The organism is Streptomyces sp. NPDC048639 (assembly GCF_043199075.1).
Taxonomy (GTDB): Bacteria; Actinomycetota; Actinomycetes; order Streptomycetales; family Streptomycetaceae; genus Streptomyces.
Genome location: NZ_JBICVP010000001.1, coordinates 228030 through 285700, shown reverse-complemented (window position 1 = coordinate 285700; position 57671 = coordinate 228030). Strand labels below are relative to the sequence as shown.

The window sequence follows — 57671 nt, the reverse complement described above, 5'->3', positions numbered from 1 at the left end:
GGCCCGTTGTCCGCGGGAGCCGCCCGTCGGCGGAGGCTCCCGCGTCCCCGGCCGGGGAGGCTGCCAGGCGGCCCCGGCCCCGGCCTGCCGCAGTCCCCGGAACGCCGGAGCCCCCGGAACGCCGCTGCTGTGGGCCGATGGCCGCCGCCCTTCAGGGCCCGTGGCTGGAGCCCCAGGGCGGCTGCAGCCCCCGGAACCTCCGCTACAGCCCCGGGATCCGGCCGTTCCGGAACAGGTCCACGAAGATCTGGTGGTCCGCCCGGGCCCGCGTCCCGTACTCGTGCGCGAAGTCGACAAGGAGCTGGGCGAAGCCGTTCTCGTCCGCCGCGATCGCCGCGTCGATGGCGCGCTCCGTCGAGAACGGGACCAGCGAGTGCCCGCTCTCGTCGTCCGCCGCCGCGTGCATCGTGGCCGTGGCCCGCCCGAGGTCGCCGACGACCTCGGAGATCTCGCCCGGGTCGTCGAGGTCGGACCAGTCGAGGTCCACCGCGTACGGCGACACCTCGGCGACGAGCTGGCCCGAGCCGTCCAGCTCGGTCCAGCCCAGCCACGGATCGGCGTGGGCCTGCAGCGCCCGCTGCGAGATGACCGTGCGGTGCCCCTCGTGCTGGAAGTAGGAGCGGACCCGCTCGTCGGTGATGTGCCGGGAGACCGCCGGGGTCTGCGCCTGCTTCATGTAGATCACGACATCGTTCTCCAGCGCGTCGCTGTTGCCCTCCAGCAGGATGTTGTACGAGGGCAGGCCCGCGCTGCCGATGCCGATGCCGCGGCGCCCGACGACGTCCTTGACGCGGTACGAGTCGGGCCGCGCGAGGCTGGACTCCGGCAGCGTCTCCAGATAGCCGTCGAACGCGGCCAGCACCTTGTAGCGCGTCGCGGCGTCGAGCTCGATGGCGCCGCCGCCGGGGGAGAAGCGGCGCTCGAAGTCCCGGATCTCGGTCATGGAGTCCAGCAGCCCGAAGCGGGTCAGGGCGCGGGCGTCGCGCAGCGCGCCCAGCAGCGGCCCCTGGGCGGTGTCGAGCGAGTAGGGCGGCACCTCGTCGTTCTTGGCGCCGGTGGCCAGCGCGTGGATGCGCTCGCGGTACGCGGCGGCGTAGGTCCGCACCAGATCGCTGATCATCTCGTCGCTGAGCGCCTTGGTGTACCCGATCAGGGCCACGGAGGCGGCGAACCGCTTCAGGTCCCAGGTGAAGGGGCCCACGTACGCCTCGTCGAAGTCGTTGACGTTGAAGATCAGGCGGCCGTTGGCGTCCATGTACGTGCCGAAGTTCTCGGCGTGGAGATCGCCGTGGATCCACACCCGGGCGGTGCGCTCGTCCAGATACGGGCCGCTGTCCCGCCCGCTCTCGAGGTCGTTGTAGAACAGGCAGGCCGTGCCGCGGTAGAAGGCGAAGGCGGAGGCCGCCATCTTGCGGAACTTGACCCGGAACGCGGCCGGATCGGCACTCAGGAGCTGCCCGAAGGCGGTGTCGAAGACGGCGAGGATCTCCTCGCCGCGCTGCTCGGCCTGGTCCGCCGTGTCCTGCTGGGACGACATCGTGGTGCGCCTCCTGGTGCCTTGTGGAGAGGGTCTGCTTCCGGCTGTTCCAACGCGCGAGGGTACCCGCGAGTGCCCGTGAGCTGTCAGTGCGGAGGCATAGACTTCGAGCCCGAAGCCCAACCCGCCATCGACGTCGCGCCGGAGGTCCCCAGCCGTGGCAAAGCCGCCGTTCACGCACCTGCACGTGCACACTCAGTACTCCCTCCTGGACGGTGCGGCGCGGCTGAAGGACATGTTCAATGCCTGTCAGGAGATGGGCATGTCACACATCGCCATGACGGACCACGGCAACCTCCACGGGGCGTACGACTTCTTCCAGCAGGCCACCTCCGCCGGCATCACGCCGATCATCGGCATCGAGGCGTACGTGGCCCCCGAGTCGAGGCGCAACAAGCGGCGTATTCAGTGGGGTCAGCCGCACCAGAAGCGGGACGACGTCTCCGGTTCGGGTGGTTACACCCACAAGACGATCTGGGCGAGCAACCGGAAGGGCCTGCACAACCTCTTCCGTCTCTCCTCCGACGCCTACAAGGAGGGCTGGCTCACCAAGTGGCCCCGGATGGACAAGGAGGTCATCGCCGAGCACGCCGAGGGCCTGATCGCGTCCACAGGTTGCCCCTCGGGTGTGGTGCAGACCCGGCTGCGCCTCGGTCAGGACGAGGAGGCGCTGAAGGCGGCGGCCGAGTACCAGGAGATCTTCGGCAAGGAGCGGTACTTCCTGGAGCTGATGGACCACGGCATCGAGATCGAGCGCCGGGTCCGTGACGGCCTGCTGGAGATCGGGAAGAAGCTCGGCATCCCGCCGCTGGTCACCAACGACTCGCACTACACGTACTCCCACGAGTCGTCCGCGCACGACGCGCTGCTGTGCATCCAGACCGGCAAGAACCTCTCGGACCCGGACCGCTTCCGCTTCGACGGCACCGGCTACTACCTCAAGTCCACCGACGAGATGTACGCCATCGACTCCTCCGACGCCTGGCAGGAGGGGTGTGCCAACACGGCCAGGGTGGCCGAGCTCATCGACACCACCGGCTGGTTCGAGAAGCGCGACCTGATGCCCCGGTTCGACGTCCCCGAGGGCTACACCGAGGTCACCTGGTTCCGCGAGGAGGTCAAGCGCGGCATGGCCCGGCGCTTCCCCGGCGGCATCCCCGAGGACCGGCAGCGCCTCGTGGAGTACGAGATGGACATCATCATCCAGATGGGGTTCCCGGGGTACTTCCTCGTCGTCGCCGACTTCATCATGTGGGCGAAGAACAACGGCATCGCCGTCGGCCCCGGCCGGGGCTCCGCGGCCGGCTCGATCGTCTCGTACGCCATGGGCATCACCGACCTCGACCCGATCGAACACGGCCTGATCTTCGAGCGGTTCCTCAACCCCGAGCGCGTCTCCATGCCCGATGTCGACATCGACTTCGACGAGCGCAGGCGCGCCGAGGTGATCCGGTATGTGACCGAGAAGTACGGCGCCGACAAGGTCGCCATGATCGGCACCTACGGCACCATCAAGGCCAAGAACGCGATCAAGGACTCGGCGCGTGTGCTGGGTTACCCGTACGCGATGGGCGACCGGCTCACCAAGGCCATGCCCGCCGATGTCCTCGGCAAGGGCATCCCGCTCTCCGGCATCACCGACTCCGCCCACCCCCGCTACAGCGAAGCGGGCGAGATCCGGGGGATGTACGAGAACGAGCCGGACGTGAAGAAGGTCATCGACACCGCGCGCGGCGTGGAGGGCCTGGTCCGGCAGATGGGTGTGCACGCCGCGGGCGTGATCATGTCCAGCGAGACCATCACCGACCACATCCCGGTCTGGGTGCGCCACACCGACGGCGTCACCATCACGCAGTGGGACTACCCGACGTGCGAGACGCTCGGCCTGCTGAAGATGGACTTCCTCGGCCTGCGCAACCTCACGATCATGGACGACGCCGTCAAGATGGTGAAGGCCAACAAGGGCATCGACCTCAAGCTCCTCGACCTGCCCCTGGACGACCCGACGACCTACGAACTGCTCTGCCGCGGTGACACCCTCGGCGTCTTCCAGTTCGACGGCGGCCCCATGCGCTCCCTGCTGCGCATGATGAAGCCCGACAACTTCGAGGACATTTCCGCGGTCTCGGCCCTCTACCGGCCCGGCCCGATGGGCATGAACTCGCACATCAACTACGCCCTGCGCAAGAACGGCCAGCAGGAGATCACACCGATCCACCCCGAGCTCGAGGAGCCCCTGAGGGAGGTCCTCGACATCACCCACGGCCTGATCGTGTACCAGGAGCAGGTGCAGAAGGCCGCCCAGGTGCTCGCGGGCTACTCGCTCGGCCAGGCCGACCTGCTGCGGCGCGCGATGGGCAAGAAGAAGAAGGAAGTCCTCGACGCGGAGTTCGTCAACTTCCAGAAGGGCGCCCGCGACAAGGGGTTCTCGGACGAGGCGATCCAGGCCGTCTGGGACGTGCTGGTGCCCTTCGCGGGCTACGCCTTCAACAAGGCGCACTCCTCGGCGTACGGCCTGGTCACCTACTGGACCGCGTATCTCAAGGCCAATTACCCGGCCGAGTACATGTCGGCGCTGCTCACCTCCGTGCGCGACGACAAGGACAAGTCGGCGGTCTACCTCAATGAGTGCCGGCGCATGGGCATCAAGGTGCTCCCGCCGAACGTCAACGAGTCGGAGGCCAACTTCACCGCCCAGGGCGACGACGTCATCCTCTTCGGCCTCACCGCCGTCCGTAACGTCGGTCAGAACGTGGTGGATTCGATCATCCGCTCGCGCAAGTCCAAGGGGAAGTACACGACCTTCCCCGACTTCCTCGACAAGGTCGAGGCGGTCGTCTGCAACAAGCGCACCGTCGAATCGCTGATCAAGGCCGGCGCGTTCGACGAGATGGGCCACACCCGCAAGGGCCTCACCGCGCACTACGAGCCCATGATCGACAACGTGGTCCAGGTCAAGCGCAAGGAGGCCGAGGGCCAGTTCGACCTGTTCGGCGGCATGGGGGACGCCTCCGAGGACGACACCCCGGGTTTCGGACTGGACGTGGAGTTCTCCGACATCGAGTGGGACAAGGCGTATCTGCTGGCCCAGGAGCGCGAGATGCTCGGCCTCTATGTCTCCGACCACCCGCTGTTCGGTATCGAGCACGTCCTCAACGACAAGGCGGACGCGGCGATCGCCCAGCTCACCGGAGGTGAGCACTCCGACGGCGCGATCGTGACCATCGGCGGCATCATCTCCGGGCTCCAGCGGAAGATGACCAAGCAGGGCAACGCCTGGGCCATCGCCACCGTCGAGGACCTCGCGGGCTCCATCGACTGCATGTTCTTCCCCGCCACCTACCAGCTCGTGTCCACCCAACTCGTCGAGGACACGGTCGTCTTCGTCAAGGGGCGGCTGGACAAGCGGGAGGACGTACCGCGGCTGGTCGCCATGGAACTGATGGTCCCCGACCTGTCCGAGGCCTCCGCCAACGCACCGGTCACGATCACCATCCCGACGGTGAAGGTGACTCCGCCGCTGGTCGAGAAGCTGGGCGAGGTGCTCACCCACCACCGGGGCAGCACGGAGGTCAGGATCAAGCTCCTCGGGGCCCGTAAGACCACGGTGCTGCGGCTGGACCGGCACCGTGTCACCGCGGACCCCGCGCTCTTCGGCGACTTGAAGGTGCTGCTCGGCCCGTCCTGTCTGGCCGGCTGAGCAGGACGGCGCCGAGGGGCCCTCAACAGGCGCCGAGTGGGCCGGTGTCCGCAGCGCTGAGGGGCGCGACCACGTACGGTCGCGCCCCTCAGCGCTGACGGGCTGCTGCCCAGCGGTGGTCAGTTGTGACCGAAGCTGCTCTTCCGCTTGCGCTGCGAGGACGGCTCGTCCTGACCGGGGGAGTGGGGCTGCTGCCGGTTCTGGGACTCCGAGGACTCGCCCTGCGCGTTCGGGCCCTGCGCGCGCTCGTCGGGGCGCTGCCCGGCACCGCGGTTCCTGGGCTGATTCCGATTCTGGTTCCTGTTCTTGGCCATGATCGCCTCCTGTGCGGGGTCTCAGAACCTGGCCTGCGGCCCGGGGGGAGCCGGAGCCGCTTCGCGAACCACGCTCGCACGGCCGGACACGGAGCGCATCCCGAACCATTACCGTGCGTGAAAAGGGCGGGTGGGACAGGGGCTTCCGCCCCCCTTCTCCCTCTCGCCACGCCGATGATCGAGTTCCGACTGATAACCCTCGTACGGTCGGGCAGACTCGAAGTAAATCCGATGCGAAAGCGCCGTTCCGGGGGGCGACGGTCTTCACGAAAGAGGGTGGAACGTGGACCGCTGCGTCGTCCTGGTGGACGCCGGCTATCTGCTGGGCGCTGCCGCGAGCCTCCTCGCCGGAGAGCCCGCCCGCTCTCGCATCACCGTCGATCACGCCGCGCTCATCCAGGGGTTGAGGGACCGCGCCGAAGCCGACACCGAACGCCCTCTGCTCCGGATCTACTGGTTCGACGGCGCCCCCGACCGTGTACCGCAGCCCGAGCACCGGCGGTTGCGCGTGATGCCCCGCGTCACCGTCCGGCTGGGTGCCCTGACCCGCAGCGACGGGCGCTGGGCGCAGAAGGGCGTGGACGCGGCCATGCATGCCGAACTCACCGAACTCGCCCGCAATCGCGCCTGTTCGGACATCGTCCTGGTCACGGGTGACGGTGATCTGCTGCCCGGTCTGATGGACGCGAAGGAGCACGGCGTCGCCATCCATCTGTGGGCCGTGCAGGCCGCGGACGGCGACTTCAACCAGTCCGAGGATCTGGTCGCCGAGGCCGACGAACGACGCGTACTGGACCGCATCTGGATCACACAGGCCGTACGCGCAAAGGATCTTGCGGGACCTTGCGCGCCACCGTCCGCCCCCGGGCCCGAGATCGCGGCCATCCTCTCCGCGCCGCTGCCAGAGTCCTCCACCCAGGCCCCGACAGGCGAGGCAGGGACGGCGCAGAGCGCGCGGAACGGATCGGCCGGCCACGGCACGACCGCCGCACCGGCCCCCACCACCGGCGAGCCCACGGGCAGCAAGGGCGTACCGACCCCCAAGGACCTCGCCGGTCTCGGCCGTGCGCACTCCGGCGCGGCCCACCCGCCGCAGCCGCCGGCCGGCAACGCCACCTTGCGCTGGTCCTCCGACCGCGGCTGGGTCGAGCGCGGCGGCCCCGCGGAGCCGCCGGAGATCGCCGCCCTCCCCACCCTCGCCCAGCTCACCAGCGCCGAGCAGCGCTGGGCCGACCGCGAGGAGGACATCACGGCGGTCAGCGGGGACCCGTTCGAGGTGGGACAGGTCTTCGCCCGCCGCTGGACCGAGCGGCTGACGTCCCCGGCACAGCTCCAGCAGGTCTCCACGGAGTACCCGCGCATCCCGCACCGGATCGACGGCGAATTGCTGCGGTACGCGGCCCGCTTCGGGCTGCTCGCCCACAAGGACGACCAGATCGACGAGCACGACCGCTATGCGATCCGCGCCGGCTTCTGGCGCGAGTTCGACGCCCGTACGTCGGCGGACCGCACCCCGCCCGCCTCCGGCTGAACCTCCCGGGGAGGTCGCTTTTCGGGGCGGATCGGGCCCCGCAGGGCGTGACGGGGTGCCGGACGCGTACTCTCGTTGCTCGTGAGGACGGGCACAGCACAGGCACGGCAGGGCAGTAGGGCCGACGCGGCGGAACCCGCGCCCGCGTGCGCCGTACGCGACCTGGTGAAGACCTACCCGGCTGCCCGTGCCCGCCGCGGCACCCCGGCCGCCCCCGCCGTCCGCGCCAGTGACGGCATCACCCTGGAGGTACGGCGCGGGGAGATCTTCGGTCTTCTCGGGCCGAACGGCGCCGGGAAGTCCACGCTCGTCCGCCAGCTCACCGGCCTCATGCGCCCGGACTCCGGATGTGTCCGCGTCCTCGGCCACGACCTCGTACGCCACCCGGACCGTGCGGCCCGCCTCATCGGCTACCTCGGCCAGGAGTCCACCGCCCTGGACGAGCTGACGGTCGGGCTCGCCGCCGAGACAACGGGACGGCTGCGCGGCCTCGACACCCGTACCGCACGGGCCGAGCGCGACGCGGTCCTCGACGAGCTGGGCCTCGCGGACCTCGCCGGCCGGCCGTTGCGCAGGCTCTCCGGCGGCCAGCGGCGGCTGGCGTGCTTCGCGGCGGCGCTCGTCGGTGACCGGACTCTCCTCGTCCTCGACGAGCCGACGACCGGGATGGACCCGGTGGCCCGGCGCGCCGTGTGGGCGGCGGTCGACCGCCGCCGGGCGGAGCGGGGCGCCACCGTCGTCCTGGTCACCCACAACGTCATCGAGGCCGAGACCGTACTGGACCGGGTCGCCGTCCTGGAGCGGGGCCGGGTCATCGCCTGCGACACGCCCGGCGGGCTGAAGTCCCTCGTCGCGGACGAGGTGCGGCTCGAACTGGTGTGGCGCGACCACGCCCCGCTGGAGGTGCCCGAGGTCGCGGCGCTCCGCGCCTCCGCCCGCGAGTCGGGACGGCGCTGGGTCCTGCGGCTCGCCCCGGACGAGGCCCGCGCGGCGGTCGCCGCCGTCACCGGCGGCGCGGCCTTCGCGGCGCTCGACGACTTCACCGTCGCCACACCGAGCCTGGAGGATGTCTACCTCGCGCTCGGCGGCCGTACGGAAGGTCTGGTGAAGGGTGACTGACCGCAGGCGTGGCATGGTGGACCACCGGCCCGTATCGAACAGGAGCAGCGCAACGTGAGTGTCGTGCCCGCGGAGGCGGTGTCCGGGCAGGTGACGGCGACAGCCGGGTCCCACGAGAGCGGATCCCCTGCGACCGGATCCCAGGAGGCCGAGCCTCTGCCCGGTGCGGCGGCTCCGCTCGCCCCCCGCGCACGCCTGCTGCCCGCCCTGGCCGCCGTCTACCGCGCCCAGCTCTCGCGGGCCCGCGTCGCCCGTATCCCGCTGCTGTTCGTCGCGACGTTCCAGAGCGTCGGGATCATGGTGCTGATGCGCGGGGTCGTCGACGGCGGCGACGAGGCGCGCGCCGTGGTCGCCGGGTCGAGCGTCCTCGTCGTGGCCTTCGTGGCGCTCAACCTTCTCGCCCAGTACTTCGGGCAGCTCCGTGCCGGCGGCGGGCTCGACCACTACGCCACGCTGCCCGTGCCGCCGGCCGCGGTGGTGCTCGGCGCGGCCGGGGCGTACGCCTCGTTCACCGCGCCCGGTACGGCCGTCACCGCGGTGGTCGGCAGCCTGCTCTTCGGCCTGCCGCTGACGCATCTGTGGATCCTGGTGGCCGTGATCCCGCTCGCGGGCGCCGCCCTCGCCGGACTCGGCGCCGCGCTCGGCCTCCTGGCCCCGCGCCAGGAAATCGCCACGCTGCTCGGCCAGTTGGGCATGTCCGCCGCGCTGCTGCTGGGCGTGCTCCCTGCCGCGCACCTGCCGGGCCCGGTGTCCTGGGCCCGGGACCTGCTGCCGTCGACGTACGGCGTCGAGGCGCTGGCCCGCACCTTCGAGGCACGGCCGGACTGGCTCGTGGTCGTCGCGGACCTCGCGGTCTGCGCGGCGGTCGGCGTGGTGTCGCTGGCCGTCGCCACCTGGGCCTACCGGCGGGCGGCGGTCCGATGACGCGCCAGCACAGGCGTCCTGCTCGATCCGGTACGGCTCCGGCCTGGCACGATGACGGGGTGACCGCACCGATGACACCGCACGACCAGTATCCGCACGACCCGCGTGGGAATTCCGCCGCCGGCGGGCCGTACCCCGAGGACCCCGACGGGCCGGGCCTGGGGGTGGAGCTGCGGCAGGGCGCGCTGCTGGCGCTGGGAGTGACGGTCGCCGGGGTGGCGCTGGGCCTGCTCTGGCTCTGGCTGGCCCCGCGGGTCCCGCTGGTCTCGGACGGCAAGGCCGTCTTCATCAAGAACTCCGAGGGCGAGGAAGCGATCGGCGCGGACGGAACGTTCGTGCTGATCGCCGCCGGCCTCGGCGTGCTCACCGGCGCGGTCGTCTTCTGGTTCTTCCGGCGTGGCGGCATCGCGATCGTCATCGGGACGGCGGTGGGCGCCCTGCTCGCCTCGGTCCTGGCCTGGCGGCTGGGCGTCTGGCTCGGCCCGGCGCAGGACGTGGCGGCGCACGCCCGCGCCGTGGGGAAGGGCAAGACCTTCGACGCGCCGCTGCAGCTCCGGGCGAAGGGCGCGCTGCTGGCCTGGCCGATCGCGGCCACGGCGGTTCACCTCTGTCTCACGGGCATCTTCGGCCCCCGGGACCCGGAGCCTCCGACCCCTGTCTGACCTCGGACCCGGGACCTCGGTCTGACACCGGACCCGGAGCCCTCCGGCCCTGTCCGACCCGGGGCCCGGAACTTCCGGTCCCTGTCCGACCCCGGGACCCGGAGCCCTCCGGCGTCCTCTGTCCGACCAGGGACCCACAGCCTTTGGCCAGCTCCGACCCCCGGGGCCTCCTGCGCCCTTCCGAGCGGTCCTGACGGGGACCGGCGTGGCTGCCTGCCCCCGCCCCGCCGTACGCCCCTCCGGCGTCGCCCGGGGCGCCTACGCGCGGCCGATCGGGGCCAGTACCGCGCCCGTCAGCGTCGCCAGATCCGTCGGGGCCAGCTCGACCTCCAGCCCGCGGCGGCCCGCCGACACGCACACGGTGCCGTACGACGACGCCGAGGCGTCCAGCACCGTCTGCAGCCGGCGCCGCTGCCCCAGCGGCGAGATCCCGCCCCGTACGTAGCCGGTGGTGCGCTCCGCCACCGTCGGATCGGCCATCACCGCACGCTTGCCGCCCACCGCCGCCGCGAGGGCCTTCAGGTCCAGCGACCCGGCGACCGGGACGATGGCCACCGTCAGGGCGCCGTCGACCTCGGCCAGCAGCGTCTTGAACACCCGCTCCGGCTCCACGCCCATCGCCCGGGCGGCTTCCTCGCCGTACGACGCGGCGGACGGGTCGTGCTCGTACGCGTGCACCGTGAAGTCCGTGCCGGCGTCGGTCAGGGCGACCGTGGCGGGCGTCCCGCCCGGGCCGGCCTTCTGCTTCTTCTTTCCCAAGGTCCCCGGTTCCTCGCTCAGTTGGGAATGGTCGGCTGCCGCGTGAGATCCACCGCCGGCAGCGACGGGATCCCCCGGATCAGCGTGCTCTCGACGCGGAGCATCTTCAGCTCCTGCCGGAGCCGTTCCGCCGTGGTCGGGGCCTCCAGCAGCCGCTGCTTCGCCGGGGTGTCCAGCACCGCGGCCGCGCCGACCAGATACGACAGCACGGACGGCTCGTCGGGGAGTTCCTGCTCCTCCATCAGCGACCGCTCGTTCGCCCCTGCCAGCCGCTTCTGGTACGTCCGGAAGGCCCGCATGACGCCCGAGGCGAGTGCCCCGGCGCCCTCGCCCTCGTCCTCCTCGAGCAGCTCGGTCTCGGCCATCAGATACGCGCCCGAGGCGTCGACCGACCGCAGGCGGAAGCGCGTGGTGCCGGTGGCCAGGACGTCGAAGCCGCCGTCGCTCTTCTCCCTGATGGTGGCCGCGTCCGCGATGCAGCCGACCGGGTGGAACGATTGCAGCGGGTCGTCCCCGAAGCCGGCCCCGGGCCCGCGCTCGGGCAGGGCGGTGGAGTCCGGCATGCCGGGGGCGCTGGGCGCGACCTCGTGGCCGTCGCGGATGGCGACGACGGCGAACCGGCGAGGCGTCTCCTCGTCCAGCTTCGCCAGGTCGCGCATCATGGCGCGATACCGCTGCTCGAACACGTTGAGGGGCAGCACGAGGCCCGGGTACAGCACCGAATTCAGCGGGAAGAGTGGCAGGCGCACGACAGTCACAACGCTCAAGCCTAATGGCCGGTTGCCGCGGCCCTGCCGGACCGTCGACGCAGGGGCATGGTGGAGGCGACCTGGATGCGGACGCCGTCGCGTGCTTCCAGGAACTGACCGAGCGGGTCGTCGCAGACATCGCTCCAGGGGAAACCGGTCGCGTACGGGCCGATCAGCCGGAACTGTTCGAGGGCCTCGACCCAGCGCCCCCGCACGATCAGGACGTACGTGAGGAGGTTGCGGACCTCCGCCGGCCAGGGGTCGCCGGGCACATAGCGGGCCGACAGGGCGATCGCCAGGTCCGCCGCCCTGTCGATGCGACCGCTGAGGGCGACCACGGTGCTGCTCTCCGGGCGGCGCTCCTCGGCGAGCAGCGCGGCCAACGAGGCCCGGACGGGCAGGGCTTGCAGCAGAGAGCCGGGGAGGGCCTGCTCGGCCGCGCGCTCCGCGAAGTCGAAGCACGCGTGGTGGGAGCCGTGCCAGCGGGCGCTGAGGTACTCCAGCGCGGCGACATGGCAGCCGTAGTGGTGCGGGGACCGCTTCACGGCCTCGGCCCACAGGGCGTCGAAGTCGCTGCGCGGGGCGTCGGTGCCGCGCGCGTGGTCGAGCGCGAGACGCCACGGCACCGGGTCGCCCGGCGCGGCCCGTGCCGCGGACTCGATGAGCGGCACGGTCTCGCGCAGGGGCTCGGCGCGGCCGGGCAACTCCCATGCTGCCCGGACCGCGAGTTCGGCCCTGACCAGCGCCGCGTCCGGGTCGCGGGGCGCGGAGGCGAGCCACTGGGCGAACCAGTCGGAGCGGTGGCGCGCGAAGACCGCGAGGCAGGTGGCGTACCGGTCGCGCGACTCCCACTCGGCGGCCTCGCGGGTCGCCGCGAGCAGCGCGGCCGCCGGGCGGTGCTCGCCCCGCCCGGCGGCGGCGAGTGCCGGGCCGAGCCGTTCGTCGGGCGCGTCGAGCAGGACGTCGTCGTCGGGTGGCAGACCGGCGGCGAGGAGGGGGGTGTGGCGGATCATACGAGCCGTGGTGATCAACGCTCGGAGGAAGACCACGGTGCCTCCGGGCTGTGGGGGGACGGGAGTATGTCCGGTTTGCTGGTCCGTGTGGTGCGCGTTCTGCGCTCATTGAAAGGTGCAGGTCGGGGGCGCGCCAGGGCAATTCGGTGAAGCTTTTGTATCGTTGGAAAGGTTGCTTTCGGAATGGTCAATACCGGGTAAAGAGTGCAGGTCGCAGGGGGCGTGAAAGGCCGGGGAGGTAAGCGGTTGCCGCGCCGCCCGCGCTCCCGTACGCCCCCGCAGCTCCGCTCGCGCCTCCACGCCCGAACCTGACCCCTACCTGCGCTTCGGCCGCCCCTGGGTGCCGCCCGCACGCTCCCCGCCGACTCGGGCGGGACGGCGCCGGCGCACCCGGCCTCGCGGAGTCCTGCCGCAGGTGGGTGGGACGTCCGGCCGTACGGCAGCGGACGTCCGGTCGTACGGGGTCAGCTGCGGCGCAGGACGCGCGACGCGCCCGCCGCGACCGTCGTGGCGAGGATCCAGCCCAGAAGGATCATGACCGAGGCCGCCCACTGGAAGCGCCCCACCGGTTTCCAGAACGTCGCCTGCCCCAGATCGATGACCGGCAGCAGCAGGTCCAGCGCGTACAACATGGCGTTCCAGTGCGGCGCTTCGCCGTCGCGCAGCTCCGCCGGCGGATTCCGGTCGAAGAGCAGCGTGCCGACCGCCCACAGCACCGCCATCCACAACGCCGCCCGTCCCGGCTTGTAGCCGTAGGCCACGGTCCAGTCCTGGAGATAGCCCCACAGCTTGCCCGCCAGCGGCAGCGTCTCCCGGCGCCGCCGCTGCTTGGCCAGCAGCACCGCCCGCGCGTCCGAGTCCTCGCCGCTCGCCCGCATCGCGGCCGCCAGTTGCTCATACGGCTCGGGGGCGTACTCCGGGGTCGCTGCGGCCACCCACTCCAGCCGCTCGGACAGCGGGAAGGAGCCGCGCGGTATCAGCGTCTCGTACGCGAACCCGGCCATCGCCAGACCGCCGGGCCCCGGCCAGCTCGTCGCCTTGTCGACGAGATTGACGACCTTCGAGCCCGAGAGCACCACCCGGCCCCGCTCCGGCCGCTCGCCGAGGAAGCGCAGCTCGGGTGTCTGGATGCGGCGCAGCGACACCTCCTGACCTGCGTCCATGACGAAGCGGGCCTGGTAGAAGTCGACGGCGTCGCCGAACCGCCCGTCGTCCAGCCGCACCCCGCCCTCGCACTCGAAGTGCTGGATGCGCGTGCCACGGGTCGGCGTGATCCCGAACGGCGGTGTGGTGCCCGAGGAGCCGGCGAGCGGCGAGGAGCTGAGCCCGGCCGCCGTCATGTAGAGCGACCGCTCGACGGTGAGCTGCGGGGCGTTGAGCGCGCGCCGACCGTACGGGTTGCTGAGCCGGCTGCCGCGCAGGCTCAGCGACACCCCGATCTGGGCGCCGCGCAGGCTGAACTCGCCGTAGGACTCCATCATTTCGGCCTGCAGGTCCTGGGCGACGGTCATGCCGTCCGCCGAGATGGAGCGGCCCTTGCGGTCCTTGTAGACCGTGAGCTGGTTGAGCATGAGGTCGGTGCCGATGTGCGCGTCGGTGAGGCGTATGCCGCTGCGCACCGTGCAGCGGGCCAGATGCAGATCCCCCTCGGTGGTCAGCCGGGCGGCCTCGAGCCGGGGTATCGCACAGGACACCAGGCGCAGCGTGGAGAAGCGGGACTCGGGCAGCAGGACCTCGTTCTCGAAACGGCAGCCGAACAACTCGACGTACGGCTCGATGGTGCCGCCGGACAGATCGAGCGTGCCGGTGATGAACGCACCGGTCAGCTTGAGTGCGGCGACCCGCCCCGGCTGCGGGGGCGGGCCGTCGAGGAGTAAGAGCGCCACGATGCGCGCCCGGACGGAGCGGTCGGGCCCCCAGTGGTACTGGCCCTCCGGATCATCGTGTACGGGATTGCGAGTGCGAAGATCATGAGTGCTTCCATTGCGGAACGCCTGCCACATCCCCCACTCGGCCGGGGTCAGCTCCAGGCCCTCCGGCGGCTCACCGTCACCTGCTCCGGACACCTTCGCAGCCCCTTTCCGAGCCGCGCGGCCCACACGGCTCCTTCAAGCTCCCTATTCCCGTTCCGTAACGGCCTGAACGCTAACGGTCAGCAGTGTCAAGGAATTCGCTGCAGAGGCGTGTATCAGCCACTGATACGCGCGACCGCGCACCGGAACCGGTCTGAGACAATTGGCTCCGTGATCTCCCGTATCGATCTGCGCGGTGACGCCCTTCCCGAGGGTGCCGCCCTGCGTGACCTGCTGCCCCGTGCCGAATTCGACGTCGAGGCCGCCCTGGAGAAGGTGCGGCCGATCTGTGACGACGTACGGCATCGCGGCTCGGCGGCGCTGATCGACTACGCGGCAGAATTCGACGGTGTGCGCATCGAGCGGGTCCGCGTACCCGCTGAGGAGCTCGACCGCGCCCTGGCCGAACTCGACCCGCAGGTGCGCGCGGCGCTGGAGGAGTCCATCCGCCGCGCCCGCCTCGTCCACCGTGAGCAGCGCCGCACCGACCACACCACCCAGGTCGTCCCCGGCGGCACCGTCACCGAGCGCTGGGTGCCCGTACAGCGTGTCGGCCTCTACGTCCCGGGCGGCCGCGCCGTCTATCCGTCCTCGGTCGTGATGAACGTGGTCCCGGCCCAGGAGGCGGGCGTCGGCGGGGTCGCCGTCACCTCGCCCCCGCAGAAGGCCCTCTTTCCCGGTCATTGGGGCGGCGGGCTGCCGCACCCCACGATCCTCGCCGCCTGCGCCCTGCTGGGCGTCGACGAGGTGTACGCGGCCGGAGGCGCCCAGGCCATCGCGATGTTCGCGTACGGCACCGACGAGTGTCCGCCGGTCGACCTGGTCACCGGCCCCGGCAACATCTACGTCGCCGCCGCCAAGCGTCTGCTCAAGGGCCGTATCGGGATCGACGCCGAGGCCGGCCCGACCGAGATCGCCGTCCTCGCGGACGCCACCGCCGACGCCGTGCACGTCGCCTCCGACCTGATCAGCCAGGCCGAGCACGACCCGCTGGCCGCCGCCGTCCTCGTCACCGACTCCGTCGAGCTGGCGGAGCAGGTCGAGACCGAGCTGAAGACCCAGGTCGCCGCCGCCCGGCACCGCGAGCGCATCGCCGAAGCGCTGGCCGGCCGCCAGTCCGCCGTCGTGCTCGTCGACGGTCTGGACGAGGGCCTGCGGGTCGTCGACGCCTACGCCGCCGAGCACCTGGAGATCCAGACCGCCGACGCCTCCGCCGTCGCCGCGCGGGTCCGCAACGCGGGCGCGATCTTCGTCGGCCCCTACGCACCCGTCTCGCTGGGCGACTACTGCGCCGGTTCGAACCACGTGCTGCCCACCGGCGGCTGCGCCTGCCACTCCTCCGGCCTGTCCGTGCAGTCCTTCCTGCGCGGCATCCACGTCGTGGACTACACCCGCGACGCCCTCGCCGAGGTCACGCACCACGTCGTGACCCTCGCCGAGGCCGAGGACCTGCCCGCGCACGGGGCCGCTCTCAAGGCCCGGTTCGACGGAGAGGTTCCGGACCAGTGACCGGCATCGACGATCTGCCCATCAGGGACGAGCTGCGCGGCAAGTCCCCGTACGGCGCGCCGCAGCTCGACGTGCCCGTACGCCTGAACACCAACGAGAACCCGTACCCGCTGCCCGAGGCGCTCGTGCAGCGCATCGGCGAGCGCGTCACCGAGGCCGCCCGCGAGCTCAACCGCTACCCCGACCGGGACGCCGTCGAGCTGCGCGCCGCGCTGGCCACGTATCTGACGCGGACCACGGAACACACGGTCGAGCCCGCCCAGGTGTGGGCCGCCAACGGGTCCAACGAGGTCATCCAGCAGCTTCTCCAGGCCTTCGGCGGCCCCGGCCGCACGGCCATCGGTTTCGAGCCGTCGTACTCGATGCACGCGCTGATCAGCCGTGGCACCGGCACCGGCTGGATCTCCGGCCCGCGCAACGAGGACTTCACCATCGACGTGGAGGCGGCGGCCGCCACCATCGCCGAGCGGAAGCCGGACGTCGTCTTCATCTGCTCGCCCAACAACCCCACGGGCACGGCGGTCGGGGCCGAGACCGTACTGGCGCTGTACGAGGCCGCGCAGGCTGCCAAGCCCTCCCTCGTCGTGATCGACGAGGCGTACGGCGAGTTCAGCCACCGCCCCTCCCTGCTGCCGCTGATCGAGGGGCGCCCGAACCTGGTGGTCTCGCGCACCATGTCCAAGGCCTTCGGCGCGGCCGGGCTCCGCCTGGGCTACCTGGCCGCCCACCCGGCGGTCGTGGACGCCGTCCAGCTCGTGCGCCTGCCGTACCACCTCTCGGCCGTCACCCAGGCCACCGCGCTGGCCGCGCTGGAACACACCGATACGCTGCTCGGGTACGTCGAACAGCTCAAGGCCGAGCGGGACCGGTTGGTCGCCGAACTGCGCGCCATCGGCCTCGATGTCACCGAATCCGACGCGAACTTCGTGCAGTTCGGCCTCCCCCACAGCCTCAAGGGCGTGGGAGGGGCCCCCACCGTCGACGCCCATGCCGTGTGGCAGGCCCTGCTGGACCGCGGTGTGCTGGTCCGTGACAACGGCGTACCGGGCCGCCTGCGCGTCACCGCGGGCACCCCGGAAGAGAACGACGCGTTCCTCGATGCGGTGCGCGATCTGATGAAGGAGTTGAACCGATGAGCCGCGTGGGCCGCGTGGAGCGCACCACCAAAGAGACGTCCGTCCTCGTCGAGATCGACCTCGACGGCACCGGCAAGGTCGATGTGGCGACCGGGGTCGGCTTCTACGACCACATGCTCGACCAGCTCGGCCGCCACGGTCTCTTCGATCTCAGCGTGAAGACCGACGGCGACCTGCACATCGACAGCCACCACACCATCGAGGACACCGCGCTGGCGCTCGGCGCGGCGTTCAAGCAGGCGCTCGGCGACAAGACGGGCATCTACCGCTTCGGCAACTGCACGGTGCCGCTGGACGAGTCGCTGGCCCAGGTGACCGTGGACCTGTCGGGCCGCCCGTACCTGGTGCACACCGAGCCGGAGAACATGGCGCCGATGATCGGCGAGTACGACACGACCATGACCCGGCACATCTTCGAGTCCTTCGTGGCACAGGCACAGGTCGCCCTGCACATCCACGTCCCGTACGGGCGCAACGCCCACCACATCGTCGAGTGCCAGTTCAAGGCCCTGGCCCGCGCCCTGCGCTACGCCTCCGAGCGCGACCCCCGCGCTGCCGGGATCCTGCCTTCCACGAAGGGCGCGCTGTGAGCGACGCACGTACTGGCGCCGGGTCGCGGGTGATGGTGGTGGCCGCGCCTGTGCGCCGTGCGGGCGGAGAAGCGAACGGAACTGTGCTGTGACGGAGGCCCAGGCAGTCGCCGGGGCGAACGAAGGGACGCTGTGAACACCCTGTCCACCCTCCTGATCATCGTCGGGCTGTTCCTGCTCGGCGGCGTCATCTCCTTCTCCAAGCAGAAGATGCCCAAAGGCGTGATCGTGGTGCTCGGCATCGCCTGCCTGATGTGCCTGGCCGCCGGCGTCCTGCGCCTGGAGGGGGTGTTGGCATGAGCGCCGGATCCGCCAAGCGCGTCGTCGTCTTCGACTACGGCTTCGGCAACATCCGTTCCGCCGAGCGCGCCCTTGCCCGCGTCGGCGCCGACGTCGAGGTCACCCGCGACTACGACACGGCCATGAACGCCGACGGTCTGCTCGTCCCCGGTGTCGGCGCCTTCTCCGCCTGCATGACCGGGCTCAAGGAGGTCCGCGGTGACTGGGTCGTCGGGCGGCGCCTGGCCGGCGGGCGGCCCGTCATGGGTATCTGCGTCGGTATGCAGATCCTTTTCAGCCGGGGCATCGAGCACGGCGTGGAGGCCGAGGGGCTCGACGAGTGGCCCGGCACCGTAGGACCCCTGAAGGCCGACGTCGTCCCGCACATGGGCTGGAACACCGTCGAGGCGCCCGAGGACTCCCGGCTCTTCGCGGGCCTGGACGCCGACGCCCGCTACTACTTCGTGCACTCCTACGCCGTACGCGACTGGGAGCTGGAGACCGGCAACGCCCACATCCGCGCGCCGAAGGTCACCTGGGCCACGCACGGCGAACGGTTCGTCGCCGCCGTCGAGAACGGTCCGCTGTGGGCCACCCAGTTCCACCCCGAGAAGTCCGGCGACGCCGGCGCCCAGCTCCTGACCAACTGGATCAACACCCTGTGAGCCCCGTGAGCCCCGTGTCCCCCCTGAGCACTGAAAGCACTGAGAGCCCCGTGATGCCGAAGCTCGAACTCCTCCCCGCCGTCGACGTCCGCGACGGCCAGGCCGTCCGCCTCGTCCACGGCGAGTCCGGCTCCGAGACCTCGTACGGCGACCCCCTGCAGGCCGCCCTCACCTGGCAGCGGGCGGGCGCCGAATGGCTGCATCTGGTCGACCTCGACGCCGCCTTCGGCACCGGCGACAACCGGGCCCGGATCGGTGAGGTCACCCACGCCATGGACATCAAGGTCGAGTTGTCCGGCGGCATCCGCGACGACGACACCCTGGCCGCGGCGCTGGCCACCGGCTGCACCCGCGTCAACCTCGGCACGGCCGCCCTGGAGACCCCCGAGTGGGTCGCCAAGGTCATCGCCGAGCACGGCGACCGCATCGCCGTCGGCCTGGACGTCCGCGGCACGACACTGCGCGGGCGCGGCTGGACCCGTGACGGCGGCGACCTCTACGAGACGCTGGCGCGCCTGGACGCCGAGGGCTGCGCCCGGTACGTCGTCACCGACATCGCCAAGGACGGCACGCTTCAGGGCCCCAACCTCGAACTGCTGAGGAACGTCTGCGCCGCGACCGACAAGCCCGTCGTCGCCTCCGGAGGCGTCTCCTCGCTGGACGATCTGCGGGCCATCGCCAGTCTCGTACCGGAAGGTGTGGAGGGCGCCATCATCGGCAAGGCGCTCTACGCAAAGGCGTTCACCCTGCGAGAAGCGTTGGAGGCAGTGTCCGGATGAGCGAAGGCGTGCAGCGAGTGCAGTCCGACAGCCCCTGGGAAGAGACGATCGGTTTCGCGCGCGCTGTCGCGGCCGGCGACCGGGTCCTCGTCTCCGGCACGATGCCGTTCACCGGCAGAGTGCTGCAGGGCGAGGGCGACCCGTACGAGCAGGCCCGCGCGGCGTTCAGCAACGCCCTGACCGCGCTGAAGAATTTCGGCCTCGGAGCCGAGGACGTCATCCGCACCCGTATGTACCTCACCCACCAGCGCGACGTCGACGCCGTCGGCCGGGCGCACAAGGAGATCTTCGACGCCGTACGCCCGGTCGCGACCCTCGTCGTGGTCTCCGGCTTCGTGGACTCCCGCGTCCTGGTCGAGGTGGAAGTCGAAGCCTTCCGCGGCAACTCCGAGGAGTCCGCGCCGTGACCCTGGCGGTCCGAGTCATCCCCTGCCTGGACGTGGACGGCGGTCGGGTCGTCAAGGGCGTCAACTTCCAGAACCTGCGCGACGCGGGAGACCCCGTCGAGATGGCCAAGCTGTACGACGCCGAGGGCGCCGACGAGCTGACCTTCCTCGACATCACGGCCTCCTCGGGCGACCGCGAGACGACGTACGACGTCGTGCGGCGCACCGCCGAGCAGGTCTTCATCCCGCTCACCGTGGGCGGCGGGGTCCGCACGACCGATGACGTGGACAAGCTGCTGCGCGCCGGTGCCGACAAGGTCGGCGTCAACACCGCCGCCATCGCCCGGCCCGAGCTGATCCGCGAGATCGCCGAGCGCTTCGGCAGCCAGGTCCTGGTGCTGTCCGTCGACGCCCGGCGCTGCACCGCGACTCCCGACGGGGGACCGGCCACCGAGTCCGGCTTCGAGGTGACCACGCACGGCGGGCGGCGCGGTACGGGCCTCGACGCGGTGGAGTGGGCGCGCCGCGCGGCCGAACTGGGCGCGGGCGAGATCCTGTTGAACTCCATGGACGCCGACGGGACGAAGGACGGCTACGACACAGCCATGATCGAGGCCGTCCGCAAGCAGGTCACCATCCCGGTGGTCGCATCCGGTGGCGCGGGGCGGCTGGACGACTTCCCGCCGGCGGTCGCATCCGGCGCGGACGCGGTGCTCGCCGCCTCCGTCTTCCACTTCGGCGATCTGCGGATCGGTGAGGTCAAGCAGACCCTGCGGGCAGCGGGCCACCCGGTCCGCTGAGTCCGGAACTCCTGGTCCGCTGCGCTTCTGGTTTGTTCAGCTCCTGGTCCTTGCGCCGCGGTTGGTGACCCGAAGTCCGTTGAGCCGCGGTCCTTGAGCCGTGGTCCGTCGGGCCCGCGGCCCCGCGCACGACTCCGGTCGACCCGCATCCGGCTCCGGTCCGCGACCGACGCCCCGTAAGGGCACGGGCGGACCGGAGACCGGGACTCCACGTGCTCTACGTGGGCAGTTACGTGGGCAGGCCGAGCGGCGCGTCCTGGACCCGCGCGATCGCTTCCTTGTCGCCCTCCATCTCCACCCGCGCCACGCGCTGGCGGCCGAAGAGGAACAGCGTCAACTCGCCGGGCTCCCCCGTGACCGTGACCACGGGCGTGCCGCGGCGGGCGACCGCCGTACGGCCGTCGGGACGGCGGACCACCAGGCCCACCGATGCCTTGCGGCCCAGTAGCCGGGCCCCGCGCTCCAGGCGCGCCCAGAGGACGTCGGCGAACACCGTGTCGATCTCGCGCGGTGTCCAGTCGGGCTGGGCGCGGCGCACGTCCTCGGCGTGCACGAAGAACTCCACCGTGTTCGCGGCCTCGTCGATCTGCTTCAGCGCGAACGGGGAGGACCGCGGCGGGCCGCTGCGGATGAGCTGGATCAGCTCCTCGTACGGCTTCGCGGCGAACTCCGCCATCACCCGCTCCATCCGCGAGGCCAGCGGCTTGAAGAGGATGCCCGCGGCGGCGTCGGCCCGTCGCTCCCGCATCACGACGTGCGCGGCCAGATCGCGGGTCGTCCAGTCCTGGCACAGCGTCGGTGCCCCGGGGCCGGCGGACTCCAACAAATCGGCGAGAAGAAGGCGTTCACGTTTCGCATGGGTCGACATATGGCCAGCGTACGACCGGCCAGGGCGCCCGGCCAGGATGCCGCCCACCGGCCCTGTCCCTGCATGCTCGGGCCCGGGCGTGGTCTCGTTGCGGTCCGGCAGCAGTGCCCCGGCTGGTGCGGGAGGGCTGCCGGTGGGGGCGCCGCGGGGTCGCGGAGGCACCGATGCGTCGCGGGGCGCGGAAGTGCCGTGCTTCCCGCAACGCGGAACTGCGGGTGCCGCCCGCTCCGGGCGGTCGGGCCGGTCGCGGGCCGGACCGGGTCAGCCGGGCAGCGGCGCGGTCAGTTTCTTCCCGCCGATGCCGTCGCTGAGTGTCATCGCGCAGGAGATCCGCTTCTCCTGGCGCACCCTGTAGGTGTCCAGGGAGGGATAGAGGGCGTAGTTGAAGTACTGGCGGCCGTCCTCGGGCACCGACTTCATCCGGTTCGACACCGCCGTCTCGCACAGCTCCAGCGCCTTGTTCTGCAACTGGGTCTCGGAGGAGTACGACCCGCTGAGCGTCCGGTTGGCGATCACCTCGCCGTCGTGGGGGCCGCCGCACGGGCGGGTCTCGATCACGCCGACCGAGCCGTCCAGCGCCGGGTGGTCGAAGCACTTGCCCGGCTTGAGGACGACGAACGGCACCAGGTCGCCCGGCGAGGGCGACGCACTGCCGGTCGGGTCGCCGGAGGCGGAGGAGGGGGAGGACGGCGTTGCGGCGCCGTCGTCCGCCCGGCCGTCGCCGGACCGGTTCCCGGAGGAGGCCCGGGGTTTGGCGTCGGCTGTGGCGCCGCCGTCGTCGGAACCCGCCAGCAACAGGAAGCCGCCCACGGCGAGACCGGCCACCAGCACGCCCCCGATGAAGATCGCGGCCATCCTCGGGCCGCTCGGGCCGCCGCCGGAGGGCGGCTGGGGCGGCGGGAACGGGCCGTAGCCGCCCGGGCCCATGCCTTGGGGCGACCCGTAGCCGGAAGGCGGCTGCCCGTAGCCGGGTGCCTGTCCGTAGCCGGGTGCCGGCCCGTGTCCCGGTGCCGGCCCGTGTCCCGGCGCCTGCCCATAGCCGGGTTGCCCATAGCCCGGTTGTCCCTGGCCGGGCTGCCCCTGGCCCGGCGCCTGCCCCTGGCCGTCGACGGGGCCGAAGCCCTGCGGAGGGCCGAAGCCGCCCCCCGGGGAGGGCGGCGTGGGCTCGTGCGGCGAGGGCGGGAAAGTCATGCGGGAAGCATGCCCTATCGCACCGACAATCAGCCCATCGGTCCGCGCTGCAAGGCGAATCGGGAGCCGGACCGCCGCCACCGGCGCCCGCCGCTGGACGGCGGCACCGGACCCGGCTCTGTCCACCGCGAGCACGCGGGCCCGTCGCCCCCGCCCGCCCGCCGGAGGGCGTCCGTCCGCGGCGCCGCGCACACGCGGCACAATGGAGTCCATGTCCAGCACCCCGCGCCCCTCCGGCCTCGCCCCCGCCATCGCCGCCCGTCTGAAGCGGAGCGCGGACGGGCTTCTTCCGGCCATCGCCCAGCAGTACGACACGGGCGAGGTGCTCATGCTGGGCTGGATGGACGACGAGGCGCTGCACCGCACCCTGACGACCGGGCGCTGCACGTACTGGAGCCGCAGCCGCCGGGAGTACTGGGTGAAGGGCGATACCTCGGGACACGTCCAGCACGTGAAGTCCGTCGCCCTGGACTGTGACGCCGACACGGTTCTGGTGAAGGTCGACCAGGTCGGCGCCGCCTGCCACACCGGCGACCGCACCTGCTTCGACGCCGATGAGCTCCCCCTGGACACGTCCGCGCGGGAGCCGCGGGCGGACTAGGATCCCGCCCCATGACCACGGGTGCTGCCACGATGGACCTCGAGACCTTCCGCAAGCTGGCGGCCGACCGCCGCGTCATCCCCGTCAGCCGCAGGCTGCTCGCGGACGGCGACACTCCGGTCGGCCTCTACCGCAAACTCGCCGCCGAACGGCCCGGCACCTTTCTGCTGGAGTCCGCGGAGAACGGCCGCTCCTGGTCCCGGTACTCCTTCGTCGGTGTTCGCAGCGCCGCCACCCTCACCGTCCGCGACGGCCAGGCCCACTGGCTCGGCACCCCGCCCGTCGGCGTACCGGTCTCGGGCGACCCGCTGGCCGCGCTGCGCGCCACCGTCGAGACCCTGCACACCCCGCGCGACCTGGCCGCCCAGGAGCATCTGCCGCCCTTCACCGGCGGCATGGTCGGCTACCTCGGCTACGACATCGTGCGGCGTCTGGAGCGGATCGGCGACAGCACCGAGGACGATCTCCGCCTGCCCGAGCTGACCATGCTGCTCACCTCGGACCTCGCCGTCCTCGACCACTGGGACGGCACGGTCCTGCTGATCGCCAACGCGATCAACCACAACGACCTCGACACCGGCGTCGACGAGGCGTACGCGGACGCGGTCGCCCGCCTCGACGCCATGGCCGCGGACCTGTCCCGGCCCGTCCCGGCGAGCGCCGCCGTTCTGCCGTCCTCTCAGGTGCCCGCATTCACGGCACGGTGGGGCGGTAGCTCGTACCAGGAGGCGGTCGACGACATCAAGGAGCGGATCCGCGCGGGGGAGGCGTTCCAGGTCGTGCCGTCGCAGCGGTTCGAAACCCCGTGCCCCGCCCCGGCGTTGGACGTCTACCGGGTGCTGCGGGCCACCAACCCGAGCCCGTACATGTACCTTTTCCGCTTCCCCGGCGTGGACGGCGGGGAGGGCTTCGACGTCGTCGGCTCCAGCCCCGAGGCCCTGGTGAAGGTCGAGGACGGCCGCGCGATGGTGCACCCCATCGCGGGCACCCGGCCGCGCGGCGCGACCCCGCAGGAGGACGCCGCCCTCGCCGAGGAACTGCTCGCCGACCCCAAGGAGCGGGCCGAGCACCTGATGCTCGTCGACCTCGGGCGGAACGACCTCGGCCGGGTCTGCGATCCGGGCAGCGTCGAGGTCGTGGACTTCATGTCGATCGAGCGCTACAGCCACGTCATGCACATCGTCTCGACCGTCACCGGCCGCCTCGGCCAGGGGCGTACGGCCTTCGACGTCCTCACCGCCTGCTTCCCGGCCGGGACGCTCTCCGGCGCACCCAAGCCCCGCGCGATGCAGATCATCGAGGAGCTGGAACCCACCCGCCGCGGGCTGTACGGCGGTTGCGTCGGCTATCTCGACTTCGCGGGCGACTCGGACACCGCGATCGCCATCCGCACCGCTCTGCTGCGCGGCGGCACGGCCTATGTACAGGCGGGCGCGGGCGTCGTCGCCGACTCCGACCCCGTGGCCGAGGACACGGAGTGCCGTAACAAGGCTTCCGCCGTGCTGCGCGCGGTGGCGATGGCGAGCGGGCTCACCGCGCCGTAGGACGACCTGGCCGCCCGGGCCCGGCACCGGGCACAGGGCTCGGGTGCCGGGACCGCAGATCCGCCCGATGCGCGCCGCCAACGGGCTGCGGGAGAGCGGCCGTTGGCGCCGGCGGGCGCGGCCCGTGATGGCCGGGTGAGCCGAAGGGCCCGGGGGAGTGGGCGACAGCCCCCGGGGTGACGTCCGCTCGCCTCAGGACGGGCCCTCGTCCAGGTGGGTCGGAAGGGCGTGTCGCAGCGCCGCCACCCGGACGCCGAGCGCGTCCAGGACACCGATCGCCACCGCCTCGTCGTCCGCGAGGAGGCCGAGCAGCATGTGCTCGGTGCCGATGCGTTCCTGTCCCCGGGGAGTGCGCCTCGCGTACGGAAAGTTCCAGCGTCTTCTTCGCGCCCTCGTCGTAGACGGGCCGCGGGAATTGGAACGCGCCGGGGCCGAAGGCGGCGTCGGCCCGCTGCTTGATCTCCTCCACGTCGATGCCGAGCGTGGCGAGGGCGTCCTTGGATGTCTGCCTGCCGTCCCCGGTGACGCCGGCCGACTCCAGGATCCGTGCGGTCTCCTGCCGCGCCTGCGGTGCGTCCACGCCGTGCCGGGCCAGGAGCCGCCCGGCGGTGCTGTCGTCCACGGCGGCGAGCCCGAGCAGCAGATGCTCCGTCCCTATGTAGTCGTGGTCGAAGGCCACGGCCTCGTCCTGCGCCGCGAGAAGCGCCTGCTTCGCACGGTCGGTGAAGTACTCGAACAACTCAGCTCTCCCTGCCCATGGCCCTGCGTCTGCCGGCGTGCTTCTCGTGGACGGACTGGCGGCTGATCTGCAGCGCGTCGGCGACGCGCTGCCAAGTCCAGCCCTGCTCGCGGGCGTTGTCCACGTGCAGCCGCTCCAGCTCCTCCAGCAGCCGCCGCAGCGAGACGACGGCGTGCAGCCCGACTGCTGGGTCCTTGTCCGTGACCCGGCCGGCCAGCGAGGCGGGCGTGTCCCTTCCTGTCATGGTTGTCAGGCTAGCCTGACAGGCTGGCGTGTCAAGAAGTCCTGACAGATCGGTCCACGGGCCGGACGGAAGGTCCCGCGCCGGACCGCACCGCGCGGGAGGAGGGGCGGGCCGGGCGGTGCGGGGGGTGACCCCCTTGAGGGCCGGAATGTCCGACGCGTCATAGTGGTGGGGTGAGTGCCGTACCTCATCCCCGTACACCCCAGGCCCCGCCGCCTTCGGCGCGGCGCAGCCTTGCCATCGCCCTGCTGCTCGGCGCGCTCGGCGCCGCGCTCGCATTGCTCGCCGGAGGCCAGACCTGGAGCGAGGGCCTGTCGACCGCGGCCCAGGGTGCCCAGCCGCTGACCGCGAAAGGCCGGGACGTGACCGGCCTCCCCGCCGCGCTCGCCGTCGTCGGACTCGCCGCGCTCGTCGCGGTGTTCGCGGTGCGGCGCAGTGGCCGCGCCCTTGTCGCCGCCCTGCTCGCGCTGAGCGGCGCGGCCGCCGTGCTCACCTCCGTCCTCGGCGGCTCCGACTCCGGCGCCCTGGAGGCCGAGGCCGCCGAGGCCACCGGCCTGACCGGTGCCGGCGTCGCGCACGTCACGCACACCGCCTGGCCCTGGGTCTCCGCCGCCGGAGGGGCGCTGCTGCTTCTCGCCGGGCTGCTCGCCCTCCGCTACGGACGTCACTGGCCGGCCATGTCGGGGCGCTACGAACGCGGTGGCCGTCCGGCTCCCGGCGGCACGCGCCGCGCGCCCGACCCCGACCGGCCCGAGGAGATATGGAAGGCCCTGGACCGAGGTGAGGACCCCACCGGCGAGGCCGGCGCCCGGTAGGACCACCGCGTGAGGTCCTTCCCCTGAAAGCCCACCCGGGAGAGCCGCCCCCTGAAAGCCCACCCGGGAGAGCCGCCCCCTGGAAGGCCCGCCCGGGAGAGCCGCCCATGCGGTCCCACGTCGTCGCGAGCCACCCCTCAGGGCCACGCCGCGGCGCCCGGCGCGTCCGCGGAGCCCCCCGATCACCGGCACCCCCACGCGTCGGGGACAATGACCGCTGAGCCTTCGACGCCCCGGGATCCGGGCGCGCGACACAGCAACGAGGAGTACTCATGGCGGGCAGCAGCCACGGACACACCCCGGCGGCCTGGACCGGCGTCACCGTCGCCTTCATCGGCTTCCTGATCGCCGGTGTCTTCACAGTGGCGGCCCAGCCCCTCGGCGTCCTGGCCGGGCTCGTCGTCGTCGCACTCGGCGGTGTTGTGGGCATGGCGATGCGTGCCGCGGGGATGGGCCAGGAGAAGCCCGCCGCCTCCGAGGCCACCGCCCAGAGCTGAGGCCCGCGCCCGGCCCGGAGGCGCCGCGTCCGGAGTCCGAGCCGCTGTTCGGCCCTGCGCGTCGCCGCGCGGGGCCGTGTGCCGCACACATGGCGCAGCTCCTGCCCCGTACGGCCCGTCGGCCCGTACGAGGTCCGGAGCTGCGCCGCTGTGCGTCTGCGGGGAGACTCGATGGTGTGACCGACGAAACGGTGCAATCCCCGCAACCCGTACGGGCAGTCCGGCCCACGCGAACCCTCCGGCCCGGGCAGACCGCGCACTCCGCGCAGACCACAGGGCCCGTAGAGGCCGCACCGTCCGCACCGTCCGTGCTCCCCGCGGCGGACGCCGGGCCCACCGCGCCCCGCGCCACCGCACCCGTCCAGCCCCGCGCCACCGCACCCTCGGCGCGCCGGGCCGCCGCCCTGGCCGCGCCGCTCGCCACCCTGGCCGCCGTCGTCGGCGCCTTCGGTTACGTCGGTGCCGTGGACCCCGGCGAGCCGGGCCACTACCCCGTCTGCCCGCTGCTCCACCTCACCGGCCTCTACTGCCCGGGCTGCGGAGGTCTGCGCAGCGCCCACGCCGTCGCGCACGGCGACCTGACCGCCGCGCTCGGCGCCAACGCCCTTGCCGTCGCCGCGTACGCCGCCTTCGCCGCCCTCTGGACCTTCTGGCTCCTGCGGGCCGTACGGGGGCGCCCGCTGGGGCTCCGTGTACGCGCTTCCCAGGGGTGGTCTCTCGCGGCCGTCGTGGTGCTCTTCACCGTTGTCCGGAATTCGCCTTTCGGGACCGGGCTCGTGCCATGATCTCCGGCGTCACAGGAGCCGCGCGGGCCCCGGGAACTCCCACAAACGTCCAGGTGGTGGGACCGCGGCCCACCGGATGCGGGACCTCCGCCCCCGGCCGGATACCATCGCAGTGCCTCGTGCATCGCCTGCTGGGGCGGCGCCGTGCAGGTGCCAACCGTCCGCTCCGTACCCGTAGCCGTACCCGTCCCGGAAGGGGGCCGCTCGCGTGAGTGTGCTCGACGAGATCATCGACGGAGTCCGCGCCGACCTCGCAGAGCGGCAGGCGCGTGTCAGCCTCGACGAACTCAAGGAGCTGGCCGCGAAGGCTCCCCAGGCCAAGGACGGGGTCGCCGCGCTGCGCGGCGACAGCGTCAATGTCATCTGCGAGGTCAAGCGCTCCAGCCCGTCCAAGGGCGCCCTCGCCGCGATCGCCGACCCCGCCGGGCTCGCCTCCGACTACGAGGCGGGCGGCGCGGCCGTCATCAGCGTGCTGACCGAGGAGCGCCGCTTCGGGGGCTCGCTCGCCGACCTGGAGGCCGTACGGGCCAAGGTCGACATCCCGCTGCTGCGCAAGGACTTCATCGTCACCTCGTACCAGCTCTGGGAGGCGCGCGCCTATGGCGCCGACCTCGTCCTGCTGATCGTCGCCGCCCTCGACCAGGAGGCGCTGGTGTCGCTGGTCGAGCGGGCCGAGTCCATCGGGCTCACCCCCCTCGTCGAGGTCCACGACGAGGAGGAGGTCGATCGGGCGGTGGAGGCCGGGGCGCGAATCATCGGCGTCAACGCGCGTAACCTCAAGACTCTCGAGGTGGACCGGGGGACGTTCGAGCGCATCGCGCCGGAGATCCCCGACCACATCGTGAAGGTCGCGGAGTCGGGCGTCCGCGGGCCGCACGACCTCATCGCGTACGCCAACCAGGGCGCGGACGCCGTCCTCGTCGGCGAGTCCCTGGTCACCGGCCGGGACCCCAAGGCGGCCGTCGCCGACCTGGTCGCCGCCGGCGCCCACCCCGCACTGCGGCACGGACGGGGCTGAGACGGGGATGCACGCCTACGCACGGCTCGCGCGCGGCTGCAGGCCGCGCGGCTGCCGTGCGCCCGCACGGCGCGTCCGGGGACGCCGGGTGCGCTATGTGATCGGCTGCGAGCCGGGGCAGGTCAACGGCATGCGATGGCCCGGAGGCCCTGCGCTGTAGCCACCCGGCGGTGTTCCGGACCCGCGGCCGCGCGCCGCGGCGGACCGGGCCGTACGGACCGTGGTTCGGCGGCGCCCCGAGGCATGTCCCCACCGGCCGCTGAGCCGGGCTGCGCGGTCGGCATCGCACCGCCGGCCCGACGGCTCGGCGCCGCGGCATCATGCCCAGGTCGCCGTCCCGCCCGGCAAGCCCGGTGAACGTACGGGCACATGGCCTGTACGCCCGACCGGCAACGGCACCCACGCCCGTACGACCGGCTTCGGCCGTCATGCCGCGGAGCGGCGAGCGCAGGCACCCCGCGTACCGTGTTCACATAACGACATTGCGGGGCCGTCGGCCCCGTCCGAGGAGTACATCGGATGTCCTCTGACTTCTTTGTGCCCGACCCGGATGGTCGGATTCCCAGCCCCCAGGGCTACTTCGGTGCCTTCGGCGGCAAGTTCATCCCCGAGGCACTCGTCGCCGCGGTCGACGAGGTCGCCGCCGAGTACGACAAGGCGAAGGCCGACCCGGCCTTCGCCGCCGAACTCGACGAGCTGCTCGTCGACTACACCGGCCGTCCCAGCCCGCTCACAGAGGTGCCGCGTTTCGCCCGCCGCGCCGGCGGCGCGCGGATCTTCCTCAAGCGGGAGGACCTCAACCACACCGGCTCGCACAAGATCAACAACGTGCTGGGCCAGGCCCTGCTGACCAAGCGCATGGGCAAGACCCGCGTCATCGCCGAGACCGGCGCGGGCCAGCACGGCGTCGCCACCGCCACCGCCTGCGCCCTCTTCGGGCTCGAGTGCGTGATCTACATGGGCGAGATCGACACCGAGCGCCAGGCCCTCAACGTCGCGCGGATGCGGATGCTCGGCGCCGAGGTCGTCGCCGTGAAGTCCGGAAGCCGGACGCTGAAGGACGCGATCAACGAGGCGTTCCGCGACTGGGTCGCCAACGTCGACCGCACCCACTACCTCTTCGGCACCGTCGCCGGGCCGCACCCCTTCCCCGCCATGGTCCGGGACTTCCACCGGGTCATCGGCGTCGAGGCGCGCCGCCAGATCCTGGAGCGCACCGGCCGGCTTCCGGACGCGCTCGCCGCCTGCGTCGGTGGCGGGTCCAACGCGATCGGGCTGTTCCACGCGTTCATCCCGGACGAGGGGGTGCGCCTGGTCGGTCTGGAGGCCGCGGGCCACGGAGTGGAGTCCGGTGAGCATGCCGCGACCCTGAGCGTCGGCGAGCCCGGCATCCTGCACGGCTCGCGGAGCTACGTCCTCCAGGACGACGAGGGCCAGATCACGGAGCCGTACTCGATCTCCGCCGGCCTGGACTACCCGGGCATCGGGCCGGAGCACGCGTACCTCAAGGACGTGGGACGCGGCGAGTACCGCCCGGTCACCGACGACCAGGCGATGCAGGCGCTGCGGCTGCTGTCGCGTACGGAGGGCATCATCCCGGCGATCGAGAGCGCACACGCGCTCGCCGGGGCGCTCGACCTCGGCCGCGAGCTGGGCGAGGACGGCCTGGTTCTGGTGAACCTCTCGGGCCGCGGCGACAAGGACATGGACACCGCTGCCCGCTACTTCGGGCTGTACGAGCCGACGGACGCCGTCGAGGCGGACGCGGTCGACGAGACCGAGGGAGCCAAGTGATGGCGGGCAACCTGGAACTGCTGGGGTCGGTGCTGGCCAAGGCCAAGGACGAGGGACGCGCCGCCCTGGTCGGCTACCTCCCTGCCGGCTTCCCCTCGGTCGACGGCGGCGTGCGCGCCGTCACCGCGATGCTGGAGGGCGGCTGCGACATCGTCGAGATCGGGCTGCCGCACAGCGACCCGGTCCTCGACGGTCCGGTCATCCAGACCGCCGACGACATCGCCCTGCGCGGTGGCGTCCGCATCGCCGACGTGATCCGTACGGTCCGCGAGGCGCACGCCGCGACGGGTGCGCCGGTGCTGTGCATGACGTACTGGAACCCCGTCGACCGCTACGGCGTGGAGCGCTTCGCCGCCGAGCTGGCCGAGGCCGGGGGAGCGGGCTGCATCCTCCCCGACCTGCCGGTGGAGGAGTCCGAGGCGTGGAGGAAGGCCGCCGAGCAGCACGGTCTGGCGACGGTCTTCGTCGTGGCGCCGAGCAGCAGGGACGAGCGGCTGGCCAAGATCACGGCGGTGGGTGCGGGCTTCGTGTACGCGGCCTCCCTCATGGGCGTGACGGGGACGCGCGCGTCGGTGGGCGAGCAGGCCCAGGACCTCGTGCGCCGTACGCGCGCGACGACCGACCTGCCGGTGTGCGTCGGGCTGGGCGTCTCCAACCGCGAACAGGCGGCCGAGGTGGCCGGGTTCGCGGACGGGGTGATCGTCGGCTCGGCCTTCGTCAAGCGGCTGCTGGACGCGCCCGATATCGAATCGGGGCTGGCCGGGGTCCGCGAGCTGGCGGGCGAACTGGCCGAGGGCGTACGCCGTCGCGCCTGACCAGGGCACCCGTCGACCCTTCCGGAGCAGGCTCCGGAGCGGCGGGGCAGGCGTCGAGCCCGTCAGCGGGCGGCGTAGCTCGTAAGGGTGGATCTGGGACCGGGGAGGCACGCTCGTGCCTCCCCGGTTCGTTTCCCAGACGTGAGCGAGAAGAACCGTGACGGTAAGAGCAGCGCACGCGAGCGGCTGCAGGTGGAGCGCGAGCGGGACAGGGCCCGCGACAAGCGGAAGCGGACGCTGTTCGTCGGCGTGGTGGGCGTCGCCGTCCTTGCGATCGCCGGGGGCGTGGGCTTCGCGGTGTCCCAGGCGGGTGGTGACGGGGACGGGCCCGTGGTCGCGCCGACCGGTGCCAACGGCGAGGACAACCTCGCGATCCCGGTCGGGCGGTCCACCGCGCCGTCGTCCCTCGCGGTCTACGAGGATTTCCGCTGCCCCGCGTGCGGCCAGTTCGAGAACGGCTTCCGCGACACCGTCCACACCTTGCAGAACCGCGGCCTGCTCCGCACCGACTACCACCTGGCCACGATCATCGACGGCAACATGGGCGGCAGCGGCTCCAGCGCGGCCGCCAATGCCGCGGCGTGCGCGCAGGACGCCGGGAAGTTCCAGGCGTACCACGACGTCCTCTACCGCAACCAGCCGGCGGAGCAGGACGACGCCTTCGCGGACAAGACCCATCTGATCGACCTGGCCGGGCAGGTGAAGGGCCTGGTCACGCCCACGTTCAAGAAGTGTGTGAACGACGGCAGCCACGACAGCTGGGTGGAGAAGTCCAACAGCGAGTTCACCAACTCCGGCCACCAGGGCACCCCGACCGTTCTGCTCAACGGCAAGAACATCTACAGCAACCAGCAGGACCCGCTGACGCCCGAGAAGCTGACGAAGATGGTCGAGGACGCAGCCCGGAAGAAGTCCTGACACACCACGGACCTCCCGGGCCGGGCCCTGCGCCCCTCTCGCCGCCCCCGCGCCGCGCATCGGAGCGGGGGCGGCGTGCTGCCGCCCTGGGCCGTCTCCTGGCCGCAGTGCCGCGACCCCGGCGTGCGGGACCCCGGCGTGCGGCGACCGCTGCGGCTGCCGCGCTGTTCGCCCTGCTCGGGAAGTAAGGGGAGGGACCGGGCTGGGAAAGCGGCGGGGGTGCACTGTAGGTTCGGTTCTGCCATGGACCTCGCATACATTCCCAGCCCGTCGACCGGCGTGATCCACCTCGGACCGATCCCGCTTCGCGGCTACGCGTTCTGCATCATCATCGGCGTCTTCGTCGCCGTCTGGCTCGGCAGCCGCCGATGGGTCGCCCGCGGCGGCCTTCCGGGGACGGTGGCGGACATCGCCGTCTGGGCGGTGCCCTTCGGCCTCGTCGGTGGCCGGCTCTACCACGTGATCACCACGTACGAGCCGTACTTCGGCAAGAACGGCGACTGGGTCGACGCGTTCAAGATCTGGGAGGGCGGTCTCGGTATCTGGGGCGCCATCGCCCTGGGCGCGGTCGGCGCCTGGATCGGCGCCCGCCGCCGGGGCATCCCGCTCCCCGCGTACGCCGACGCCGTCGCGCCGGGCATCGCCCTCGCCCAGGCGATCGGACGCTGGGGCAACTGGTTCAACCAGGAGCTGTACGGCCGGGCCACCGATCTGCCGTGGGCCCTGAAGATCGACGGCGATGCGGCCACCGGCCGGGTCGCGGGGACCTACCATCCGACCTTCCTGTACGAGTCGCTGTGGTGCATCGGCGTGGCGCTGCTGGTCATCTGGGCCGACCGCCGCTTCAAGCTGGGTCACGGACGGGCCTTCGCGCTCTACGTCGCCGCGTACACCGTGGGCCGCGGCTGGATCGAGTACATGCGCATCGACGAGGCGCACCACATTCTGGGCGTCCGGCTCAATGTGTGGACGTCGGTCGTCGTCTTCCTGGCCGCCGTCGCCTACATGATCATTTCCGCGAACCGCCGCCCTGGGCGCGAGGCCGTGGTCGAACCGGCCGCCGAGGCCGCCCGCGCGGAAGCGGAGCGGAAGAAGGAGGCGGAGCCCGTGGCGGAGGATGCTGCGGCCGGCTCCGAGGCCGCCGACGGGCCGGACCGGTCCGCGCCGGAAGATGACGTGGACGCGGCTACCGCGTCCACGGACTCCGATGCGGCCACACCCTCCGACACCGCGCCGAGCACCGGTGATGACAGTGGCGATGCGCCGGCACCTGCCGACGGTTCCGGTTCCGGTTCCGGTTCCGGTTCCGGATCCGGGTCCGGAACCGAGGCGGGCAGCGGCAAGAAGCGCTGACGCCCCGTTCCACGCCGACGGCCGCCACGCCCGCCCGGGCCGGCGGCCGTTCGCATGCGCAGCGACCCCACGCACGCACCCACGGACGCGGCGACGAGGACGCTGATGCAGACGGTGGTGCAGACGGGGCGATCTCTGCATGCCGCCCCGACGGCCGACCTCCACGCGACGGCTCCGACGTACGCCCCGGCCTCCCCGCGCCGACTCCGATGCGCCGCCCCGCCACGTGCCCTCCCCGACCCGGCGGCCGAGCGGGTCCGCGGCCACCGGAGACCCCCTTCGCATGACCCCTTCAACCGGTCCGATTCAACCGGTCCGACGGAGAACTCCCAGGTCAGCGTGGTTAGTTCGGCCTTCCTTGCTAGACGATCTTGGGGAAGCGTGCGTACGGTCGAGGCGTTGGGGACAGGGCGTACGGCCCCGTAGCCCCCTCGGAAGGAGCGCGTGAAGACGATGTCCGTCATCGATACCGACGCCGACCTGCACGACGCCCATCGCGACAACCACACGCACCGCGATGTGAACGGCGGCTGGCTGCGGCCCGCCGTGTTCGGCGCCATGGACGGGCTCGTCTCCAACCTCGCCCTGATCAGCGGTGTCGCCGGGGGCAGCGTGTCCTCCCAGGCGATCGTGCTCACCGGTCTTGCCGGTCTCGCCGCCGGGGCCTTCTCGATGGCCGCCGGCGAGTACACCTCCGTCGCCTCACAGCGTGAGCTGGTCCTCGCAGAGCTGGATGTGGAGCGGCGCGAGCTGCGCAAGCACCCCAAGGACGAGCAGGACGAGCTGGCCGCGCTGTACGAGTCGCGAGGTGTGGATCCCGACCTCGCGCGCAAGGTGGCGTGCCAGCTCTCCCGTGACCCCGAGCAGGCGCTGGAGATCCACGCCAGGGAGGAGCTGGGTGTCGACCCCTCGGACCTGCCGTCACCGACCGTGGCCGCCGTGTCATCGTTCGGTTCCTTCGCGCTGGGCGCGCTGCTGCCCGTGCTGCCGTACCTCCTCGGGGCGGTCACGCTGTGGCCCGCGGCGCTGCTGGCGCTGGTGGGGCTCTTCGCCTGCGGCGCCGTGGTGGCCAGGGTCACGGCCCGCTCCTGGTGGTACAGCGGGCTCCGGCAGCTGATACTGGGGGGAGCCGCGGCCGCGGTCACCTTCGGACTCGGCGTGCTCTTCGGCACCGCGGTCGGCTAGCACAGGGCCTCCGGGCGGCCCTGCCGACCTCGACCAATACGTTTCTCCTCGGTTTCAGCTCGTTTACGAGCGGGCATGAGCCGAAAGCGCTACAGGCAGTGTCGCCTGCTGTGCCCCCGGGCAACGGATGTCGATCCATCCGTATTTGCCCCCCTCACCGCACCAGGGCGGTGTCCGCATGCTGGAATGATGTATCCGCTTCGCGAGAAGCTCCCCATCATGTAACCTGCACGAAAATTTGCGCAGAGGGCCAACGTCGTCCCTCGGCACTGACACTGCCACGACGACGACGGGAGAGCCGATGCGTTCCGCGTCCACGCACTCGACCAGCGGCACCGCCGCCTGGTCGCCCATGGACGGGCGCCCCGCTCCGCAGGGGATGTACGACCCGCGCAACGAGCACGACGCCTGCGGTGTCGGTTTCGTGGCCACCCTCACCGGTGAGGCGAGCCACGAGCTCGTGGAGCAGGCTCTCACCGTGCTGCGCAATCTCGAGCACCGCGGCGCCACGGGCTCCGACCCGGACTCCGGTGACGGCGCGGGCATCCTGCTGCAGGTCCCGGACGCCTTCCTGCGTGAGACCGCCGCATTCGCCCTGCCCGAGGCCGGCTCGTACGCCGTCGGCATCGCCTTCCTGCCCGCCGAGGACGAGGCCGGTGCCGAGGCCGCCACCGGTATCGAGGCCATCGCCGCGGAGGAGGGGCTGGCCGTCCTCGGCTGGCGCGAGGTCCCCGTCGCTCCCGAGATGCTCGGCGCCGGCGCCCGCGCCACCATGCCCGCTTTCCGCCAGCTCTTCGTCACGGACCGTGACGGGCAGGCGACGGGCATCGCGCTGGACCGCAAGGCGTACGTGCTGCGCAAGCGCGCCGAGCACGAGACCGGCGTCTACTTCCCCTCGCTCTCCGCGCGGACGATCGTCTACAAGGGCATGCTGACCACCGGGCAGCTCGAGCCCTTCTTCCCGGACCTGTCCGACCGCCGCTTCGCGACCGCCGTCGCCCTGGTCCACTCGCGCTTCTCGACGAACACCTTCCCGAGCTGGCCGCTGGCCCACCCGTACCGCTTCGTCGCGCACAACGGCGAGATCAACACCGTCCAGGGCAACCGCAACTGGATGCGGGCGCGGGAGTCGCAGCTCGCCAGCGAGCTGTTCGGCGAGGACGGCCTGGAGAAGGTCTTCCCCGTCTGCACGACCGGCGCCTCCGACTCCGCATCCTTCGACGAGGTCCTGGAGCTGCTCCACCTCGGCGGCCGGTCGCTGCCGCACTCGGTGCTGATGATGGTCCCCGAGGCATGGGAGAACCACGCCTCCATGGACCCGGCCCGCCGCGCCTTCTACCAGTTCCACGCCACGATGATGGAGCCCTGGGACGGCCCCGCCTGCGTCACCTTCACCGACGGCGTCCAGGTCGGCGCCGTCCTCGACCGCAACGGCCTGCGCCCCGGCCGCTACTGGGTCACCGACGACGGCCTCGTCGTCCTCTCCTCCGAGGTCGGCGTCCTCGACATCGACCCGGCCAAGGTCGTCCGCAAGGGCCGCCTCCAGCCGGGCCGGATGTTCCTCGTCGACACCGCCGAGCACCGCATCATCGAGGACGACGAGATCAAGGCCCAGCTCGCCGCCGAGCAGCCGTACGAGGAATGGCTCGACGTCGGGATCATCGAGCTGGAGGACCTGGCCGAGCGCGAGCACATCGTGCACACCCACGCCTCGGTCACCCGCCGCCAGCAGACCTTCGGCTACACCGAGGAGGAGCTGCGGGTCCTGCTCGCGCCGATGGCCAAGGCCGGTGCGGAGCCGATCGGTTCGATGGGTACGGACTCGCCGATCGCGGCGCTGTCCGAGCGCCCGCGGCTGCTCTTCGACTACTTCACCCAGCTGTTCGCGCAGGTCACCAACCCGCCGCTGGACGCCATCCGCGAGGAACTCGTCACCTCGCTGTACTCCTCGCTCGGCCCGCAGGGCAACCTGCTGGAGCCGCACGCCGCGTCCTGCCGCAGCGTCACCCTGCCGTTCCCGGTGATCGACAACGACGAGCTGGCCAAGCTCATCCACATCAACGCCGACGGCGACCTGCCCGGCTTCACGGCCGCCAACCTCTCCGGTCTCTACCGGGTCAGCGGCGGCGGTGCGTCGCTCGCCGCCCGGATCGAGGAGATCTGCGCCGAGGCCGACTCGGCCATAGACGCCGGTGCCCGGCTCATCGTGCTCTCCGACCGCCACTCGGACGCCGAGCACGCGCCGATCCCGTCGCTGCTGCTGACCTCCGCCGTCCACCACCACCTCATCCGCACCAAGCAGCGCACCCAGGTGGGGCTGCTGGTCGAGGCCGGTGACGTCCGCGAGGTGCACCACGTCGCGCTGCTCATCGGCTACGGTGCCGCCGCCGTCAACCCGTACCTGGCCATGGAGTCGGTCGAGGATCTCGTCCGCGCAGGGACGTTCCTGCCGGGGATGGAGGCCGAGACGGCGATCAAGAACCTCATCAAGGCGCTCGGCAAGGGCGTTCTGAAGGTGATGTCCAAGATGGGCATCTCCACCGTCGCCTCCTACCGCGGCGCGCAGGTCTTCGAAGCGGTCGGCCTGGACGAGGAGTTCGCCGACACCTACTTCCACGGCACCACCACCAAGATCGGCGGCGCCGGCCTGGACGTCATCGCCCGCGAGGTCGCCGAGCGGCACGCCAAGGCGTACCCGGCCTCCGGCATCGCCCCGGCCCACCGGGCGCTGGACATAGGCGGCGAGTACCAGTGGCGCCGCGAGGGTGAGCCGCACCTGTTCGACCCGGATACGGTCTTCCGGCTGCAGCACTCCACGCGCTCCCGCCGCTACGACATCTTCAAGCAGTACACCGAGCGCGTGGACGAGCAGTCCGAGCGCCTGATGACGCTGCGCGGCCTCTTCGGCTTCAAGGAAGGCGACCGCGAGCCGATCTCCATCGACGAGGTCGAGCCCGTCAGCGAGATCGTCAAGCGGTTCTCCACCGGCGCCATGTCGTACGGCTCCATCTCCCAGGAGGCGCACGAGACGCTGGCCATCGCCATGAACCAGCTCGGCGGCAAGTCCAACACCGGTGAGGGCGGCGAGGACCCGGACCGGCTGTACGACCCCGCCCGCCGGTCCTCCATCAAGCAGGTCGCCTCCGGCCGCTTCGGTGTCACCAGCGAGTACTTGGTCAACTCCGACGACATCCAGATCAAGATGGCGCAGGGCGCGAAGCCCGGCGAGGGCGGCCAGCTCCCCGGCCACAAGGTGTATCCGTGGGTGGCCAAGACCCGGCACTCCACGCCGGGCGTGGGGCTCATCTCCCCGCCGCCGCACCACGACATCTACTCCATCGAGGACCTCGCCCAGCTCATCCACGACCTGAAGAACGCCAACCCCCAGGCGCGCATTCACGTCAAGCTGGTCTCCGAGGTCGGCGTCGGCACCGTCGCCGCCGGTGTGTCCAAGGCGCACGCGGATGTCGTGCTGATCTCCGGCCACGACGGCGGTACGGGCGCCTCGCCGCTCACCTCGCTCAAGCACGCGGGCGGCCCCTGGGAGCTGGGCCTGGCCGAGACGCAGCAGACGCTGCTGCTCAACGGCCTGCGCGACCGTATCGTCGTGCAGACCGACGGCCAGCTGAAGACCGGCCGCGACGTGGTCATCGCCGCGCTGCTCGGCGCCGAGGAGTTCGGCTTCGCGACCGCGCCGTTGGTGGTCTCCGGCTGCATCATGATGCGCGTCTGCCACCTGGACACCTGCCCGGTCGGTATCGCCACCCAGAACCCGGTGCTGCGCGAGCGCTACAGCGGCAAGGCCGAATTCGTCGTGAACTTCTTCGAGTTCATCGCCGAGGAGGTCCGCGAGTGGCTGGCCCAGCTGGGCTTCCGCACCCTGGAAGAGGCCGTCGGCCACGCCGAGGTCCTCGACATCCGGCGGGCGGTGAACCACTGGAAGGCCCAGGGCCTCGACCTCGAGCCGCTGCTGCACGTGCCGGACCTGCCCCAGGGCTCGGTGCGCCACCAGGTGGTCGAGCAGGACCACGGTCTGGCCAAGGCGCTGGACAACGAGCTCATCAAGCTGGCCGCCGACGCGCTGACCGCCGACAGCCCCGAGGCCGCGCAGCCGGTCCGCGGGCAGATCGCGATCCGCAACATCAACCGTACGGTCGGCACGATGCTGGGCCACGAGGTGACCAAGAAGTTCGGTGGCGCGGGCCTGCCCGACGACACCGTCGACATCACCTTCACCGGCTCCGCGGGCCAGTCGTTCGGCGCCTTCGTGCCGCGCGGTGTGACCCTCCGCCTGGAGGGCGACGCCAACGACTACGTGGGCAAGGGGCTCTCGGGCGGCCGGCTCGTCGTCCGTCCCGACCGGGGCGCCGACCACCTGGCCGAGTTCTCCACCATCGCGGGCAACACGATCGCGTACGGCGCCACCAGTGGTGAGATCTTCCTCCGCGGCAAGGTCGGCGAGCGCTTCTGCGTCCGCAACTCCGGTGCCACGGTGGTCTCCGAGGGCGTGGGCGACCACGGCTGCGAATACATGACCGGTGGCAACGCGGTCGTGCTCGGTGACACGGGCCGCAACTTCGCGGCCGGCATGTCGGGCGGTTTCGCCTACGTCATCGACCTCGACCCCGACAACGTCAACGGGGAACTGACCTCCGCCGTCGGACCGCTGGACAGCGACGACCAGGAGTGGCTGCACGACGTCGTGCGCCGCCACCACGAGGAGACCGGCTCGACCGTCGCGGACAAACTCCTCGCAGACTGGGACACCGCCGTGACCCGCTTCAGCAAGGTCACGCCCGCCACGTACAAGGCAGTGCTCGCCGCCAAGGACGCCGCCGAGCGAGCCGGACTCCCCGAGTCCGAGATCCACGAGAAGATGATGGAGGCGGCGACCCATGGCTGACCCGAAGGGCTTCCTCACCACCGGCCGCGAGGTCGCCGAGACGCGCCCCGTCGAGGAGCGCGTCAGCGACTGGAACGAGGTCTACAAGCCGGGTTCCCTGCTGCCCATCATCAGCAAGCAGGCCGGCCGCTGCATGGACTGCGGCATTCCGTTCTGCCACAACGGCTGCCCGCTGGGGAACCTCATCCCCGAGTGGAACGACTACGCCTACCGCGAGGACTGGACCGAGGCCAGCGAGCGTCTGCACGCCACCAACAACTTCCCGGAGTTCACCGGGCGGTTGTGCCCCGCCCCGTGCGAGTCGGCGTGCGTGCTCGGCATCAACCAGCCCGCGGTGACCATCAAGAACGTCGAGGTCACCATCATCGACAAGGCGTGGGAGACCGGTGACGTCACCCCGCAGCCGCCCGACCGGCTGTCCGGCAAGACCGTCGCCGTCATCGGCTCCGGGCCCGCGGGCCTGGCCGCCGCCCAGCAGCTCACCCGGGCCGGCCACACCGTCGCCGTCTACGAGCGCGCGGACCGCATCGGGGGTCTCCTCCGGTACGGCATCCCCGAGTTCAAGATGGAGAAGCGCCACATCAACCTGCGCATCGAGCAGATGCGCGCGGAGGGCACCAAGTTCCGTACGGAGGTGGAGATCGGCCGCGACATCGACGCGCCGAAGCTCCGCCGCCGCTACGACGCGGTGGTGATCGCCGCCGGTTCCACCACCGCCCGTGACCTGCCGGTGCCCGGGCGCGAACTCAGCGGCATCCACCAGGCGATGGAGTACCTGCCGCTCTCCAACAAGGTGCAGGAGGGCGACTTCGTCTCCTCCCCGATCAGCGCCGAGGGCAAGCACGTCGTCGTCATCGGCGGCGGCGACACCGGCGCGGACTGCGTCGGTACGGCCCACCGCCAGGGCGCGGCCTCCGTCACGCAGCTCGAGATCATGGCCAAGCCGGGCGAGGAGCGCAGCCCGAACCAGCCGTGGCCGACCTTCCCCATGCTCTACAAGGTCACCTCGGCCCACGAGGAAGGCGGCGAGCGCCTCTACTCGGTCTCGACCACCCACTTCGAGGGCGACGAGGACGGCAACGTCCAGTGGCTGCACATGATCGAGGTGGAGTTCAAGGACGGCAAGCTGGAGCAGAAGCCGGGCACAGAGCGGAAGATCCCGGCCCAGCTCGTCACCCTGGCCATGGGTTTCACCGGCATCGACCGCGAGAACGGCCTGGTCGAGCAGTTCGGCCTGGAGCTGGACGAGCGCGGCAACGTCGCCCGGGACGCCGACTTCGCGACCAACGTGCCCGGCGTCTACGTCGCCGGTGACGCGGGCCGCGGGCAGTCGCTGATCGTGTGGGCCATCGCCGAGGGGCGCTCCGCCGCCCGCGGTGTGGACCGCTTCCTGACCGGGGTCAGCTCCCTGCCGGCACCGATCCGCCCGACGGACCGCGCGCTGACGGTCTGACGGCGCGGCGCGACGGACGCATCCGCGACGGACGCATCCGCGACGGCCGCGTCCGCGACGGCCGCTGCGTCCGATCGTGCAACTCGCGTACGGACAGGGGCGTCGCCTCGTACGACGGGGCGCACGTACGGCCGTACGACGGGGTGGCGCCTTGGGCGCACCGGTCGTGCGCGCCCCGACAACCTGCCGCACAACAGGAGAAGCTGTTCCGTACAACGGCGTACGGACGGAAACCGCGGCGCCTGCCTCCACCCCCGACCGGAGCAGGCGCCGCGGACCGTTCTCCTGGCCTTGCCGCCGGCACTCAGCCGTTCAGCAGCGGCTTGCCGGTGGCCGCATCCACCACGGGGCGGTCCCCGAGATCCTTCTTCAGCTTCACGTCGACGTCGTCGAGCACCAACTGGTCGGTGCAGACGTCGACGTCCTTCTTCTCGACGGCCCAGCCGGCGACCACGACGACCTTGTCCGTCTCGTGCACATGGGCGCCGTAGTCCGCGTCGCAGGCGCCGTGCCCGACGCGGACGACGAACTGGTGGCCGTCGCGGCCGCGGGGGAGTTCGGCCCCCTCCAGCGGGAGCATGTCGTCCTCGCGCCCTTTGACGGGGGGTACGTGCTGCGGCCAGTCCTCGACGATCCGCTCCGCGCGTTTGTCGAAGCGCGAGGGCTCCTCGCCGGTGCTCACCGTGGTCGTGTCGTCGCCGCATCCCGCCGCCGTGAACACCGCGGCCAGGGCCAGCAGTGCGGCCGTCACCCCTCTGCGCATCGTGCCTCCTGATGTCGCAGATGTGACGGCCGCACCCTGCCGGGGGGTTCCCGCTGGGGTTCCGCTTCGCGTTCCGGTTCCGGTTCGGTCGTGGGCTCGGGGCCGCCGGCTCCGGCCTGCGCTCAGGCGTAGACCCGCTCGACGAACTCCGCGAGCTGCTCGTCGCTGATGCTCCGTGCCAGGTTCTGTTCGCTGATCATTCCGCACAGTCGGTGATTGTCGCGCACATCGATCACCGGAAGCCGCTTGACCTGGTGCCTCTCCATCATTTCCAGGGCCTCGGTCATCGGGGCGTCGGCGTCGATCCAGTGCAGTTCCCCGGTGAACCGCCCCGCCTTGGTCCGCTCCAGGTCCATGCCTTCGGCGCAGCACTTCACCACGATGTCGCGGTCGGTGATCATGCCTTTGAGGCGGTCGTCCGCCCCGCAGATGGGGAGGCTGCCCACCTTCATATCGCGCATCATGCGACAGGCCTCCAGGATCGACTGGTTCTCGCCGATGCACTGCGTACCCGAGGTCATGATGTCCCGGACCTTCAGGGTTCCTGTTTCGGCCATGGCCGGTCCTTCCCTTCCGTTCGCTCGTCCACTTATTCCGTTTCCTCCGCGAGGTCCTTGAGCTGCCGCAGGTCTTCGCGGACCAGCCGTTCGATCGCATGGGCCTGGGCGAACCCCCTGGGACCGCCGAACGCCTCCTTGATCGTGTCCGGGTCGTACTGCACCCGTACCTGGACGCGCGTGTGCTGCGGGTCGAGGGGGAGGACGGAGAAAGTGCCCCGCAGACGGGCCCCGTTCGTGGTCCGCCACATCATCAGCCGGCCCTGGCCCCGGTCGAGGATCTCCGCGTCGACCTCCTGGATCCGGTCGCCCGTTTCGATGGCCAGATGCGCGCGGTGCAGGCCCTCGAAACGGGCGTCCCGTACGCCGCCCACGAAGCGCGGGTAGTCCTCGACGCGGTGGAGGCAGTCCCAGGCCACCTTCGCCGGTACGTCGATGTCGATCTGCTCTTCGAGCGTGCTCATCGTCGGACCTCCACACACCAGCCTGCGCTGCCCCGCCGCGCTCTGCGACCCGGGGGAGCGGCCCTGTGGCGTGTGGGCCGAAGGCGGTTCCCTGTGCGGCCCGCCCCGGCTCGCCCCCGGCCCGCGAGGCCGTCTGCGAGGCCGCTGACCAGGCCCGCCTACGACGCCCGGAGCGCCGCCGGCCGACCTGTTCCGGCGGCGCTCCTGCCGGAGGAGGCGGGCACCGCCCGGAAGGAGGTGGTGAGAGGGAGAGCGCAATGACGAGGAGAGGGCCGCCGCCGATGCGGCCGAGGGCAAGTTCCAGGGCGGGGCCATGATCGGTGTGGAGACCCGAATGAGGGGTGCCGACGAGCGATCCGCGGTGGTCCGCGGCCCCGACGACCACGGCAGAGCGATGCCCGGGACGCTCACGATCACGCCCGCGGCGGGGACGATCATGCTGAGAGGAGGTATCAGGGTCAGTCCCACAGGGGGGTGCGGTGTGCCGCGCGACGCCCGCGGCCGATGGTTGCCGGCGGGGGTGCCGCGCAGTGGGGTGGTCAGGTGTCGCAGTCCAGCACCGTACGGCACAGGGAACAGCGCGCCCGGACTCTGCCCTGCACCGGTACCCGGATGCGCTGATGGCAGGTGGGGCAGGGGAAGGTCACCCGCAGCGGGGCGTGCCCCTCGAAGGCGTACGCGACGCCGTCCGGTGCCGCGCCCGCCGCCCCCGGCCCGCGGCGGTCCTGCACGGACCTCCGGTCGCGCGCGTAACGGCGGCGCCCGGCCCAGCCGGATGCGGTGAGCGGCGGCTGCTGCTCGTCCCGCCGGGCCAGCGCCCGCCCGGTCGTGTACGCGGTGTACGCCTGCGGGCTGGTGAACCAGGGGGAGGGGTCCTCGCCGAAGACCATCGCGCGCTTGGCGAGCACATACCCGAACTCCTCCGGGGTGAGGTAGCCCAGCTTCTGCGAGGACACCGCGTCCTCCCGGAAGGCATCGAGCAGCAACCACCCCGCGCCGAGGTACGTGGTGGCGGTGTCGGTCAGGATCTCGTTGTCGCGGGTGCCCTGGAAGGACAGGTCGAGGCGGTGCAGATAGACATGCATGACCTCGTGCGCGAGGGCGGCGCCGATGTCCTGGCGGTGGGTCTTGAAGCGGCTGTTCAGCTCGATGAAGTACTCGGGTCCTGCGGCGAGTTCGACGTTCGCGGCGTGGTGCATGTCGCGGAAGCTCACGATGATGCGGGCGTCGGGCAGGTGCAGATGCTGGACCATCGCCCGGGCCACCCGCTGCACCCCGAGGTAGAGGTCGTCGGCGTCGGCGAAGGCGACGTCGGCGGGCAGCACGCTGGTGGCGAAGGTGCGCACGGTGTCGTACGACAGCCGTTTGTAGATCGCGTTGATGGACGCCCGCACGGTCTCGATGTGCGGGTAGCCGTGCATGACGTCGCTGCCCGTTTTCACGCCCACGGGTTCAACTGTACGTGCGTGCGACCCCCGCTGGGCAAGAAAATTCGAGGTCGGAAGGGGTCCTTCCGGAAGGTTCCGCGCCCCGGCCGTCCGGCCGGTGAGCAGGCGCGTCGACCGGTTCCGGTCCCCGCCAGGGCCCGAGGTGGCCCGAACTCCCTCTGAAAATGGGTGGTTGCACAGTCTTGTCATGCGCGCATCTCGCTCAGGATAATCCAAACGCGCTTTTTGCTGTCCCATCCCCCACGTCCTGCAGATTTTTCGGGATTGGCATGGGCCTGCCAGGAGGCGCGCAGAACCCCCCACGAAAGGAAAACTCTTGAACACCCTGGTCAAGACTCTCCAGAGAACTGCCGCTGTCGGTGCTGTCGCCCTGGCCGCTTTCAGCCTCCAGCCGCTGTCCGCCCAGGCCCAGCAGGCACCGGTCGCGGGTGCCAAGCCCCCCGTCGTGGGTGGAACGCCCGCGGAGAAGGGCGAGTTCCCGTGGATGGTCCGCCTCTCCATGGGTTGTGGCGGCGCTCTCTACACCGAGGACGTCGTGCTCACCGCCGCCCACTGTGTGGACGGTTCCGGTGACGACACCAGCATCACCGCCACCGGTGGCGTCGTGGACCTGAACGACTCCGACGCCGTCACCGCCAAGTCCACCAAGGTCCTTCAGGCCCCGGGCTACAACGGCACGGGCAAGGACTGGGCGCTCATCAAGCTCGACAAGGCGATGGACCTCCCCACCCTCCCGATCGCCGACAGCGACAAGTTCGACAACGGTGAGTTCACCATCGCCGGCTGGGGCGCGGCCGAGGAAGGCGGCGGCCAGCAGGAGAAGATGCTCAAGGCCACCGTGCCGTTCGTCGAGGACGCCACCTGCAAGTCCGCCTACCCCGACCTGGTCGAGGGTGAGGAGCTCTGCGCCGGTCTCATGGACACCGGCGGCGTCGACACCTGCCAGGGCGACTCCGGTGGCCCGATGTTCCGCAAGGACGACGCCGGTGCCTGGATCCAGGTCGGCATAGTGAGCTGGGGCGAGGGTTGTGCCCGCCCGGGCAAGCCCGGTGTCTACACCGAGGTGAGCCACTTCGCCGCCGACATCAAGAAGGCCGCGGACGAGCTCGGCGCCTGATTCTCGGCTGAAGTAAGGCGCAATCGCACCACCTGCACCAATCTGTACTGAACTGCACCAACCCGGCGCGCGGGCTCCCTCCGCGCGCCGGGGGCGGAGTCCCCGCCCACGCACGCGGATCCTCTCCGCACCAAGTGCCACGTTCGTGCTGTGTCGTGGCCTTCTCGCCCATCCGCCCCCGTCCGGGCGGGTGGGCGGGGCCGTTTCGGGGGCGTTCCGGAGTCACCGCCCTGCCCCGTGCCGTCCTGTCCGCCCCCCGTAGGACGTGCCGCCCGTTTGTCCAACACCTGCCTCCCCTTTGTCCATAGGCGCTTCCGACCCCTGCGGACCAGGGTGATCCCGACCGAACGGGCACGGGTGCGAGAAGGAGCGAGGCGCGTGAACGCTGACGCCGGAGAGGCCACATACGGGCGGGAGCCGGGGCCGCAGCGGGAACCCGTGCGGGAGCCGGCCCGCCCCACCGACGGGCAGGCCCGGCCCGCCGCCGAATCGAGCCGCCCCGCCGGGGGAGACGCATCGGCGGGCCCCACCGCCGCACCGAACCGCCGCACCGTCGTGGTGTCCACCGCGCTCGCCGGGCTCGGCGCGGCCGTTGCGCACGGCGGCGGCACAGCGTACGCAGCCGCGGCGCGCACGGTCGCCAAGGACGCCGTGCTGCGCTCGGCCGAACTCGAGGTACGCGTCGACACCGCCTTCCCTCGCATCGTCTCCTACACCGACCGCGCCACCGGCGCCGTGCTCCACGGCCAGGAGGAACCCGTCGACACACTCCTCGTCGACGGGGCCGTGCACACCCCGCGGGTCTCCGCCCGCGCGGGCGCCGGGCGCATCGCGTACACCCTGGATCTCGACGGCGGTACGCGCATCGATGCCGAGATCGCCGTCGACGGCTGGACCGTCACCTTCCGCGTCACGCGGATCGCGGACACCGCCGCCCTCCGTGTCGGCACCCTGCAGATACCGGGCCTTCATCTGGTCTCCGTCCGCAGCGACCAGCCGGGTGCGGCCGTGCGCACCGCCCGGATCGAGCTGGACAAGGCGGGGGACGGCGACACCCACGTCCGGGTCACCGCCGCCACCCCGCCCGACGCGAAGCCCGCCGGCTGCGCGTACGCCGTCGTCGCCACCGACCGTCTCGCCGCCGCCCTGGAGAGCAACACCGTCTACGACAAGCCGGACAGCGCCGCGGGCACGACCTGGGAGAACGGCCGCTTCTGGCGCCGGGCGGTGCGGCGGGACGGCCACGTCACGGTCGGGATCGCCTGCGGCCAGTGGACCCACCGTGCCGCGACCGCCCCCGTGACGGACACCGAACCGCTGCCGTATGCGAAGGTCGTCCTCACCCGGGACCGGAACGGCGACGGCGTCGTGGACTGGCAGGACGCTGCCATCGCGCTGCGCGACATCATGGTCGAACCGCTCGGCGCGGACGAGCAGCATCTGCGCGTCGTGCCCCACATTCCGTTCAACTTCGCCAGCCAGGCCACCAATCCGTTCCTGAGGACACTGGACAACGTCAAGCGGATCGCGCTGGCGACCGACGGGCTGCGGCAGTTCACGCTCCTCAAGGGCTACCAGTCAGAGGGCCACGACTCCGCCCACCCCGACTACGGCGGCAACCACAACAAGCGCGCCGGGGGCCTTGCGGACCTCAACTCCCTGCTCCGTACGGGCAGGCGATGGAACTCCGACTTCGCCGTCCACGTCAACGCCACCGAGTCCTACCCGGTCGCCGACGCCTTCTCCGAGACCCTCGTCGACAAGGGAGACCCGCAGTGGGACTGGCTCGACCAGTCCTACCGCATCGACCAGCGCCGCGATCTGGTCTCCGGCGACATCGTCCGCCGCTTCCGCCGTCTGCGCGAGGAGACCGACCCGGCACTGGACATGCTCTACATCGACGTGTTCCGGGAGTCCGGCTGGACCTCCGACCGGCTGCAGCGCGAACTGCGCGCGCAGGGCTGGCGGATCACCACCGAGTGGGGCCACGGCTTCGAACGCTCCGCCCTCTGGTCCCACTGGGCGACCGAGACCGACTACGGCCCCGACACCTCACGCGGTGTCAACTCCCGCCTGATCCGCTTCATCCGCAACCACCAGAAGGACGTCTTCGCCGACAAGTGGCCCACGCTGCTGGGCATCCCGCGGACCGGCAACTTCGAGGGCTGGGTCGGCAAGACCGACTGGCACGCCTTCTACCGGCAGATATGGACCGACAACCTGCCCGCCAAGTACCTCCAGGCGCACCCGATCAAGCGCTGGGACGAGCACGAGATCACCTTCTTCGGGCCGGGGGCGACGAGCGTCTCCGACGCGGACGGCACCCGCAGGATCACCACCGACGGGCGGCTGGTCTACGACGGCGGCACCTACCTGCTGCCCTGGGAGCCCCGCCGGGCCACCGACCCGGAAAAGCTCTACCACTACAACCCCGAGGGCGGCTCCACGCGCTGGAGGATTCCGCGCGGCTGGTCCGGCGTCTCGTCCGTCGGCCTGTACCGCCTCACCGACCAGGGCCGGGTCCATGTCCGCGACCTCCCCGTACGGGCGGGGCACATCACCGTGGCGGCGGAGGCCGGGCAGCCGTACGTCCTCTACCGCGGCCGGCCGCCCCGGCAGCCCGCCCCGGAGTGGGGGCAGCACACCCCGCTGCACGACCCCGGCTTCAACTCAGGCTCCCTCGAAGGCTGGGAGGCCACCGGCCCCGCGTCCGTGGTCCTCTCCGAGCGCGGCGATCACGACCTGGTCGTCGCGGGCGGGGGAGCGGCGGCCGTCGGGCAGCGCCTCGCCCGCCTCGCGCCCGGCAGCTACGCGGCCTCGGCGGACGTCGAGGTCGGGAAGAGCGCGGGGGAGCGCCGAAGGGCCGCGCTGGAGGTCCGTACGGCGGACGGGGTCACGGCCGCCACCTGGACGGATGTGTCCACGGCCGTCAACTACGTGGCCGCGGACCGCAAGCACGGCACCCGCTTCCAGCGGATGATCACCTGGTTCACCGTCCCCGAGGGCGGCGGTCCTGTGCGGCTCACGCTGCGCGCCGAGGCGGGCGAGGCGCGGGTGCGGTTCGCGAACGTCCGCGTCGTCGACGCCCGCCGCTCCGCCCGGCCCGGGACACTCCTCTTCGAGGACTTCGAGCACGTGCCGCACGGCTGGGGCCCGTTCGTGAAGGGTGACGCGGGCGGCGCCACCGACCCGCGCACGCACATCGCCCAGCTCCACGCGCCGTACACCCGGCGCGGCTGGAACGGCAAGGCGATCGACGACGTCGTCGACGGCCGCGAATCGCTCAAGTCGCGCGGCGAGAACGAAGGCCTGGTCTACCGGACGGTCCCGCACACCGTCCGCTTCGCCGCCGGCCGCCGCTACCGGGTCTCCTTCCGGTACGAGAACGAGCAGGCTGGGCAGTACGCCTGGATCACCGCCACCGACACCCCCGACGCCCGCGAGCTGAACCGTACGCCGCTGCCGGAGGCGACCGTCCCCACCGCCTTCACCGAGGAGTTCACCGCCCCCGAGGACGGCGACGCCTGGGTGGGCCTGCGCAAGACCGGCGACAGCTCCACCGCCGAATTCGTCCTCGACGGCTTCACCGTCGAGGACCTCGGGTAGAAGTCCTGACGCCAGGAGGGCCGGTCCGTAACTGACGGGGACCGGCTCTCCTGGTGTGCGGAGCCGCCCTCCCGTACCGGTTCGCCGCCGCCCCCTGGCACCGCGCCCGTCCATGAACGAAGATCGGCGGTGCTCACCCTGCGAGCACGCGGAGCGCAGCGGTCGCGAGGACGGGAGGCCCGCCGTGTACCACACCTGGATGCGGTACTTCACGCCCAGCCCGGTCCACCACCGGCTCGGACTGGTCTGCCTCGGCGTCGGTCTCCAGCACGGCACCCTGCCCGCCGTCGGGCCGCGCACCCTCGACCACCATGTGGCGGTCGTCATCAGCTCCGGCCGCGGCTGGCTGCGCGACCCCGACGGCCGGGACCGCGGCGTCACCGCGCCCGCGCTGCTGTGGCTCCTCCCCGGAGTGCCGCACCACTACGGCGCCGACCCGGAGACCGGCTGGGACGAGAGCTTCGTCGACTTCACCGGGCCCGCCACCGCCACGTACACCGATCTCGGCTACATCGAGCCGGACCGGCCCCTGGTGCCCCTCGCCGACACGGCCGGGGCGCGGGCCGCGGTGGGGCGCATCGCGCGGGCCGCGCGCCGCGGCAATCCGCTCCTCGAGGTCGAGACCGGCGCCGCCGTCCACGAACTGCTCGTGGCCCTCCGCCGCGCCCGCGCCGACCTGGGGCGCGACGGCGACCCCGTCCTCCAGGCCCTGGCCCGCGACGCGTTCAGGCCGCTGTCCGTCGCCGAGCACGCCGCCCGGCACGCCATGACCGCGGCCGAACTGCGGGCCGCCGTACGCCGCGCCGCCGGGTGCAGCCCCAAGGACTACCTGCTCGGCATCCGCCTCGGGCGCGCCAAGGAGCTGCTCGCCGCGACGGAGCTGCCGGTCGCCGCCGTCGCCCGGCGCGTCGGCTACGACGACCCGGCGTACTTCAGCCGCCTGTTCACCCGCCGCGTCGGCACCGCCCCGGTCCGCTTCCGCGAGCAGCAGGGACGTGCCGTGCCCGGCGGCTGGAGCAACCGGATACCCGACCCCGACGACCCGCCGACGATCGGACCGGCGGGCGCGGCGTAACCCCTTACGCCGACCCGAACGGTGACGGTCGCCCGACCGGAGCGGTGACGGTCGCCGTACTGGAGCGGTGACGGTGGCCCCGGCCGTAGCGGTGACGGTCACGGCGGCTCCTGAGCGGTGACGGCCGCCCCGACCCGAGCGGTGACGGTGGGAGGACACCTGGGCCTCCCCACCGCCCCCTCGCCGCACCGGGCGGATGCCCGCTCGATCCGCCCGTCCGAGGAGCGGTCATGCGGATCGGGGCGCGTGTCCGCCCTGTTACGGTGACGCCGTTTGCCGCCCGCAAGGGTTCCGTCGCATGTGGTCCGCCGCATGTGTTCCGCTACGGGAGACCGCGCTCCATGACCGATCAGCCCGACCGGCCCGTGAACCACGCCGCCCCGGCCGAGCCCCCGGCCGCCCCCGCCGACGACGCCGTCCTGGCCGAGCTGACCCGGCTCCGCGAGAGCATCGACAACATGGACGCCGCGCTCGTCCACGTCGTGGCCGAACGCTTCAAGTGCACCCAGCAGGTCGGCCGCCTCAAGGCCGAGCACCGCCTCCCTCCGGCCGACCCGGACCGTGAGGCCCGCCAGATCGCCCGGCTGCGCCGGCTCGCCGAGGGCGCGAAGCTGGACCCGGCGTTCGCCGAGAAGCTGCTGAACTTCATCATCGCCGAGGTCATCCGCCACCACGAGACGATCGCCCGCGGCTGAGCACAACCGGCCGCTCCCCGGCGGCCGTTCAAGGTGGCGCCGCACAGCATGTGCGGGAGGCGTTCCGAACCTCCCCGTGTATCCGCGCCGTCACCGTGTGTACGGGTGATGTGCCTGCTCACCAGTGAGGCGACACCGCAGTCGTGCCCACCTGCGCAGCCCGCCGGGGATGCGGCAGCATGGGCCCCATGCCCGTCCTCACGCGCGACGAAGCGCAGACCCGAGCCCGCCTCCTCGACGTGCGGTGCTACGCCATCGACCTCGACCTGACGCGCGGCGAGGAGCTGTTCCGCTCCACCACCGTCATCGCGTTCACGGTGAACGAGTCGGCCGATACGTTCGTCGAACTGCGTCCGGACACCCTGCACAGCGCCGTACTCGACGGGCGGAAGCTCGACCCCGCGGCCTTCGCCGACGGCCGGCTGCCGCTCGCCGGGCTCACTGCCGGGCAGCACGAGCTGCGCATCGACGCCGACATGCGCTACTCCCGCACCGGCGAGGGCATGCACCGCTTCACCGACCCCGCCGACGGCGAGACGTACCTCTACACCATGTGCTGCATGGCGGACGCGCCCGCCGTCTTCGCCTGCTTCGACCAGCCCGATCTGAAGGCCGTCTTCGAGGTGGCCGTCACCGCGCCCGCCGACTGGACCGTGCTCGGCAACGGCATCGCCGAGGAGAGGGGCAAGGGACGCTGGCGGCTCGCGGCGACTCCGCCGATCAGTACCTATCTGATGGCGGTGGCCGCCGGTCCCTACCACTCCGTGCGCAGCGAGATCGACGGCCTGCCGGTCGGTCTGCACGCACGGAGGTCGCTCGCCGAGCACCTCGACGCCGACGCCGACGAACTGCTCGACGTCACCCGCCGCTGCTTCGAGCGCTACCACGCGATCTTCGACGAGCCGTACCCCTTCGACTCCTACGACCAGGCGTTCGTGCCCGAGTTCAACATGGGCGCCATGGAGAACCCCGGACTCGTCACCTTCCGCGACGAGTTGGTCTTCCGCTCCGCCGTCACCGACACCCAGCGCCAGAGCCGTGCGATGACCATCGCCCACGAGATGGCCCACATGTGGTTCGGCGACCTGGTCACCCTCAAGTGGTGGGACGACATCTGGCTGAACGAGTCCTTCGCCGAGTACATGGGATTCCAGATCCTCACCGAGGCCACGGACTTCACCGGCACCTGGACCGACTTCGCCGTCGCCCGCAAGAGCTGGGGCTACGACGCGGATGAGCGCCCCTCCACCCACCCCGTCGCGCCCGAGCCCGACGGCGTGCCGGACACCGAGGCCGCGCGCCTGAACTTCGACGGCATCTCCTACGCCAAGGGCGCCTCAGCGCTGCGCCAGCTCGTCACCTGGCTCGGTGAGCGCGACTTCCTCGCGGGCATCAACGACCATTTCGCCCGGCACCGGTTCGGCAACGCCACACTCGCCGACTTCATCGACTCCCTGGCCCGCTCCTCCGGCCGCGATGTGCACGCCTGGGCCGACGCCTGGCTTCGCACCACCGGCGTCGACACCCTCACCGCCGAACCCGCCGATGCGCCGGACGGCCGCTGGAGCCTGACCGTGCACCGCGACGGCAGCCGCCCGCACCGCGTCGCGGTCGGCGCCTACGACCGCGATGTGGTCGAGCCGGGTCGCCTGGTCCTGCGCGAGCGGTTCGAGGTCGACATCCCGCACAGTGAGGCCGGCGGCGAGGCCCGACTCACCTACCCCGGCCGCCACCCCGACCTGGTGCTCCTCAACGACGGCGACCTGGGTTACGCCAAGATCCGCTTCGACGCGCGCTCCTGGCGGACCGCGGTCAACTCCCTCTCCGGGCTTCCCGATCCGCTCTCCCGCGCCGTGATCTGGAACGCGGCCCGCGACATGGTCCGCGACGGCGACCTCGCGCCCGCCGCATACCTGGACGCGGCCCGCGCCCATCTGCCGTACGAGCCCGACAACGCGATCGTGCAGGGCGTCCTCACCTTCGCGAGCGCCCATGTCGCCGACCGGTTCCTGCCGCCCGAGGCGCGCCCCGACGCGCTGAAGACCCTCACCGTCACCGTCCGCAGCATGCTGCGGATCACCGAGGACGGATCCGCGCCGGGCCGGAGGCTCACCGCGCTCCGCACCTTCGTCGACAGCTCCTTCGACCCCGACACACTGCGGGAGTGGCTCACTACCGGCGCCGTTCCCGGCGGGCCCGAACTCGACCCGGAGCTGCGGTGGCGCATGCTGGGACGGCTCTGCACGCTGGGCGCGGCGACGCGGGACGACATCGCGGACGAGCTGGAACGCGACCCGAGCGCCACGGGCGAGGAGGGCGCCGCCCGCTGCCGGGCCGCCCTGCCCGACCCGGAGGCCAAGAAGACCGCCTGGACGCAGATGTTCGAGAGCGACGAGCTGTCCGCATACCTCGTCACCGCCACGGCACAGGGCTTCTGGCAGCCGGAACAGCACCATCTTCTCCGCGACTTCGTGCCCCGGTACTTCCCGGCGGCCGTGGCCGCCTCCGCCCGGCGCGGCGCGGCCATCGGTGATGCCCTGGCCCGCTATGCCTTCCCGGCGCACGCGGTGGACGCGCAGACCCTGCGGCTGGGGGAGGAGTGCCTGCGCGACGACGAGCCGATCCCTGCGCTGCGCCGCAGGCTCGCGGACCAACTGGACGACCTCCGCCGGGCTTTGCGCGTCCGCACCACCTGACCGCCGGTCCGCCGCCCCTCGTTCGGGGCGCGGACCGGAACGGGCAGGCACGGCACGGCCGGTCGCCGGCCCGCGGCACCGCACGCGCGGCCGGTGGGGGCGCCACGTACGCGGACCCCCCGAGCCCCGGCGTTCGGGCCGGTGACGTCCTGGGCGCACCGGCGGGACCGGCACGGCGCACCCGCCCGGTCCCGGCAGTGGCGCCCACCCGGTCCCGGCACGGCGGGCGCACGGGCACGGCTGCGGTCGCGGGCGCGCACCCGAACGCGCCGCGTACGGGCGGGTCGACGCGCCCCGGCCGCCCTCCGTACACCGTGCGTCGCCCGTCGGAGTGACACCGCGGGCCGGTACCCGGGCCGTGTGGCGGTACCACTTTCGGGTTCTGATCGCGCGCTCACCGTACGTGCCGTGGGCGTGCCCGCTCAGACTGGGGACTGGCCGCGGACCCCGCCGGCCGCCGGTTGGCCTGCCCGGCGACGCACTCCCCGAAGGACACGCCATGCCTCTGCCGCCGGACGGCACTCACGGCACTCACGGCGCTCATGGCACGCACGGTTCGCTCCGTTCGACCGCGCCCCTGGCGGGAGGGGCCGACGGCCCGCGGTCCCTGCGGCCCTTGCTCGACATCGTGCTGGAGGCGCTCGAAGCGGGAGCCGCCGCCCGCGGCGGGCCGATCCCCGCGGGAGGCCCCCGGGATGTCGGACATCGCGTCAGGTCCGCGGCGGAGCCGCTCATCCCCGAGGCGGGGGCAGGTTCCGAGACCGCGCTGCGGGAGCTCGTACGGGTCTTCGCCGAGAGCGCGGCCGACCCCGCCGATCCGCTCTGCGCGGCCCATCTGCACTGCCCGCCGCTCGCGGTGGCGGCGGCCGCCGACCTGGCCGCGAGCGCACTCAACCCGTCGATGGACTCCTGGGACCAGGCTCCCGGCGCCTCCACGCTGGAAGACCTCGTCGCCCGCGGACTCGCGACCGAGATCTTCCCCGCCGGGCACGCCCCGGACGCGCTCGTGACGACCGGCGGAACCGAGTCCAATCAGATGGCCCTGCTGCTCGCCCGCGAACGGGCAGCAGCAGGCGCAGCGGGTGCAGCCGGATCGGCGGACGGGGACCACGGACCCGTACGCGTCGTGTGCGGGGCCAACGCCCACCACAGCATCATCCGCGGCGCCTGGCTCCTCGGGCTCCCCGAGCCCCTCGTGCTGCCCACACCCGCCGGCATTCTCAGCCCCACCGAACTCGACCGCGCACTCGGCGAGTTGCGCGGCCCGGTGCTCGCCGTCGCCACCGCCGGGACCTCCGACGCCGGTGAGATCGACCCGCTGCCGCAGCTCGCCGACGTCTGCACCGCGCACTCCGCCCGTTTCCATGTGGACGCCGCGTACGGCTTCCCGCTGCTGTTCAGCACCACGCTCCGCCCTCAGCTGGACGGCCTGGCCCGCGCGGACTCCGTCACCGCCGACCTGCACAAGCTGGGCTGGCAGCCGGTCGCCGCCGGTCTGCTGGCCGTACCCGACCGGGCGGCGCTGGCCCCGCTCGGCCATCGCGCCGACTACCTCAACCCCGCGGACGACACCGAGGCAGGCATCCCCGACCTCCTCGGCCGCTCGCTCCGTACGACGCGCCGCCCCGACGTTCTCAAGATCGCCGTGACGCTGCGCGCCCTCGGCCGTACCGGGATCGCCGTGCTCGTCGAGCACGCCTGCGCCGCCGCCCAGCGGCTCGCCGACCTCGTCGAGGACCACCCGGGCTTCGACCTCTACGAGAGACCCACCCTGTCCACGGTCCTCTTCCGCCCCGCCGGTGCCGACGACGAGCGGGTCGCGTCGGTCCGCCGCCATCTGATGACCGAGGGCCGCGCGGTCCTGGGACGGGCCCGGGCCACCGACCACCGCGACGGCGTGGACAAGTTGTGGTTCAAGGCCACCGTGCTCAATCCGCACACCCGGCCCACGGATCTCGAGATCCTGCTCGGCGTGGTGGAAGGGAGCACGGCCGCATGACCGACCAGACCCCTGAGTTCCCGGAACCCCCGCGGACCGCGCCGACCCTGCCGGGGCCCCGCTCGGCGCCCGAGGCCGAAAGGCACGTGCCCGAGCCGCCGACCGGGACGCCCCCGGCCGCATCCCGCAGGCCCTCGGCCTCGTCCGACCGGGCCGCACCGGCGAAGGGGGCGCTTCCCACGGCCCGGACCGCAGCCGCCGGGCAGGAGAGCGACACCGCCGGCCGGCCGCTGGACCTCCTGGGCATCGGCATCGGCCCGTTCAATCTCTCCCTGGCCGCCCTCGCCCACGGCGTACCGGGCCTGCGTACCGCCTTCTACGACCGGCGCCCCGCCTTCCACTGGCACCCCGGGCTGCTCATCGAGGGCTCCACCGTCCAGGTCCCGTTCCTCGCCGACCTGGTCACCCTCGCCGATCCGGCCAGCCCCTGGTCCTTCCTCGGCTACCTCCGCGCCTGCGACCGGCTCTTCCCGTTCTACGTCGCCGAGCGCTTCCACATCGAGCGCGCCGAGTACGACGCCTACTGCCGGTGGGTGAGCGAGCGGCTGCCGGGACTGCACTTCGGGCACCAGGTCGACAGCGTCCGCTGGAACCCCGAACGCGAGCTGTTCGAGGTCGACTTCGCCCGGGTCGGCGCGGACGGCGAGGCCGAGTCCCTGGGCCGGGTCCACGCCCGCAACGTCGTTGTCGGCGTCGGCACAGCACCGTACGTCCCCGAGCAGCTCCGCCCGCTCGCCGAGGCCCCGGCCGTCCCCGTCGTCCACTCCTCGGACTATCTCGCCCATCGCGAGCGGTTGCTGGCCTCCGACCACCTCACGGTCATCGGATCGGGGCAGTCGGGCGCCGAGGTGTTCCTCGACCTGTTGCGGGCGCGGCCCGCCGGGCGCGAACGGCTCGCGTGGCTGGGCCGCACCCCCGCGTTCGCGCCCATGGAGTACAGCAAGCTGGGGCTGGAGCACTTCACGCCCGATTACACCCGCTACTTCCACGGCCTTCCCGAGCGGACCCGCGACGAACTGCTTCCGGGGCAGTGGCAGCTCCACAAGGGCATCGACCACGACACGCTCGCCGCCATCCACGGTGAGCTGTACCGGCGCACCCTGGACGGCGGCTGGCCCGATGTCGTCCTCACCCCCGGCGTCCGGATCCGCACGGCGGGACGGTTCGGCAGCGGGACCCGGCGCGTCGAACTCCACCTGGAGCATGTGCAGCAGGGCACCCGCAGCCGGGTCACCACCGACGGTGCGGTCCTTGCGACCGGCTACCGCGAGCGCAGCGTCGACAGCCTCCTGGCGGGCCTCGACGCCTCCATGGAGCGGGACGCCTCCGGGCGGCCGTGCGTGGACGACGAGTTCCGGCTCGTCATGGACCGCGGTGTCCGTGGCGCGGTGTACGTCCAGAACGCCGAGCGGCACACGCACGGCGTGGGCGCCCCCGACCTGGGACTGGCCGCCTGGCGCAGCGCCGTCATCCTCAACTCCCTGACGCGGGCCGGTGGTTGGGACGAGGAGCCCTATCGGCTGCCCGCCCGCACCGCGTTCACCACCTTCGGGCTGGACGGCGATGCGGGCGGCAGGCGCGGGATGCGGGCGGGCGGCGGAGCCGTCAGAACAGGGGAACTCCGTCACGCGTGAGCTTCCAGTCGACGGAGGCGAAAGCGTCCACGTCGATGCTCCCGTTCGCCTTCACCCACGAGACGATCGTGTTGCGGATCTCGTCGGAGTTGGACCAGAGCTGCTTGGCCGCGGCGATGTGCGGGAAGTTGCCGCCGCCGCTGGCCCGGTAGTTGTTCACGGCGAACACGAACTGCGCCTCCGGGTCCACCGGCTTCCCGTCGAACGTCAGCTTCGCGATCCGCGAGCCCGCCGCCTCAGCGATGTCGATCTCGTACCCGACGCCGCTGATCACGTCGTAGTTGTAGTCCGGGGTGTTGTCGGCGTTGGTGAGCTTGGCGGGGTCGACCGGCGCGTCGGGCGCGGTCTGCACGAAGTAGCGCGCCGAGAA

The 57671-nt window shown here is 71.9% G+C and carries 49 protein-coding genes and 1 pseudogene (1 of these 50 only partly in view); 34 read left to right on the top strand and 16 right to left on the bottom strand.

Features of this window, described 5'->3' with window-relative positions; all coding sequences use genetic code 11:
* Window positions 1-202 precede the first annotated feature (202 nt).
* Complete coding sequence (locus ACGFNH_RS01225) at window positions 203-1537, bottom strand: DUF2252 domain-containing protein (protein WP_393650883.1); 1335 nt, start codon at window positions 1535-1537, stop codon at window positions 203-205.
* Window positions 1538-1694: 157 nt separating this feature from the next.
* On the opposite strand from ACGFNH_RS01225, the gene dnaE reads away from it, so the two are divergent.
* Complete coding sequence (dnaE, locus tag ACGFNH_RS01220; RefSeq protein ID WP_393650882.1) at window positions 1695-5237, top strand: DNA polymerase III subunit alpha; 3543 nt, start codon at window positions 1695-1697, stop codon at window positions 5235-5237.
* A 119-nt stretch (window positions 5238-5356) separates the two neighbouring features.
* On the opposite strand, the gene ACGFNH_RS01215 is transcribed toward dnaE, so the two are convergent.
* A complete protein-coding gene (locus ACGFNH_RS01215; RefSeq protein WP_393650881.1) occupies window positions 5357-5551 on the bottom strand; it encodes a hypothetical protein in 195 nt (64 codons plus the stop codon).
* Between the two features lie 283 nt (window positions 5552-5834).
* On the opposite strand from ACGFNH_RS01215, the gene ACGFNH_RS01210 reads away from it, so the two are divergent.
* From ACGFNH_RS01210 to ACGFNH_RS01195, 4 genes are all read left to right on the top strand, one after another.
* Window positions 5835-7082, top strand: coding sequence for an NYN domain-containing protein (locus ACGFNH_RS01210; RefSeq protein ID WP_393650880.1), 1248 nt, complete (start codon window positions 5835-5837; stop codon window positions 7080-7082).
* 81 nt (window positions 7083-7163) lie between these two features.
* Complete coding sequence (locus ACGFNH_RS01205; protein ID WP_393650879.1) at window positions 7164-8201, top strand: ABC transporter ATP-binding protein; 1038 nt, start codon at window positions 7164-7166, stop codon at window positions 8199-8201.
* Window positions 8202-8357: 156 nt separating this feature from the next.
* Window positions 8358-9125 (top strand): ABC transporter permease, encoded by a 768-nt coding sequence (locus ACGFNH_RS01200; RefSeq protein ID WP_393651462.1) that lies wholly within the window; start codon window positions 8358-8360, stop codon window positions 9123-9125.
* 71 nt (window positions 9126-9196) lie between these two features.
* The gene (locus ACGFNH_RS01195; protein WP_393651461.1) at window positions 9197-9787 is read left to right on the top strand and encodes a hypothetical protein; all 591 of its coding nucleotides are present in this window, start codon (window positions 9197-9199) and stop codon (window positions 9785-9787) included.
* Window positions 9788-10045: 258 nt separating this feature from the next.
* Here ACGFNH_RS01195 and ybaK read toward each other — a convergent pair whose 3' ends face one another.
* From ybaK to ACGFNH_RS01175, 4 genes are all read right to left on the bottom strand, one after another.
* Window positions 10046-10546, bottom strand: coding sequence for a Cys-tRNA(Pro) deacylase (gene ybaK, locus ACGFNH_RS01190; protein ID WP_393650878.1), 501 nt, complete (start codon window positions 10544-10546; stop codon window positions 10046-10048).
* Window positions 10547-10563: 17 nt separating this feature from the next.
* Complete coding sequence (locus tag ACGFNH_RS01185) at window positions 10564-11304, bottom strand: LON peptidase substrate-binding domain-containing protein (protein ID WP_393650877.1); 741 nt, start codon at window positions 11302-11304, stop codon at window positions 10564-10566.
* Window positions 11305-11315: 11 nt separating this feature from the next.
* Window positions 11316-12308 (bottom strand): hypothetical protein, encoded by a 993-nt coding sequence (locus ACGFNH_RS01180; RefSeq protein WP_393650876.1) that lies wholly within the window; start codon window positions 12306-12308, stop codon window positions 11316-11318.
* Window positions 12309-12772: 464 nt separating this feature from the next.
* Complete coding sequence (locus ACGFNH_RS01175) at window positions 12773-14374, bottom strand: oxidoreductase (RefSeq protein WP_393650875.1); 1602 nt, start codon at window positions 14372-14374, stop codon at window positions 12773-12775.
* Between the two features lie 177 nt (window positions 14375-14551).
* Between ACGFNH_RS01175 and hisD the strand changes: the two genes are divergently transcribed.
* From hisD to hisF, 8 genes are all read left to right on the top strand, one after another.
* The gene (gene hisD / locus ACGFNH_RS01170) at window positions 14552-15889 is read left to right on the top strand and encodes a histidinol dehydrogenase (protein WP_393650874.1); all 1338 of its coding nucleotides are present in this window, start codon (window positions 14552-14554) and stop codon (window positions 15887-15889) included.
* Window positions 15886-17025 (top strand): histidinol-phosphate transaminase, encoded by a 1140-nt coding sequence (locus ACGFNH_RS01165; RefSeq protein WP_393650873.1) that lies wholly within the window; start codon window positions 15886-15888, stop codon window positions 17023-17025. The genes hisD and ACGFNH_RS01165 overlap by 4 nt, the downstream gene beginning before the upstream one ends.
* Window positions 17022-17615 carry an imidazoleglycerol-phosphate dehydratase HisB gene (gene hisB / locus ACGFNH_RS01160; protein WP_393650872.1) on the top strand — a complete coding sequence of 198 codons (594 nt, stop codon included), beginning with the start codon at window positions 17022-17024 and terminating at the stop codon, window positions 17613-17615. The genes ACGFNH_RS01165 and hisB overlap by 4 nt, the downstream gene beginning before the upstream one ends.
* 132 nt (window positions 17616-17747) lie before the next feature.
* The gene (locus tag ACGFNH_RS01155; RefSeq protein ID WP_393650871.1) at window positions 17748-17915 is read left to right on the top strand and encodes a hypothetical protein; all 168 of its coding nucleotides are present in this window, start codon (window positions 17748-17750) and stop codon (window positions 17913-17915) included.
* Window positions 17912-18559 (top strand): imidazole glycerol phosphate synthase subunit HisH, encoded by a 648-nt coding sequence (hisH, locus tag ACGFNH_RS01150; protein ID WP_393650870.1) that lies wholly within the window; start codon window positions 17912-17914, stop codon window positions 18557-18559. Before ACGFNH_RS01155 ends, hisH begins: the two co-directional genes overlap by 4 nt.
* Window positions 18560-18612: 53 nt before the next feature.
* Entirely contained in the window at window positions 18613-19338 is a 726-nt protein-coding gene (priA, locus tag ACGFNH_RS01145) for a bifunctional 1-(5-phosphoribosyl)-5-((5-phosphoribosylamino)methylideneamino)imidazole-4-carboxamide isomerase/phosphoribosylanthranilate isomerase PriA (RefSeq protein ID WP_393650869.1), read from the top strand.
* The gene (locus ACGFNH_RS01140) at window positions 19335-19745 is read left to right on the top strand and encodes a RidA family protein (RefSeq protein WP_393650868.1); all 411 of its coding nucleotides are present in this window, start codon (window positions 19335-19337) and stop codon (window positions 19743-19745) included. Before priA ends, ACGFNH_RS01140 begins: the two co-directional genes overlap by 4 nt.
* Window positions 19742-20524, top strand: a complete 783-nt coding sequence (hisF, locus tag ACGFNH_RS01135; protein ID WP_393650867.1) for an imidazole glycerol phosphate synthase subunit HisF — start codon at window positions 19742-19744, stop codon at window positions 20522-20524. The genes ACGFNH_RS01140 and hisF overlap by 4 nt, the downstream gene beginning before the upstream one ends.
* Before the next feature lie 229 nt (window positions 20525-20753).
* On the opposite strand, the gene ACGFNH_RS01130 is transcribed toward hisF, so the two are convergent.
* Window positions 20754-21392, bottom strand: a complete 639-nt coding sequence (locus ACGFNH_RS01130; RefSeq protein WP_393650866.1) for a TIGR03085 family metal-binding protein — start codon at window positions 21390-21392, stop codon at window positions 20754-20756.
* A gap of 261 nt (window positions 21393-21653) precedes the next feature.
* On the bottom strand, window positions 21654-22583 hold the full coding sequence (locus ACGFNH_RS01125) for a hypothetical protein (RefSeq protein ID WP_393650865.1): 930 nt from the start codon (window positions 22581-22583) through the stop codon (window positions 21654-21656).
* Between the two features lie 211 nt (window positions 22584-22794).
* Here ACGFNH_RS01125 and hisI point away from each other — a divergent pair, with 211 nt between their 5' ends.
* Both hisI and ACGFNH_RS01115 read left to right on the top strand, forming a co-directional pair.
* The gene (hisI, locus tag ACGFNH_RS01120; protein ID WP_393650864.1) at window positions 22795-23184 is read left to right on the top strand and encodes a phosphoribosyl-AMP cyclohydrolase; all 390 of its coding nucleotides are present in this window, start codon (window positions 22795-22797) and stop codon (window positions 23182-23184) included.
* An 11-nt stretch (window positions 23185-23195) separates the two neighbouring features.
* The gene (locus ACGFNH_RS01115) at window positions 23196-24728 is read left to right on the top strand and encodes an anthranilate synthase component I (protein WP_393650863.1); all 1533 of its coding nucleotides are present in this window, start codon (window positions 23196-23198) and stop codon (window positions 24726-24728) included.
* A 192-nt stretch (window positions 24729-24920) separates the two neighbouring features.
* Here ACGFNH_RS01115 and ACGFNH_RS01110 read toward each other — a convergent pair whose 3' ends face one another.
* From ACGFNH_RS01110 to ACGFNH_RS01100, 3 genes and pseudogenes are all read right to left on the bottom strand, one after another.
* Window positions 24921-25043, bottom strand: a complete 123-nt coding sequence (locus ACGFNH_RS01110; protein ID WP_393650862.1) for a Clp protease N-terminal domain-containing protein — start codon at window positions 25041-25043, stop codon at window positions 24921-24923.
* 283 nt (window positions 25044-25326) lie between these two features.
* Window positions 25327-25407, bottom strand: a pseudogene (locus ACGFNH_RS01105) (Clp protease N-terminal domain-containing protein); the annotation flags it as partial.
* Window positions 25408-25468: 61 nt separating this feature from the next.
* Window positions 25469-25711 (bottom strand): hypothetical protein, encoded by a 243-nt coding sequence (locus tag ACGFNH_RS01100; RefSeq protein WP_393650861.1) that lies wholly within the window; start codon window positions 25709-25711, stop codon window positions 25469-25471.
* A gap of 173 nt (window positions 25712-25884) precedes the next feature.
* Between ACGFNH_RS01100 and ACGFNH_RS01095 the strand changes: the two genes are divergently transcribed.
* The 12 genes from ACGFNH_RS01095 to ACGFNH_RS01040 all read left to right on the top strand — a co-directional run bounded on the left by ACGFNH_RS01095 (window position 25885) and on the right by ACGFNH_RS01040 (window position 41247).
* Window positions 25885-26526 carry a TIGR02234 family membrane protein gene (locus tag ACGFNH_RS01095; protein WP_393650860.1) on the top strand — a complete coding sequence of 214 codons (642 nt, stop codon included), beginning with the start codon at window positions 25885-25887 and terminating at the stop codon, window positions 26524-26526.
* Between the two features lie 272 nt (window positions 26527-26798).
* Window positions 26799-27023, top strand: coding sequence for an HGxxPAAW family protein (locus tag ACGFNH_RS01090; protein WP_393650859.1), 225 nt, complete (start codon window positions 26799-26801; stop codon window positions 27021-27023).
* A 176-nt stretch (window positions 27024-27199) separates the two neighbouring features.
* Complete coding sequence (locus ACGFNH_RS01085) at window positions 27200-27808, top strand: DUF2752 domain-containing protein (protein ID WP_393650858.1); 609 nt, start codon at window positions 27200-27202, stop codon at window positions 27806-27808.
* Between the two features lie 208 nt (window positions 27809-28016).
* Window positions 28017-28826: an indole-3-glycerol phosphate synthase TrpC gene (trpC, locus tag ACGFNH_RS01080; RefSeq protein ID WP_393650857.1), complete on the top strand. Its 810-nt coding sequence runs from the start codon at window positions 28017-28019 to the stop codon at window positions 28824-28826.
* Between the two features lie 7 nt (window positions 28827-28833).
* Complete coding sequence (gene trpM / locus ACGFNH_RS01075) at window positions 28834-28986, top strand: tryptophan biosynthesis modulator TrpM (protein ID WP_393650856.1); 153 nt, start codon at window positions 28834-28836, stop codon at window positions 28984-28986.
* Window positions 28987-29345: 359 nt separating this feature from the next.
* Window positions 29346-30620 (top strand): tryptophan synthase subunit beta, encoded by a 1275-nt coding sequence (gene trpB / locus ACGFNH_RS01070; RefSeq protein WP_393650855.1) that lies wholly within the window; start codon window positions 29346-29348, stop codon window positions 30618-30620.
* On the top strand, window positions 30620-31435 hold the full coding sequence (gene trpA / locus ACGFNH_RS01065) for a tryptophan synthase subunit alpha (protein ID WP_393650854.1): 816 nt from the start codon (window positions 30620-30622) through the stop codon (window positions 31433-31435). The genes trpB and trpA overlap by 1 nt, the downstream gene beginning before the upstream one ends.
* 141 nt (window positions 31436-31576) lie before the next feature.
* Window positions 31577-32353, top strand: a complete 777-nt coding sequence (locus ACGFNH_RS01060; protein WP_393650853.1) for a DsbA family protein — start codon at window positions 31577-31579, stop codon at window positions 32351-32353.
* A gap of 243 nt (window positions 32354-32596) precedes the next feature.
* Window positions 32597-33706: a prolipoprotein diacylglyceryl transferase gene (gene lgt, locus ACGFNH_RS01055; protein WP_393650852.1), complete on the top strand. Its 1110-nt coding sequence runs from the start codon at window positions 32597-32599 to the stop codon at window positions 33704-33706.
* 453 nt (window positions 33707-34159) lie between these two features.
* Complete coding sequence (locus ACGFNH_RS01050) at window positions 34160-34891, top strand: VIT1/CCC1 transporter family protein (protein ID WP_393651460.1); 732 nt, start codon at window positions 34160-34162, stop codon at window positions 34889-34891.
* 301 nt (window positions 34892-35192) lie between these two features.
* Window positions 35193-39794 carry a glutamate synthase large subunit gene (gene gltB, locus ACGFNH_RS01045; RefSeq protein WP_393650851.1) on the top strand — a complete coding sequence of 1534 codons (4602 nt, stop codon included), beginning with the start codon at window positions 35193-35195 and terminating at the stop codon, window positions 39792-39794.
* Window positions 39787-41247: a glutamate synthase subunit beta gene (locus ACGFNH_RS01040; RefSeq protein ID WP_393650850.1), complete on the top strand. Its 1461-nt coding sequence runs from the start codon at window positions 39787-39789 to the stop codon at window positions 41245-41247. Before gltB ends, ACGFNH_RS01040 begins: the two co-directional genes overlap by 8 nt.
* 304 nt (window positions 41248-41551) lie before the next feature.
* Here the strand turns inward: ACGFNH_RS01040 and ACGFNH_RS01035 are convergent, their stop codons facing one another.
* The 4 genes from ACGFNH_RS01035 to ACGFNH_RS01020 form a co-directional block, all read right to left on the bottom strand.
* Window positions 41552-42010: a hypothetical protein gene (locus ACGFNH_RS01035; protein WP_393650849.1), complete on the bottom strand. Its 459-nt coding sequence runs from the start codon at window positions 42008-42010 to the stop codon at window positions 41552-41554.
* Window positions 42011-42132: 122 nt separating this feature from the next.
* Entirely contained in the window at window positions 42133-42567 is a 435-nt protein-coding gene (locus ACGFNH_RS01030) for a CBS domain-containing protein (RefSeq protein WP_393650848.1), read from the bottom strand.
* Window positions 42568-42599: 32 nt separating this feature from the next.
* Window positions 42600-43031 carry an SRPBCC family protein gene (locus ACGFNH_RS01025; protein WP_393650847.1) on the bottom strand — a complete coding sequence of 144 codons (432 nt, stop codon included), beginning with the start codon at window positions 43029-43031 and terminating at the stop codon, window positions 42600-42602.
* A gap of 539 nt (window positions 43032-43570) precedes the next feature.
* On the bottom strand, window positions 43571-44452 hold the full coding sequence (locus ACGFNH_RS01020) for a hypothetical protein (RefSeq protein WP_393651459.1): 882 nt from the start codon (window positions 44450-44452) through the stop codon (window positions 43571-43573).
* A 343-nt stretch (window positions 44453-44795) separates the two neighbouring features.
* On the opposite strand from ACGFNH_RS01020, the gene ACGFNH_RS01015 reads away from it, so the two are divergent.
* From ACGFNH_RS01015 to ACGFNH_RS00985, 7 genes are all read left to right on the top strand, one after another.
* The gene (locus ACGFNH_RS01015) at window positions 44796-45596 is read left to right on the top strand and encodes a S1 family peptidase (RefSeq protein ID WP_393650846.1); all 801 of its coding nucleotides are present in this window, start codon (window positions 44796-44798) and stop codon (window positions 45594-45596) included.
* Between the two features lie 555 nt (window positions 45597-46151).
* Window positions 46152-49202 carry an endo-alpha-N-acetylgalactosaminidase family protein gene (locus ACGFNH_RS01010; RefSeq protein WP_393651458.1) on the top strand — a complete coding sequence of 1017 codons (3051 nt, stop codon included), beginning with the start codon at window positions 46152-46154 and terminating at the stop codon, window positions 49200-49202.
* Between the two features lie 184 nt (window positions 49203-49386).
* Window positions 49387-50277 carry a helix-turn-helix domain-containing protein gene (locus ACGFNH_RS01005; protein WP_393650845.1) on the top strand — a complete coding sequence of 297 codons (891 nt, stop codon included), beginning with the start codon at window positions 49387-49389 and terminating at the stop codon, window positions 50275-50277.
* 341 nt (window positions 50278-50618) lie between these two features.
* The gene (locus ACGFNH_RS01000; RefSeq protein ID WP_393650844.1) at window positions 50619-50972 is read left to right on the top strand and encodes a chorismate mutase; all 354 of its coding nucleotides are present in this window, start codon (window positions 50619-50621) and stop codon (window positions 50970-50972) included.
* A gap of 179 nt (window positions 50973-51151) precedes the next feature.
* On the top strand, window positions 51152-53668 hold the full coding sequence (pepN, locus tag ACGFNH_RS00995; RefSeq protein WP_393650843.1) for an aminopeptidase N: 2517 nt from the start codon (window positions 51152-51154) through the stop codon (window positions 53666-53668).
* A 499-nt stretch (window positions 53669-54167) separates the two neighbouring features.
* Window positions 54168-55667, top strand: coding sequence for a pyridoxal phosphate-dependent decarboxylase family protein (locus ACGFNH_RS00990; protein WP_393650842.1), 1500 nt, complete (start codon window positions 54168-54170; stop codon window positions 55665-55667).
* A complete protein-coding gene (locus ACGFNH_RS00985) occupies window positions 55664-57301 on the top strand; it encodes a SidA/IucD/PvdA family monooxygenase (RefSeq protein ID WP_393650841.1) in 1638 nt (545 codons plus the stop codon). Before ACGFNH_RS00990 ends, ACGFNH_RS00985 begins: the two co-directional genes overlap by 4 nt.
* On the opposite strand, the gene ACGFNH_RS00980 is transcribed toward ACGFNH_RS00985, so the two are convergent.
* Window positions 57273-57671, bottom strand: partial view of a bifunctional metallophosphatase/5'-nucleotidase gene (locus tag ACGFNH_RS00980; protein ID WP_393650840.1) — the 3' portion only. The gene runs 1398 nt beyond the window's last position; 399 of the gene's 1797 nt are visible here — the last part of the coding sequence; its start codon lies beyond the right edge, outside the window; the stop codon is at window positions 57273-57275. The two genes, ACGFNH_RS00985 and ACGFNH_RS00980, sit on opposite strands and share 29 nt — an antisense overlap.

Excerpts from the sequence above, each read along its gene's own strand:
- ACGFNH_RS01180 (WP_393650876.1), bottom strand. The coding sequence starts at position 12,308 with ATGATCCGCCACACCCCCCTCCTCGCCGCCGGTCTGCCACCCGACGAC.
- ACGFNH_RS01050 (WP_393651460.1), top strand. The coding sequence starts at position 34,160 with ATGTCCGTCATCGATACCGACGCCGACCTGCACGACGCCCATCGCGAC.
- ACGFNH_RS01090 (WP_393650859.1), top strand. The coding sequence starts at position 26,799 with ATGGCGGGCAGCAGCCACGGACACACCCCGGCGGCCTGGACCGGCGTC.
- pepN (WP_393650843.1), top strand. The coding sequence starts at position 51,152 with ATGGGCCCCATGCCCGTCCTCACGCGCGACGAAGCGCAGACCCGAGCC.
- hisH (WP_393650870.1), top strand. The coding sequence starts at position 17,912 with ATGAGCGCCGGATCCGCCAAGCGCGTCGTCGTCTTCGACTACGGCTTC.
- trpA (WP_393650854.1), top strand. The coding sequence starts at position 30,620 with ATGGCGGGCAACCTGGAACTGCTGGGGTCGGTGCTGGCCAAGGCCAAG.
- ACGFNH_RS01000 (WP_393650844.1), top strand. The coding sequence starts at position 50,619 with ATGACCGATCAGCCCGACCGGCCCGTGAACCACGCCGCCCCGGCCGAG.
- ACGFNH_RS01130 (WP_393650866.1), bottom strand. The coding sequence starts at position 21,392 with ATGTCGACCCATGCGAAACGTGAACGCCTTCTTCTCGCCGATTTGTTG.
- ACGFNH_RS00985 (WP_393650841.1), top strand. The coding sequence starts at position 55,664 with ATGACCGACCAGACCCCTGAGTTCCCGGAACCCCCGCGGACCGCGCCG.
- hisI (WP_393650864.1), top strand. The coding sequence starts at position 22,795 with ATGTCCAGCACCCCGCGCCCCTCCGGCCTCGCCCCCGCCATCGCCGCC.
- ACGFNH_RS01140 (WP_393650868.1), top strand. The coding sequence starts at position 19,335 with ATGAGCGAAGGCGTGCAGCGAGTGCAGTCCGACAGCCCCTGGGAAGAG.
- ACGFNH_RS01195 (WP_393651461.1), top strand. The coding sequence starts at position 9,197 with ATGACACCGCACGACCAGTATCCGCACGACCCGCGTGGGAATTCCGCC.
- ACGFNH_RS01215 (WP_393650881.1), bottom strand. The coding sequence starts at position 5,551 with ATGGCCAAGAACAGGAACCAGAATCGGAATCAGCCCAGGAACCGCGGT.
- ACGFNH_RS01100 (WP_393650861.1), bottom strand. The coding sequence starts at position 25,711 with ATGACAGGAAGGGACACGCCCGCCTCGCTGGCCGGCCGGGTCACGGAC.
- ACGFNH_RS01035 (WP_393650849.1), bottom strand. The coding sequence starts at position 42,010 with ATGCGCAGAGGGGTGACGGCCGCACTGCTGGCCCTGGCCGCGGTGTTC.
- trpM (WP_393650856.1), top strand. The coding sequence starts at position 28,834 with ATGCACGCCTACGCACGGCTCGCGCGCGGCTGCAGGCCGCGCGGCTGC.
- ACGFNH_RS01030 (WP_393650848.1), bottom strand. The coding sequence starts at position 42,567 with ATGGCCGAAACAGGAACCCTGAAGGTCCGGGACATCATGACCTCGGGT.
- ACGFNH_RS01125 (WP_393650865.1), bottom strand. The coding sequence starts at position 22,583 with ATGACTTTCCCGCCCTCGCCGCACGAGCCCACGCCGCCCTCCCCGGGG.
- ACGFNH_RS01025 (WP_393650847.1), bottom strand. The coding sequence starts at position 43,031 with ATGAGCACGCTCGAAGAGCAGATCGACATCGACGTACCGGCGAAGGTG.
- ACGFNH_RS01040 (WP_393650850.1), top strand. The coding sequence starts at position 39,787 with ATGGCTGACCCGAAGGGCTTCCTCACCACCGGCCGCGAGGTCGCCGAG.
- ACGFNH_RS01020 (WP_393651459.1), bottom strand. The coding sequence starts at position 44,452 with ATGCACGGCTACCCGCACATCGAGACCGTGCGGGCGTCCATCAACGCG.
- lgt (WP_393650852.1), top strand. The coding sequence starts at position 32,597 with ATGGACCTCGCATACATTCCCAGCCCGTCGACCGGCGTGATCCACCTC.
- ACGFNH_RS01110 (WP_393650862.1), bottom strand. The coding sequence starts at position 25,043 with ATGCTGCTCGGCCTCCTCGCGGACGACGAGGCGGTGGCGATCGGTGTC.
- ACGFNH_RS01225 (WP_393650883.1), bottom strand. The coding sequence starts at position 1,537 with ATGTCGTCCCAGCAGGACACGGCGGACCAGGCCGAGCAGCGCGGCGAG.
- trpB (WP_393650855.1), top strand. The coding sequence starts at position 29,346 with ATGTCCTCTGACTTCTTTGTGCCCGACCCGGATGGTCGGATTCCCAGC.
- hisB (WP_393650872.1), top strand. The coding sequence starts at position 17,022 with ATGAGCCGCGTGGGCCGCGTGGAGCGCACCACCAAAGAGACGTCCGTC.
- priA (WP_393650869.1), top strand. The coding sequence starts at position 18,613 with ATGCCGAAGCTCGAACTCCTCCCCGCCGTCGACGTCCGCGACGGCCAG.
- gltB (WP_393650851.1), top strand. The coding sequence starts at position 35,193 with ATGCGTTCCGCGTCCACGCACTCGACCAGCGGCACCGCCGCCTGGTCG.
- ACGFNH_RS00990 (WP_393650842.1), top strand. The coding sequence starts at position 54,168 with ATGCCTCTGCCGCCGGACGGCACTCACGGCACTCACGGCGCTCATGGC.
- ACGFNH_RS01115 (WP_393650863.1), top strand. The coding sequence starts at position 23,196 with ATGACCACGGGTGCTGCCACGATGGACCTCGAGACCTTCCGCAAGCTG.